The sequence below is a fragment of the Pseudoalteromonas aquimarina genome, assembly GCF_049257255.1.
GTDB lineage: Bacteria > Pseudomonadota > Gammaproteobacteria > Enterobacterales > Alteromonadaceae > Pseudoalteromonas.
The window spans coordinates 90637-148307 of record NZ_JBMMUG010000008.1; the positions used below are offsets into that span (position 1 = coordinate 90637).

At 40.7% G+C, this 57671-nt stretch carries 44 protein-coding genes and 1 riboswitch (1 of these 45 running past the window's edge); of the genes, 21 read left to right on the top strand and 23 right to left on the bottom strand.

The genetic code is table 11. The annotated features are described in order from the left end of the window. Nucleotides 1-363, top strand: the 3' portion of a protein-coding gene (locus AAEU29_RS18520; protein WP_421974698.1) for an ABC transporter ATP-binding protein. The gene continues 567 nt to the left of window position 1, outside the view; 363 of the gene's 930 nt are visible here — the last part of the coding sequence; its start codon lies beyond the left edge, outside the window; the stop codon is at nt 361-363. After that, a complete protein-coding gene (locus AAEU29_RS18525) occupies nt 360-1502 on the top strand; it encodes an ABC transporter permease (RefSeq protein WP_421974699.1) in 1143 nt (380 codons plus the stop codon). The genes AAEU29_RS18520 and AAEU29_RS18525 overlap by 4 nt, the downstream gene beginning before the upstream one ends. A 31-nt stretch (nt 1503-1533) precedes the next feature. On the opposite strand, the gene dctP is transcribed toward AAEU29_RS18525, so the two are convergent. The 5 genes from dctP to recQ all read right to left on the bottom strand — a co-directional run bounded on the left by dctP (nt 1534) and on the right by recQ (nt 8750). Beyond that, nucleotides 1534-3270 carry a TRAP transporter substrate-binding protein DctP gene (gene dctP / locus AAEU29_RS18530; RefSeq protein ID WP_421974700.1) on the bottom strand — a complete coding sequence of 579 codons (1737 nt, stop codon included), beginning with the start codon at nt 3268-3270 and terminating at the stop codon, nt 1534-1536. A 191-nt stretch (nt 3271-3461) separates the two neighbouring features. Next, nucleotides 3462-5186 (bottom strand): BamA/TamA family outer membrane protein, encoded by a 1725-nt coding sequence (locus AAEU29_RS18535; protein ID WP_421974701.1) that lies wholly within the window; start codon nt 5184-5186, stop codon nt 3462-3464. 120 nt (nt 5187-5306) lie between these two features. Continuing rightward, nucleotides 5307-6575, bottom strand: coding sequence for a metal-dependent hydrolase family protein (locus AAEU29_RS18540; RefSeq protein WP_421974702.1), 1269 nt, complete (start codon nt 6573-6575; stop codon nt 5307-5309). A 61-nt stretch (nt 6576-6636) separates the two neighbouring features. After that, nucleotides 6637-6912: a DUF3630 family protein gene (locus tag AAEU29_RS18545; RefSeq protein WP_274762808.1), complete on the bottom strand. Its 276-nt coding sequence runs from the start codon at nt 6910-6912 to the stop codon at nt 6637-6639. Between the two features lie 14 nt (nt 6913-6926). Continuing rightward, nucleotides 6927-8750, bottom strand: coding sequence for a DNA helicase RecQ (gene recQ, locus AAEU29_RS18550; RefSeq protein ID WP_421974703.1), 1824 nt, complete (start codon nt 8748-8750; stop codon nt 6927-6929). A 159-nt stretch (nt 8751-8909) separates the two neighbouring features. On the opposite strand from recQ, the gene rarD reads away from it, so the two are divergent. Continuing rightward, nucleotides 8910-9791: an EamA family transporter RarD gene (gene rarD, locus AAEU29_RS18555; protein ID WP_421974704.1), complete on the top strand. Its 882-nt coding sequence runs from the start codon at nt 8910-8912 to the stop codon at nt 9789-9791. A gap of 1 nt (nt 9792) precedes the next feature. Here rarD and AAEU29_RS18560 read toward each other — a convergent pair whose 3' ends face one another. Continuing rightward, nucleotides 9793-11028, bottom strand: coding sequence for a GGDEF domain-containing response regulator (locus tag AAEU29_RS18560; protein WP_421974705.1), 1236 nt, complete (start codon nt 11026-11028; stop codon nt 9793-9795). Between the two features lie 290 nt (nt 11029-11318). On the opposite strand from AAEU29_RS18560, the gene AAEU29_RS18565 reads away from it, so the two are divergent. After that, complete coding sequence (locus tag AAEU29_RS18565) at nt 11319-12254, top strand: porin (protein WP_421974706.1); 936 nt, start codon at nt 11319-11321, stop codon at nt 12252-12254. 65 nt (nt 12255-12319) lie between these two features. Here the strand turns inward: AAEU29_RS18565 and hemH are convergent, their stop codons facing one another. Next, the gene (hemH, locus tag AAEU29_RS18570) at nt 12320-13339 is read right to left on the bottom strand and encodes a ferrochelatase (RefSeq protein WP_421974707.1); all 1020 of its coding nucleotides are present in this window, start codon (nt 13337-13339) and stop codon (nt 12320-12322) included. Between the two features lie 210 nt (nt 13340-13549). Between hemH and AAEU29_RS18575 the strand changes: the two genes are divergently transcribed. Beyond that, nucleotides 13550-14758: an alkaline phosphatase family protein gene (locus tag AAEU29_RS18575; RefSeq protein ID WP_421974708.1), complete on the top strand. Its 1209-nt coding sequence runs from the start codon at nt 13550-13552 to the stop codon at nt 14756-14758. Nucleotides 14759-14876: 118 nt separating this feature from the next. On the opposite strand, the gene AAEU29_RS18580 is transcribed toward AAEU29_RS18575, so the two are convergent. Next, entirely contained in the window at nt 14877-14999 is a 123-nt protein-coding gene (locus AAEU29_RS18580) for a hypothetical protein (protein ID WP_421974709.1), read from the bottom strand. A gap of 591 nt (nt 15000-15590) precedes the next feature. Beyond that, the gene (locus AAEU29_RS18585; RefSeq protein ID WP_421974710.1) at nt 15591-16895 is read right to left on the bottom strand and encodes an inosine/guanosine kinase; all 1305 of its coding nucleotides are present in this window, start codon (nt 16893-16895) and stop codon (nt 15591-15593) included. A gap of 181 nt (nt 16896-17076) precedes the next feature. Here AAEU29_RS18585 and tadA point away from each other — a divergent pair, with 181 nt between their 5' ends. Beyond that, the gene (tadA, locus tag AAEU29_RS18590; RefSeq protein ID WP_421974711.1) at nt 17077-17577 is read left to right on the top strand and encodes a tRNA adenosine(34) deaminase TadA; all 501 of its coding nucleotides are present in this window, start codon (nt 17077-17079) and stop codon (nt 17575-17577) included. Here tadA and AAEU29_RS18595 read toward each other — a convergent pair. Then, a complete protein-coding gene (locus AAEU29_RS18595) occupies nt 17574-17723 on the bottom strand; it encodes a hypothetical protein (RefSeq protein ID WP_274762798.1) in 150 nt (49 codons plus the stop codon). The genes tadA and AAEU29_RS18595 overlap by 4 nt on opposite strands. Nucleotides 17724-17958: 235 nt before the next feature. Continuing rightward, the gene (gene mltF / locus AAEU29_RS18600) at nt 17959-19305 is read right to left on the bottom strand and encodes a membrane-bound lytic murein transglycosylase MltF (protein WP_421974712.1); all 1347 of its coding nucleotides are present in this window, start codon (nt 19303-19305) and stop codon (nt 17959-17961) included. Nucleotides 19306-19509: 204 nt separating this feature from the next. Between mltF and purL the strand changes: the two genes are divergently transcribed. The 3 genes from purL (at nt 19510) to feoB (ending at nt 25647) form a co-directional block, all read left to right on the top strand. Then, nucleotides 19510-23394 carry a phosphoribosylformylglycinamidine synthase gene (purL, locus tag AAEU29_RS18605; RefSeq protein WP_421974713.1) on the top strand — a complete coding sequence of 1295 codons (3885 nt, stop codon included), beginning with the start codon at nt 19510-19512 and terminating at the stop codon, nt 23392-23394. Nucleotides 23395-23601: 207 nt separating this feature from the next. Beyond that, nucleotides 23602-23826 carry a FeoA family protein gene (locus AAEU29_RS18610; protein WP_421974714.1) on the top strand — a complete coding sequence of 75 codons (225 nt, stop codon included), beginning with the start codon at nt 23602-23604 and terminating at the stop codon, nt 23824-23826. Nucleotides 23827-23841: 15 nt separating this feature from the next. Continuing rightward, nucleotides 23842-25647: a ferrous iron transporter B gene (feoB, locus tag AAEU29_RS18615; protein ID WP_421974715.1), complete on the top strand. Its 1806-nt coding sequence runs from the start codon at nt 23842-23844 to the stop codon at nt 25645-25647. A gap of 53 nt (nt 25648-25700) precedes the next feature. Here feoB and AAEU29_RS18620 read toward each other — a convergent pair whose 3' ends face one another. The 4 genes from AAEU29_RS18620 to AAEU29_RS18635 form a co-directional block, all read right to left on the bottom strand. After that, nucleotides 25701-26837: a S8 family serine peptidase gene (locus AAEU29_RS18620; RefSeq protein WP_421974716.1), complete on the bottom strand. Its 1137-nt coding sequence runs from the start codon at nt 26835-26837 to the stop codon at nt 25701-25703. 139 nt (nt 26838-26976) lie between these two features. Further along, nucleotides 26977-28437 (bottom strand): NAD-dependent succinate-semialdehyde dehydrogenase, encoded by a 1461-nt coding sequence (locus AAEU29_RS18625; protein ID WP_421974717.1) that lies wholly within the window; start codon nt 28435-28437, stop codon nt 26977-26979. Then, the gene (locus AAEU29_RS18630; protein ID WP_421974718.1) at nt 28424-30067 is read right to left on the bottom strand and encodes an FMN-binding glutamate synthase family protein; all 1644 of its coding nucleotides are present in this window, start codon (nt 30065-30067) and stop codon (nt 28424-28426) included. The genes AAEU29_RS18625 and AAEU29_RS18630 overlap by 14 nt, the downstream gene beginning before the upstream one ends. 508 nt (nt 30068-30575) lie before the next feature. Beyond that, nucleotides 30576-31001, bottom strand: coding sequence for a hypothetical protein (locus tag AAEU29_RS18635; protein WP_421974719.1), 426 nt, complete (start codon nt 30999-31001; stop codon nt 30576-30578). Between the two features lie 140 nt (nt 31002-31141). Here AAEU29_RS18635 and AAEU29_RS18640 point away from each other — a divergent pair, with 140 nt between their 5' ends. Further along, the gene (locus AAEU29_RS18640) at nt 31142-31681 is read left to right on the top strand and encodes a GNAT family N-acetyltransferase (protein ID WP_421974720.1); all 540 of its coding nucleotides are present in this window, start codon (nt 31142-31144) and stop codon (nt 31679-31681) included. 423 nt (nt 31682-32104) lie between these two features. Here the strand turns inward: AAEU29_RS18640 and AAEU29_RS18645 are convergent, their stop codons facing one another. Continuing rightward, the gene (locus tag AAEU29_RS18645; protein WP_421974721.1) at nt 32105-33109 is read right to left on the bottom strand and encodes a hypothetical protein; all 1005 of its coding nucleotides are present in this window, start codon (nt 33107-33109) and stop codon (nt 32105-32107) included. 544 nt (nt 33110-33653) lie between these two features. On the opposite strand from AAEU29_RS18645, the gene AAEU29_RS18650 reads away from it, so the two are divergent. From AAEU29_RS18650 to AAEU29_RS18665, 4 genes are all read left to right on the top strand, one after another. Then, a complete protein-coding gene (locus AAEU29_RS18650) occupies nt 33654-34592 on the top strand; it encodes a ribonuclease Z (protein WP_421974722.1) in 939 nt (312 codons plus the stop codon). An 81-nt stretch (nt 34593-34673) separates the two neighbouring features. Next, nucleotides 34674-37115, top strand: coding sequence for a ribonuclease R (rnr, locus tag AAEU29_RS18655; RefSeq protein ID WP_421974723.1), 2442 nt, complete (start codon nt 34674-34676; stop codon nt 37113-37115). Between the two features lie 4 nt (nt 37116-37119). Next, nucleotides 37120-37857 (top strand): 23S rRNA (guanosine(2251)-2'-O)-methyltransferase RlmB, encoded by a 738-nt coding sequence (gene rlmB / locus AAEU29_RS18660; protein WP_421974724.1) that lies wholly within the window; start codon nt 37120-37122, stop codon nt 37855-37857. 120 nt (nt 37858-37977) lie between these two features. After that, nucleotides 37978-38406: a BLUF domain-containing protein gene (locus tag AAEU29_RS18665; protein WP_421974725.1), complete on the top strand. Its 429-nt coding sequence runs from the start codon at nt 37978-37980 to the stop codon at nt 38404-38406. A gap of 81 nt (nt 38407-38487) precedes the next feature. Here AAEU29_RS18665 and AAEU29_RS18670 read toward each other — a convergent pair whose 3' ends face one another. Beyond that, nucleotides 38488-41262 carry a M16 family metallopeptidase gene (locus AAEU29_RS18670; protein WP_421974726.1) on the bottom strand — a complete coding sequence of 925 codons (2775 nt, stop codon included), beginning with the start codon at nt 41260-41262 and terminating at the stop codon, nt 38488-38490. Between the two features lie 26 nt (nt 41263-41288). On the opposite strand from AAEU29_RS18670, the gene AAEU29_RS18675 reads away from it, so the two are divergent. Further along, entirely contained in the window at nt 41289-41522 is a 234-nt protein-coding gene (locus AAEU29_RS18675) for a hypothetical protein (protein ID WP_421974727.1), read from the top strand. Between the two features lie 108 nt (nt 41523-41630). Further along, the gene (gene thiI / locus AAEU29_RS18680; protein ID WP_421974728.1) at nt 41631-43091 is read left to right on the top strand and encodes a tRNA uracil 4-sulfurtransferase ThiI; all 1461 of its coding nucleotides are present in this window, start codon (nt 41631-41633) and stop codon (nt 43089-43091) included. Here thiI and AAEU29_RS18685 read toward each other — a convergent pair. Further along, nucleotides 43069-43980 carry a ketopantoate reductase family protein gene (locus tag AAEU29_RS18685; RefSeq protein ID WP_421974729.1) on the bottom strand — a complete coding sequence of 304 codons (912 nt, stop codon included), beginning with the start codon at nt 43978-43980 and terminating at the stop codon, nt 43069-43071. The two genes, thiI and AAEU29_RS18685, sit on opposite strands and share 23 nt — an antisense overlap. Next, nucleotides 43949-44311, bottom strand: a complete 363-nt coding sequence (locus AAEU29_RS18690) for a VanZ family protein (protein ID WP_498049602.1) — start codon at nt 44309-44311, stop codon at nt 43949-43951. The genes AAEU29_RS18685 and AAEU29_RS18690 overlap by 32 nt, the downstream gene beginning before the upstream one ends. A 287-nt stretch (nt 44312-44598) precedes the next feature. Between AAEU29_RS18690 and AAEU29_RS18695 the strand changes: the two genes are divergently transcribed. Beyond that, complete coding sequence (locus AAEU29_RS18695; protein ID WP_421974731.1) at nt 44599-45081, top strand: YajQ family cyclic di-GMP-binding protein; 483 nt, start codon at nt 44599-44601, stop codon at nt 45079-45081. 55 nt (nt 45082-45136) lie between these two features. On the opposite strand, the gene AAEU29_RS18700 is transcribed toward AAEU29_RS18695, so the two are convergent. Further along, entirely contained in the window at nt 45137-48397 is a 3261-nt protein-coding gene (locus tag AAEU29_RS18700) for a M6 family metalloprotease domain-containing protein (protein WP_421974732.1), read from the bottom strand. A gap of 197 nt (nt 48398-48594) precedes the next feature. Continuing rightward, nucleotides 48595-48760: riboswitch (cobalamin riboswitch) on the top strand. Between the two features lie 34 nt (nt 48761-48794). Between AAEU29_RS18700 and AAEU29_RS18705 the strand changes: the two genes are divergently transcribed. Further along, a complete protein-coding gene (locus tag AAEU29_RS18705; RefSeq protein ID WP_421974733.1) occupies nt 48795-50705 on the top strand; it encodes a TonB-dependent receptor domain-containing protein in 1911 nt (636 codons plus the stop codon). Between the two features lie 58 nt (nt 50706-50763). Here the strand turns inward: AAEU29_RS18705 and msrA are convergent, their stop codons facing one another. Continuing rightward, a complete protein-coding gene (gene msrA, locus AAEU29_RS18710; RefSeq protein WP_421974734.1) occupies nt 50764-51288 on the bottom strand; it encodes a peptide-methionine (S)-S-oxide reductase MsrA in 525 nt (174 codons plus the stop codon). 65 nt (nt 51289-51353) lie between these two features. On the opposite strand from msrA, the gene AAEU29_RS18715 reads away from it, so the two are divergent. After that, nucleotides 51354-52052: an SDR family NAD(P)-dependent oxidoreductase gene (locus AAEU29_RS18715; RefSeq protein ID WP_421974735.1), complete on the top strand. Its 699-nt coding sequence runs from the start codon at nt 51354-51356 to the stop codon at nt 52050-52052. A gap of 28 nt (nt 52053-52080) precedes the next feature. Here the strand turns inward: AAEU29_RS18715 and AAEU29_RS18720 are convergent, their stop codons facing one another. After that, nucleotides 52081-55170, bottom strand: a complete 3090-nt coding sequence (locus AAEU29_RS18720) for an efflux RND transporter permease subunit (RefSeq protein ID WP_421974736.1) — start codon at nt 55168-55170, stop codon at nt 52081-52083. Then, nucleotides 55167-56228, bottom strand: coding sequence for an efflux RND transporter periplasmic adaptor subunit (locus AAEU29_RS18725; protein ID WP_421974737.1), 1062 nt, complete (start codon nt 56226-56228; stop codon nt 55167-55169). Before AAEU29_RS18725 ends, AAEU29_RS18720 begins: the two co-directional genes overlap by 4 nt. Before the next feature lie 229 nt (nt 56229-56457). Between AAEU29_RS18725 and AAEU29_RS18730 the strand changes: the two genes are divergently transcribed. Both AAEU29_RS18730 and AAEU29_RS18735 read left to right on the top strand, forming a co-directional pair. Continuing rightward, nucleotides 56458-57150 carry a DUF2982 domain-containing protein gene (locus tag AAEU29_RS18730; protein ID WP_421974738.1) on the top strand — a complete coding sequence of 231 codons (693 nt, stop codon included), beginning with the start codon at nt 56458-56460 and terminating at the stop codon, nt 57148-57150. 75 nt (nt 57151-57225) lie between these two features. Beyond that, nucleotides 57226-57561 (top strand): hypothetical protein, encoded by a 336-nt coding sequence (locus AAEU29_RS18735; protein WP_421974739.1) that lies wholly within the window; start codon nt 57226-57228, stop codon nt 57559-57561. Nucleotides 57562-57671 lie beyond the last annotated feature (110 nt).

A 57671-nucleotide genomic window follows, 5' to 3' on the forward strand; every position in this document is an offset into this window, starting at 1 on the left:
TTGGTTTCAACTCATTACATGGATGAAGCCGAGCGCTGCCATAAATTGGCAATTTTAGAAAAAGGCATTAAACGTGCCGATGATTCGCCAGAACAGTTAATGGCGAATCTAAATTGCCAAGTTGTTGAAGTAGAGGTGAACAATTCGCGCAGCACTAAACGCAGCTTAGAATCACATCAGCATATTCATTCTGCTACTCAGCTTGGCGCAAGGTTGAGAGTACTGGTTGATAATTCAGTTAATGATGCTGAAACATGGCTTTTACAATTTGACGATGTAGTTGCCGCTAAAGCGGTGCGTCCGAACCTTGAAGATGTGTTTGTTAGTGTAACGGGTGAGCGCAATCGGGAGCAAACGATATGAATCTATCTCGAATTTTTTCGATTGTTAAAAAAGAGCTGCTTCAGCTAAAGCGTGACAAAACTACCTTTGCTATGGTGGTGATGATCCCCTTAGTGCAGTTGTTATTATTTGGTTTTGCGATTAATACACAAATTCGTGATATCCCCGTTGCGGTGGTAGATCAAAGTAATTCGGCGCTTGGTCGCGTACTCACACAAACGGTTGAAGCCAGTCAAACGGTTAAAGTGGTTGCAAAATACCCTAATGTTAGCTTGGCGGAAAAAGCCATGGCGCAAGCGAAAGTAAGAGCTGTTTTGGTTATTCCGCGCGACGTTGCTGAGCGTCTTTCTCGCCATCAAGCACTAGGCAGCGCAACGCCAAATTCAAGTAATTACCAACTGGTTAGGCCGATTGGACAATGGCTGGTGGACGGCTCCGACACTATGATCACAGGGGCAATTAAAGGGCTTGCCAATATGCCGCTCGGTGAACTAATGAAGCAGCCTGTTAATCGGCAAGTCACCACCTTTGCGGTAACGCCATATTACAATCCTGCCCAGCGCAGTGTTGTGAATATTGTGCCAGGGTTAGTTGGCGTAATTTTGACTATGACCATGGTGATGTTCACCTCGGCGGCAATTGTGCGCGAGCGAGAGCGGGGCAATTTAGAAATGCTAATTAATACACCAATCAGCTCGTTTGAGTTGATGCTTGCGAAGATTATTCCGTTTATTTTTATTGGCGCACTGCAAGTCACCATTATTTTATCGTTGGGTTATTTAGTGTTTGATGTCAAAGTTGTAGGCTCGCTATTACAGCTTGCTCTGATGACCTTGTTGTTTATCTCAGCCAGCTTGGTATTAGGGTTAATCATTTCGACCATTGCAAAATCGCAACTGCAAGCAATGCAATTAACGGTGTTTGTGCTATTACCGTCGATTTTACTTTCAGGTTTTATGTTCCCCTATGAAGGCATGCCAGAAATCGCCCAGTATATTGCCGAAGGGTTACCTGCAACCCATTACATTCGAGCTATGCGAGCGATTGTACTGCGCGATGTGGAAGTGAGTGAAATGACCTTTGATGCCCTTTGGTTAATGGGCTTTACCTTGCTTGGTTTGATCATTGCGTCACTGCGGTTTAAAAAGCGTTTAGATTAAGGGCGGTTATGATTTAAGTGAAAAGCTGAAACTATTGACCATTAATTGTTTTCACTGTTTCTTCAACGTGCTTTTTCCCGCCAACTCTAAAATACATTTTGGGCCATGTGGCCTTGGCTTTTGCTTGCCAATCTGATGGCTCATCATAAGGCTCAATAAATATCATACCTCCGTTTTTTGCTTGTTTTATAAGTTCCAGCTCTTTTGTTTGTGTTTGGCGCCAAGAGTATTGTTGCGCTTCATTTGCTGCTTCAAGCACGATATCTCGGTGCTTTTTTGTCATAGAAAGTAATGATTGCTCGGAAATTAGGTGCGGTGCTGTAAACAGAAAATATTTAATTTTTGTCGCAAATTTATAGTATTGCCACAACAGCTTTTCTTTCCCGATCCCTGCATTTGCTATATTTAAAGGGTTATCCATGCCATGTATGATGTTACTTGATAGTGCAGGGTAAACTTCGGGCCATGCAATTGGATAAGGCTCAACGCCCCAAGAACGAAAAGCTTCAATCATTAATTGGTTTCGTGGAACGCGAATCTTTAAATTGGCTAAATCAGAAGTTGTTTTAACAGCTAATTTATTATTTAGCAGTGTTCGGTATCCGCCAATGAAAAATGATATTGGCCTGACACCAGACTCCAGTGCAGCTTTTGATGATATATCTTTCATTTTTTCACTGTTAATTAGTTGCTTTGCAGAGTCTAGTGTTGGGAACAAATAAGGTAACGCAAAAACGCCTGCGGAAGGTGCGAATGGAGTGTAATTATTGATAGCAACCAATCCCATATCAACTTTGCCTTCAGCAAGGTCATAAACAATATCGTGTTCTGATGACTCACCAAAATGCAAAGAAATACTTAGTTCCCCATTGCTATTTGTTTCAACAAGTTGTTTAAATTTTTGTGCATATTCCCAATAACCGGAGTCTTTATTTACCGACGCTTTAAGTCTTAATACTCTTTTAGGTAAATGTTTAATTGAGGTTGTTGGGTTACTTTTAATGAGGTTATCAAGGTAGTCTTGTTCAAATATTGAGTAGTCACCTATTGTCCACTTTTCCCAGTCAGTTAGTCCATAAGGTGATAATAATTCAGTAAGCTTGCCCGATTCACGTAAGTGCTTTATCTGTTCAGTGACAAATTTAGCAAGATGAGCGCCGTTACTTGCATGAAAACCAATATAAATATCATCCATTGGAATTGAACCAGATTCGCGCATTTTTATTACGGGGTGTTGATTTGAGTGCCATTCAATGGTGTTTTTGTCGGCTAAAAAAGAGTCAATGCGATTAAGCTTTAGCAGCTCCATCATACGGTTATTAACGTCTTTACCATGAATTAGTTGGATTTCTTTTGATGAATGACTGTATCTATTTATATAAGAATCAAAAACGCCATAGGAGGAGCCTTTTTCAACGCCTATTCGTCTGTTATAAAGCGATTTTAGGCCGGTATAGATCCAAGTATCTTCTTTCAAGCTATAAAAATTATATTGATACCTTCCTATACTTTTGGATGGGTAAATTAAAGAGAAGTCCTCTCGTTGTAAAATGCCTATAACACCGTCATAAGACCCTTTTTGTACCATTTTTAAGGCGCGAGAGTGAGGCATAATATCAATCTCAACTTCACGTTTATCAGCTTCAAATATTGATTCTACAAGGTCAACCAGAACACCTTTTTGATTGCTGTTGCTACAAACGTAAGGGCATGATTCAAAAGCAGTTAGCTTTACTTTGTGATTGGATGAAGCATGCGCAATATTCAAATGAAATGCCAATAATGTGAAAGAGATACAGCAAAAAAGTTTGTTAGCTTGACCTTTAACCAAGATATTTCTCCAGCACATTGAATATTAAAATAATAGTCAACGTTTCTAATTCTTTCATGGCGAAATTAATTTATTAGCAAGTGATTGAGAGAGCTTTATTAGCTAGATAAAAATCATGCTGGTGGGAATTAAAAACGGTTTTTTACTTTAATTACCCACTGTACAGTATCGATCTCGTCGTCTTTATCAAGCGGGAAGGCTAGGTCGATATGAATGACCGTTTTTGCTGTTGCGCGGCTTGGCGCAAGGCGAAGGCCAATGCCCGCGTCTTTTAGAAATTGGCCATTTTCGCCGTTGTTTTCGCCAGGGAACCAGGCACGGCCTGCGTCAAAAAACACGGCGCCACCTACTTTAAACAGTTGTAACAAGTGGTATTCCCAATAAAAGCGTTTCTCAAGGTTGAGTAATACTGAGCGGTCGCCTACTTGATAGTGCAGTGGGTAACCTCTAAGGCCAGTATCACCGCCTAAAGTCAGTTGTTGGTCAGCTGTTAGGTTGCCACCATAGCGAAGTGAAAGATTAGCAAACCATGCGCGATAACTGTTGCTGTTATAGAGAAAATTCGTATCTAAGTAGGCGTGTAAATTTTCGCTCTTTTGCTGTTCAGTATTCCAATAGCCATGTAAACCGGTATATAAACGCCATAGCATGCTGTCATTTAGGTGAAATGCTTTTGCTGCGCTGGCTTCAAGTACAACCCGGCTGTCGTCATCGGCAAGGCTTTCGTCCGAATAACCCAAGCGTGCAAATAAATTCCAACCTAAGTTTAAATCTTCAGTGCGGCCAATCGAGTCAAAGTTACTTAATGTAATGTATTTATCTTCAATTAGTTGGTAGCCAACCCATGGGTAATTAAGCGAACGATCTTTGGCTATTGGCAAAGTGGTTTCGGCAATTTGTTCAAACTTAAAGTCTTCTTGTTGCCAGCCAACTAACCAACGATTTGTCCAATTACCATACTTATCACCTTGCCCATAAAAAAGCTGGTTAATTTGGTTTTCTTGTTTGAATTCAGAGATCACATCGCCGCGATAATAAAGTGGAGACTCTTTAGTATCGTCTAACGTGACAGCACCATAGCTTTGCTGTGAAGCTAATGAATAGAAAGGCAATTTAAAATCAAAGTAAATGCGCTCACCATCGTCATTATCGCTAAATTCTAAGCGGCTGCGGTAGCGGCTTCCCCAAATATTGGGATCTTCATAAATAAAGGTATAACCGGTGCGATCAGCATCGCTGCGCCATGAAAGCGAAACGCGTTTGCCTAAACCGAGTAGGTTGGTATCACGAAAGCCGAGGCGTGTTTTATTTTCACCACCACTACGGCTATAGCTAACTTCTGGCGTGAGTGTCCACAGCTCTTTGGTAGTGATAGTGACAACGATATTGTCATCACAATCAAGTTCAGCTTCAATTTTTGCATCATACAAATAGCGAGCATCGCGCAAAATACGCTCAGATTCACGCAGCAGTTGTTTGTCGTACTTGTCCCCTTGTTGGAACAATAACTGCTGCAAAATAACATGTTCTTTGGTGATAATATTAAGGGTGTTTAAACCACGAAATAAAAAGTTATCTTCTTTGGGGTTGTCGGTATCAAAAATATTATGACGCACGAGACGAATATTGCTGATGATGGCATTAGGTGCGTCAGGTAGTTGTGAGTTATCGATGCTCTCAATATTAAAATTATTTTTGCTATTTCTTTGCTTATCGCCAAGCCATTGGCACTGACTTAACGAAAAAATATCAGACTTAGCTGCAGCTTCTGGCTGTGCTGCGGTAAAGCCATAAAATGAGGTTGAAAATAGGCAGAAAAGCGCGCTAAATCGACTTATTTTTAATGCTGACATAACGCTCCTTTTTACTTGGGTTTAGTTTAATTCTATACCATTAATTTTACTCTTGCAGAAATTAAAGCAAATAAAAAGCAGCCAAAGGCTGCTTCTAACTAATTAAAATATAATAATTTATTATTTTATTTTGTGGCCTGAACGCATTACGAATGTAACATCCATAAGTTGCTCAATGTCCTTTAATGGCGAGGCTTTGGTCGCAATAATGTCGGCAAATTTGCCACTTTCAATGGTGCCTAATTTATTTTCTAGACCAAGCAATTTTGCACTGTTAATAGTAGCTGATTTTATTACTTGTTGCGCTGGCATGCCTGCACTTACCATCAGTACAGCTTCTCTTGCGTTAGTGCCGTGTTTTGATACACCGCTGTCGGTGCCGTAAGCGATGTTTATGCCCGCTTTATAGGCATTAAAAAAGTTACCTTTCATATCGTTGCCAACACGAATGGCTTTATCTTTTATTGCATCACTCATAAAGTTTGAGTTATTTGCCATCTCTACCACAGTTTCACCTGCTAGTAAGGTAGGTACTAAATAAGCGCCGGTTTTCTTAAAGAGTTTGTATGATTTTTTTCCGGCATAAGAGCCGTGTTCGATGCTAGCAACACCGGCTTCAAGTGCTGCGATAATGCCATCTTCTTGGTGCGCGTGTGCAGCGACTTTTCTGCCCATGGTGCTTGCGGCCTTAACCACTTGGTTAAGTTCATCGTCTTCCATTTGTTGACCGGTACCAGTGGCACGATCAGTGAGTACTCCACCGGTAGCGGCAACTTTAATCCAATCGGCACCGTACTTAATTGCATGACGGGTTGCTCTGCGGCAATCATATGGGCCATCGCAGGTGGTTTTTGAGGCAAACTTATCAAGCATTTCATGGTGTACGCCACTGCTATCAAGGTGGCCACCGGTTATTGCTACACCGCCTGCCGCAATAATACGAGGCCCTTCAAGCCAGCCATTATTTATTGCATCACGCAGCGCATACATATATTGCGGATCTGAACCGAGATCGCGCACAGTTGTAAATCCAGCTTCAAGGGTTTTCTTTGCGTAATAGGCACTGCGCATGCCAACAAGTTCTGGTGATACTTTGGCAATTTCAACATCATTTTCAGGGCCTAATTCAAACTGCAAATGGACGTGCATATCCATTAAGCCTGGCATAACAAAACTATCTGATAAATCGATAACCGTTTGGTCTTTAGTTGCTTGTTGAAATCCAGCTTGCACACCTACAATTTTATCGCCTTCGATAATAATGGTTTGCTTAGCAAGGGGCGCTTTGTCGGCGTGGTAAAGTAATTCGCCAGCGTGAATAAGGGTTTGTGCTGCAAAGCAACTTGGTGTGATAAATAAGGCTAGTGTGAGCAAAGATTTTTTAAGCATGACATTTCTTCTTATTGTTTAGTTTTACCTCACGCTAGCATGGTGAAAAGTAATGTCAAAACTAAAGCGACGAATAGAGCTCAGGTAATAAATCGAGGTCTTGTTGGCTGTCGCTATTAATCCAAATACTTTGGCTGTAGTGCTCAAAATTTAAATTAAATGAGGTGTTTTTAAATTTAAAGCGCATTAAGTGGCGGTCAGCACCTTGTTCAAATTCTAGGGAAGAAATGGCGTCATTATGTAAATATATAGTTGCCCACAGCTCAAACTCTTCATCATCTGGAAGCTCAGTCGGGGTAATTAAAATATGGTCAGAAAAGAGCGATTTAGTTGTCATTTGAACGTTGCCTATTAACTGGTTAAATGATTACGAATGGCATTCATAAAGTAGGCGCCATATTTGCTCAGCTTAGTAAATCCGACACCTGAGACTTTTAGGAATTCAGCATCGTTAGTTGGCATTTGCTGCGCCATTTCGGCAAGGGTTGCATCACTAAATACCACGTACGGCGGTACATCTTCTGCATCTGCTAATTCTTTACGCAGACCACGCAATTTGGCAAACAATTGTTTGTCGTAATTAAAGCGAGCAAGTTTGTCTTTATAAACGTGTTTAACTTCAAGTCGTGGTTCGGCAAGTTGTAATTTGAATTCACCTTTAAGCACCGGGCGAGCCGCTTCGGTTAAGCGTAAGCTAGATGATTGCGTGATATCTTGATGTAGTAATCCATGATGAATAAGTTGGCGCAAAATGCTCAGCCAATATTCAACGGATTTATCTTTGCCGAGGCCAAACGTTGATAATTGATCGTGCTGGTTTTCGCGAATACGAATGGTATTTGCGCCGCGTAATACTTCAATTACATAACCTAGGCCAAACTTTTGTTCTACACGGTAAACACAACTTAAGGCTTTTTGAGCAAGCTCAGTACCGTCAAACTGTTTTGGTGGGTTTAAGCAAATATCGCAGTTGCCACAAGGCTTGCCTTGGTATTCTGAAAAATAGTTGAGCAATATTTGGCGACGACAAGTTTGTGCTTCAGCAAAACTTGCCATGGCATTAAAACGCTGCTCTTCTACCTTACGGCGTTGCTCATCAGGAATATCATCAAAAAAGCGTTTTACGCGCGGTACATCGGCAGGATCAAAATACATTATGGCTTCTGCTGAGAGGCCATCACGGCCAGCGCGACCGGTTTCTTGATAATACGACTCGATGTTTTTAGGAATATCGTAGTGAATTACAAAACGCACATTAGGCTTATTAATTCCCATGCCAAAGGCAACTGTCGCCACCACTATATGAATATCGTCGCGAGCAAAGGCGTTTTGTACAAATGTGCGTTGTTCATTTTCAAGCCCAGCATGGTAAGAGGCTGCGTTATAGCCTGCATCAACCAGCTTTTCAGCAATATCATCAACACGTTTACGGCTTGAGCAATAGATAATACCGCTTTGCCCTTTTTGATCTTTTAAAAAGCGCATTAACTGACTAAGCGGTTTAAATTTTTCTTCAATGGTGTAGCGAATATTTGGGCGGTCAAAGCTGCCCGTATAAATATGCGCGTTAGCAAGGCCAAGTTGCATCACTATATCGTTGCGCGTGGCAATATCTGCAGTTGCAGTAAGCGCCATTACAGGGATATGGTTAAAGTGCTGTTTTAGCTGTCCTAAACGGTAGTAGTGTGGCCTAAAGTCATGACCCCAGTGTGATACACAGTGCGCTTCATCTATGGCAAATAGGCTGACCTGTAAATGCTGCAAACGCGTGAGAAAATCGTCAGTTAACAGGCGTTCTGGCGCGACATATAGGATTTTAATCTGCCCTTGGTGTAAACCTTGATAGATTTGCTGTTGTTCTTCTCGCGATTGGCTTTGATTGATATACGCTGCAGCGACACCTTGCGCTTTCAGTTGCGCAACCTGATCTTGCATTAGTGAAATAAGCGGTGACACTACGATGGTAATACCGGGAAGTAGCAATGCAGGCACTTGATAACATAATGATTTACCACCACCCGTTGGCATTAATACCAAGCAATCTTGACCCGCAAGGATGGCCTCGATAACTTGCTCTTGTCCTGCTCGAAACTGTTTGTAACCGAAAACGGAATTCAACACCGTGTGAGGGTTATTGTGTTCGGCAATATGTTGGGTCGCTAGTTGATTATCCATTACATTAAGATGTATTTGATTGGCATTATGTTATCTGCGTTTACTTGGCAAACTTGCACGTGTAACGAGCGCTAATTCTAAAGTCTTTTTGTCGCGCTGTCTTTACTTAAATAGAGCAGATCCCTAAACTGGCGCTCCCTGAATTGATGAGTTCTTGATATGCAAAGTCAAAAGCAAGGTGTGATATTTGCCATCGCTGCATTTTTAATGTGGGGATTAGCACCTATATATTTCAAAGCAATCGATCATGTTGCTGCGATGGAAATCTTATTACACCGCGTTGTGTGGTCAGTGTTATTTCTTTTGGTAATCTTGACCGCTGTAAAAAAATGGCATGCTGTACGCGCTGCGCTTTTTAATATGAAAACCGCGGGTTGGTTGCTAGTAAGTGCCGCATTACTCGGTTTTAATTGGGGATTATTTATTTGGGCAGTAAATAATAATCATATTTTAGATGCCAGTTTAGGGTATTACATCAACCCGTTGCTGAATGTGCTATTAGGTGTGGTGTTTTTATCTGAGCGACTAAGAAAATTACAACTTTTTGCAGTAGTGCTTGCGGTAACGGGGGTGGTCATTCAACTTGTAAGCTTTGGCTCGTTTCCGGTTATTGCGTTTAGTTTGGCAAGTTCGTTTGCGCTTTATGGGTTAATTCGAAAAAAACTGCCTGTAGACACTTTGCCAGGTTTATTAATTGAATCGTTATTTATGTTGCCTGTGGCACTGATTTATTGGTGGGGACTAGCAACACCAACCAGTGATTTAACCAGTAATAGCTTATCTCTTAATTTATTGTTAGTGAGTGCAGGTATTGTAACTACCTTACCGCTTTTGTGTTTTACTGCTGCAGCGCGTCGTATTCAGTATTCAACTCTCGGCTTTTTCCAATATATTGGTCCAAGCTTAATGTTTATATTAGCGGTGTTGTTTTACGGTGAAACCTTCAGTGTTGATCGCATGATCACTTTCGGTTTTATTTGGTCTGCATTAGCACTCTTTAGCTTTGATTCGTATCGTAACGCTAAACGCAGTAAACAATAAATTATTGACCAATAATAAGTCGGTTTCTGCCTTGTTCCTTTGCTTGATAAAGGTAGATATCGGCTTGCTTAAGCAGTTCATCGGTGCTTTGCGTATCTTCAACAATTGCACCAATTGAAATCGTTACTTTTAAGGTTTGCTGCTGGTGGTTTATTTCCAGTTGGCTAACGGTATCTCTAAATTGTTCTAACAATGCTTGGTTGTGCTGATGCTGGTCATCGCTAAATAAAACCGCAAACTCTTCACCACCTAAACGTGCAATTAAGTGCTCTTTACCAAACATGGTATCGAATAAGCGCGAAACTTCTTTAAGCACTAAATCACCTGCATCATGACCATAGTTGTCGTTTACTGATTTGAAAAAATCGATATCAAGCATAGCAACTTGGTGTGCAAATTTTTGTCGTTTTAGTAGGTTATTCGCTTGTTCGAAGAAGTAGCGGCGATTTGGTAGGCCTGTTAAATAATCTGAATTAGCTTGGCGACGAATGGTCGCGATGTTTTCTTGCATATCTAAGTTTTGGCTAACTCGGCAATAAAACTCTTCTGGATAAAATGGCTTTCGCAGGTAATCGTCGGCACCATTTTTCAAAAAATTAGCCGATACGCGGTTATCATCTGTGCCTGAAATACCAATTATAACTTTGTCTTCTGAGTTAAATTTTTCGCGAATTTTACTGGTTAAAGTAACGCCATCCATATTCGGCATTTCGTTATCAGTAATAATGACTTTGATATCGTCGAATTTTTCGATTTGCTCTAATGCCATCACGCCATCACTTGCCTGAGCGATTAAATATTTATGGCGTAATAACAGATTTTTAATGTGATTTCGGGTGTTTTTTGAGTCATCAACAATTAAAACACGTACATTTTCATTGCGAGGTAGGCGTTTTAATTGCGTCTCTAAATAAAGATACGCTTGGCGACTTTCTTTTGTGATGTAGTCAACCACTGGATAACGCATTACGGTATCTCGTGTTTTATCATCGAGCTTACCTGTCATAACAATGGTTGGAATAGAGGCACCAATTGTCAGTGGAATTGCTTCACCGTTTGGTGCATCAGGTAAAACATAATCTACTACAGCACAAAAGTAATCGTTCACTTCAATTAAATCTATTGCTGAAGCGAGACAATCAGCAACATCAACTTGATAGCCAATACGTAGAGCAACGTGACGCTGTATTTTCGAAATAGAAGGATTGTCTTCAATTAACAATAGTTTAGGTAGCACTGTACATCGATATGTTTATTTTAGTTCTAGCGATTAGTTTAGTGGCAGAAATACACTCTGTGAAGATATTTTGCCAATTTATTGTACCTATACAGAAACATGACAGCTAAATGTCATTTTTTTTAATGTAATTATTGCCTTTAAAGCGAGTGAATTCGCGCATAGTGACAATTTAAATACAGAAAAATGAAAAAAAAGTGTCAGGTGTAATATTTCTGTCACTTAGTGATGACAAACTTCGCTTCGTTCAAATTGATTACAAATTTAATTTTCTCTTTAGAGGTTTTCACATGAAAAATGTTAAGGCTCCCCTTGCTTTATCTTTACTAGCAGCATTATCAGCACCTGCAATGGCAGATGTAAACGTATATGGTAAGGCAAATGTTACAGTTCAAAACAGTGATGAAGGCGAAGGTTCATTCACTGAAATCAAAAGTAACGCGTCTCGTTTTGGTGTAAAAGGTAGTGAAACTATCAGCGAAGAGTCAGGCTTAAAAGTTGTTTACAAGCTTGAATGGCAAGTTGATATGACTGATGCAGCAGACAGCAGTGATGACCATCTAAAATCACGTAATCAATACGTTGGTTTACAAGGCGGTTTTGGTGAAGTATTAATCGGTCGTAACGATACTGCATTAAAGCAATCTCAAGGTAAACTTGACCAATTCAATGACCTTGAAGGCGATATCAAAAACGTTTTTAAAGGTGAGAACCGTATGGGTGATTCAATCACTTATAAAACACCTAAGTTCAGTGGCTTCCAAGTAATTGGTTCTGTAATTGCTGAAGATTCAGCTGACGCTGATAACGGTTACTCAGCAGCAGTAACTTATGGTGACCAAGGTCTTAAGAAATCAGCATTTTATGCGTCAGTTGCGATGGACAGCGAAGTTAAAGGCTATGATGTTGTTCGTGGTTCAATCCAAGGTAAAGTAGCTGGTTTTAAACTAGGTGCAATGTACCAAACACAAGAAAAAGTAGACGGTTCTGAGTCTGCAGATGGTTTCTTAGTAAATGCAGCATATAAGATTAACGATTACACGTTAAAGGCACAGTACCAAGTACTTGAGTACGATGCAGACAAAGATGACAAAGTAGCAACATCAGTAGGTGTTGATTACAAACTAAATAAAAATGCTAAGTTATTCGCTTTCTACACTAAGCAAGAGAAAGACGAAACAACAGATAACGATTATCTAGCAATCGGTATGGAATACAAGTTCTAATCGAACCGTATTAAACGAAAAAACCCAGCAAGTGCTGGGTTTTTTGTTGTTTAAACAGCTGTAAATTACAAATGCTGCTTAATAATTTGATAGAAGGCTTCGATGTGATCGTCACGGTCATTTAATGCCGGAATATAACGATAGTGCTCACCACCTGCATGTTCAAATACTTCGCGGTTTTCTTCTTCTAACTCTTCAAGTGTTTCTAAACAGTCAGAGCTAAATGCTGGACTGGCGATAGCAATATTCTTAATGCCATCTTCTTTGGCTAGTTTTTCAAGGGTTTCATCGGTGTAAGGTTTTAACCATTCCGCTTTACCAAAACGACTTTGGAAGGTAGTGATTACGTCGTCTTTGTTAAGGCCAAGCTTTTCAACCACTAAACGTGTCGTCATCTGGCAAAAACAATAATATGGGTCACCTTTTTCTAGGAAAAATTTAGGGGTGCCATGATAGCTAAGCACTAGCTTTTCTGGCATGCCATGCTTATCTAAATCTTCTTTGATACTTGCTGCAAGCGCATCAATGTAATGCGGATTATCTTGATAACCATTAATAAAATGCAGTTCAGGCACCCAGCGCCAATTGATTAGCTCACGGCTAATAGCGTCAAAGGTTGAGCCCGTAGTTGAGCCACTGTACTGAGGGTACAAAGGCAGCACGACAATTTTTTGATAGCCTTTTTCACGAATATCTTCGAGCACCGATTTCATCGAGGGGTTACCGTAGCGCATCGCTAAAAATACTTCAGCATGATCGATGCCTTTATTTGCGAGCAAACTCGCAAGTTTTGCTTGCTGCTTTTTACTGTAAACCAATAATGGTGAACCTTGCTCAGTCCAAATGCCTGCATAAAGCTTTGCCGAACGTTTTGGGCGAATACGTAAAATAATGCCGTGCAGAATTATTTTCCAAAGCACGCGCGGAATTTCAACAATGCGCGGATCAGATAAAAATTCAGCTAAGTAAGTCCTCAGTGCTTTAGCTGTAGGTGCATCAGGGCTACCTAGATTAGTTAACAACACGGCTGTTTTTTTATGAAATCGTTTGTGCGGTTCTTCTGTGACGGCAGTAAATCGAGACACGGTATCCCTTACTTAAGTTGCTAAATTAACAAGATTGTATCAAATCTTTTTATAAAATTGCCCATATTACGAAATGTTAGGTTGTTAAGATCACACTTTAATGCAATAGGTTGTCACTAAAATAGGGTATTTCTTCTTTTCGGACATATAACCTAGACATTTGTATTTCAAGACGTTTAGATGTCACAAATCTTTTTTTAAGTAAAGTATATGAAAAAAATTGTCGCCTTCTTTCTGGTTATGTTTAGCGCGCTAAGTATGCCCACGTTTGCTAAAGAGCAAACAGTTATCTTAATTTCACTTGATGGTTTTCGTTGGGATTACATTGAAAAACATCAAGCTAAAAATTTAGCAAAAATAGCCAAAGCAGGTGTGCGTGCTGAGCGTATGATACCTGTTTACCCAACTAAAACGTTTCCAAATCATATTTCGATTATTACCGGTTTACAGCCTGCCAATCATGGCATTATTGATAATAAGTTTTGTGATAAAAAGCGTGATGAATGTTACAGCATGGGTAAAGGGGGTAAAGACAGCACTTGGTTAAATGGCATGCCGCTTTGGAACTTGGCTGAAATGCAAGGCGTTAAAGCTGCAACCTATTTTTGGCCTGAATCAGATGCGCGATTTAATGGGCGTACACCAAGCTATTTTTACCACTATTCGCAACACAGTGATTATCAGCGCCGCATTGATCAAATTGTAGAATGGTTAAGCTTACCAAAATCACAGCGACCACGATTTATTGCGAGTTATTTTTCGATTGTAGATTCTATGGGTCATGAATATGGGCCAAATGCCAAGCAAACCTTTGATGCTGTTCAGCAAATGGATGCGTTAATTGCCCAGCTTGATAAGCGCTTAGCTGAATTTAAAGAACTTAATATCAATCTCGTTTTAGTCTCTGATCACGGCATGTCGCAAGTGGATCCAAAACAAACAATTGAGATTAACCAGCTTGGTATTTCGGAAAATGATTTTGTTATTAAAAACTCGTATACCCGTGTGCAGTTTTATAAAAAGCCAGAATCTCAAGTTGCTATTTCAGATATTGAAAAGCATTTAGCAAAGCAAGCAAAAGGGCGCTATACCGTACTTGATAAAGCAATTTTAGCAGAGCGTGGAATTAAATTTGGTTCTCGCGACGCTGATATTATTATTGAAACAGTCGCGCCAAAAACGTTTGCATTTGAGGGTGAATCTGAATATTTAGGTACTCATGGCTATGCGTATACCCAAGAAATGGGCGCGTTATTTATCGCTAAGGGCCCAGCATTTAAGCAAAATAAAACTCTGGGTGAAATTCCAAACCTAGATGTTTACCCAACGATTGCAAAGGTGATGGGGCTTAAATTACTTTCTCCTGTGGACAGTGATGGTAAAAGTTTGGCGCAAGCGTTAAAAAAGTCAGTTAATTAAGTTTGCGTTAAGCTTAGAAATATTAAATTAGTTACAAGTTCCAATCTCCCTTGGACTTGATTTCCCTTGTTGATGATTACAACACTTTGCCCGCTATCTCTATAGCGGGTTTTTTTGTCTATACCCAAGTCACCTGAAGATGCTTTATTTCAGCAAGAGATAAAAAGCATTTAGACAAGGTATTGATTGCAGGGAATGGTGCCCCCTTTTCAAAATCAATAAAGACAATGTGCTTCTTCATCGTCACCTTACCCTACATCCTTGTAGGGCAACGCGGTATAAATGCTTTTTAACCTTGCCCTTTAGGAGCTTCACAGCACATTCAATCCTACGTTGTGTTAATTTGAAAGGTACCTACATTCCTTCATTAACACGCCTTGACTTGAAAGCGCTTTGATAGCTCTGAAACATGCATCTTCAGGTGGCTTGGGTATGAAAACCTAAACTTGGGATAATAAATTAACTAACAATTTATTTTCCCTAGTTCAGGTTAAATACTTCGTTAGTTAAGGTTTGGTTAAGTTAATTGAGGGTATAGTGCTTAACAAGATTTCCAATCTCCCTTGGATTTTTTTCCTTATTGTTTGAATTAATCGTCAAACATTTGAGCTCGCAACCTTGCGAGCTTTTTTTTGCCTAGAGTTTGTTGAATCTTGCTGTTCTGGTGAGTGTCATTTATCACGGTGTTTGATAAGGGGACTAATAATCTGTGATTATAAATTAAGCGTATATTAATGTTGTAAACGTAAACTAGAGGTAGTTTCCAATCTCCTTGTTGCTTTGTTAAAGCATAAAAAAAGCCCGCTTGTGCGGGCTTTTTTATTATAACTTTTTACTGTTCCCAGTAAGCTTGTTGTAAGCTGTCTTCTCGCTCTGGCAAACCTCGTGTAAGCCTTGGTGAGTGCTGTACTAACACTTCATAGCTTACACGGTTAGCGTATTTACTGATTTGTGATAGCGAAGAGTAAGTCAGCGCGTGGATTTTATGCTTACTTGAACTAGGCACGTTAAGCTGATGATAAACATTAGCGCTAATATCATGAAGTACCGCAGCAAGCGCGCCATCACCAGCACCATTGGTATTTTTAATGCTATCAGGGCCACCCATATAAGGTGCTGTATGAGTATAAATTTTCACTGGGTTTTCACAGTCTTTACGGCGCATCGCACGTGAATATTCATACTTATTAAAATCAGGAATACTGCCAGGCATTAATGGGTGCTCTGTTTGACGTTTCCAACAGTCATCAATGTAGCTAGCTAGGAACATACCTTGCGCACCGGCAGTACAAATTACCATATCTACCCAATCAAGCGCTTTATCGGCGGCTAATAGCGGATCTTCAAAGCCGGTAATGGCAAGGCCTTCTTCTTCGTTCATGGCAAGAATATCAACATGATCTTTAACGAAGTTTTGCCACCACTCAGGGTCTTGTTCAATAAGGAATTTTGTACCAAGGCTAAGCACTACTGGCACGTTTGCCGCATTTGCATACTCAACGGCTTTTAATGCCGCTTCGGTCATGGTGTCTTCACCTTCTGTGCGCATTAAATAAGCAGAAATAACTAATGCAGAAGAATTGGCAATAAGCTCTTGTGAGATAGACTCAGGGCGAAGGCGGTTCATTAAACCTGGGCTAATAGCAAATGTACGCTCACCGCTTTCATCAATCAGCGTAAAGCAGCGACCAATTGGGCCATCCACTGGTTGTAGGTGTTCTAGGTCAACACGCGTTGAAGTTTTACTAACAAAACGGTAAGCATAGCTACCAATTTTGATGTTTTCGCACATTACACCAAGTAATACTGAACGGTCGTCAGACAGTACTGAGTAGTTATGCATTGTATTACCAATAGTGCCGCCTGCGAATTCGTAATCGATCATATTATGATCTTTAAGGCGTGCATACAGTGCATTAGTGGTATCGTCATCCATTACTTGCGACATACCGCGACGTAAACCAAATTCATCAAGAAAAGCTTGATCAACTTTGGCTTCAATATCGACCACGATTTGGTCTATTCCCACTATATAGTTACGTGCAAGTTTAAGGTCTTGCGAGATCACGTTTGTTAGCGGATCTTTTTCTTCCACTGGAAAGTAGTGTTTATGTCTGCGTCGTCCAGGAAATTTCATCTTGTTTCTACATTGCTTTGGCGTCGTGCAAAATGGCGGCGGATTATAGCCTAAAAAATAATTTAATAACTATGACATTAGCCCTTTATTTTAAAAAATTCTAAGAAAATGAGTTAACAATGCAGGAATCTTTTTAACTTGGTAAAATATTAAAGATGTTTATAAATTAATCTGAGAAATTATGTACCCTGAATATAGCGATGAGTATTGGATGGCTGAGGCTTTAAAGCGAGCTGATATTGCTGAGCAAAACGGCGAAATACCGGTTGGGGCGATTGTCGTTAAAGATAACCAAATCATTGCTGAGGGATATAATTTATCAATTACACAGCACGACCCTTCAGCGCATGCAGAAATGCTTGCTATTCGCCAAGCCGGCAAGCAAATTGAAAACTACCGCATGCTCGATTGCACGTTATACGTCACATTAGAGCCTTGCCCTATGTGTGCGGGTTTATTGGTGCACAGTCGAATTAAACGCTTAGTATTTGGCGCCAGTGATGAAAAAACAGGCTGTGCGGGCAGTATTATGGATTTAACTCGCCATGAACAACTAAATCATCAAATTGATGTAACCAGTGGCGTGTTAGCTGAAGAATGTGGCGATAAACTTTCGGCATTTTTTAAAAAACGCCGTGCAGAAATCAAAGCTGCTAAAAAAGCAGCTCGTGAGCAAGGTTAAGCGCTTTCTGCTTCAACAAGCAAATTAAATGCTCTGCGGCGCTCTGAAATCTTACGGTGGGTGTTACGTCTTGCAATACGGCGACGAGTCGCACATGCATTAACTGTGTTACGTTTTATTTTAAATTTTCTACGCGTTCTTAGCATAGCTTCTCCTTAGAAAGGTGAGAGTGGAGAAAGGTAATTAGCGAAAGCAATCTTCTCACAATAATTTTATTTATACAGTATGACACTACTATGACAATGCGAATTGAAAGGTCATTTTTCAAGTGACTTATTTAAGACTTCTGCAAACACCTTATTCAAATAACTTAATTTTAGGCGCTCTTTATAAACCTTTTTAAAGTCTTGAGTCACTTTAAAGTATATCAGGTTAACGATATTACTCGTCTTGATTTTCATCGAGCCATACAAGTGTATCGTAGTAGCGGCGAATATTATCAACATATTTTACTGCTACATCACCACGGGCAAAGCCGTATCGGGTTTGTCGATAGTAGCGCTTTTTAATCAGTAACGGTAAATGTTTTTTTACATCCGCCCATTTATCTGGATCGCCGCCAGCTTTTTCGGTGAGTACACGGGCGTCTTCCATATGACCAAAGCCCACATTATATGCGGCTAGCGCAAGCCATGTTCTATCAGGCTCTTGAATTCGCTCAGGTACGCGGTTTATGAGTTTTTCTAGGTAGATGCCACCACCGCGAATATTTTGCTCAGGTTCGAGGCGGTTTTTTACGCCAACAGATTTAGCTGTAGGTAAGGTCAGCATCATAATGCCGCGCACACCAGTAGGTGATTTCGCTTTTGGATCCCACATTGACTCTTGATAACTTACTGCAGCCAATAAGCGCCAATCAAGGCTCCGAGAGTACTGTTTAAACCAATCTTTATATTTTGGCAAAATATCACGAACGGCTTCTATATAAGCAAGTGTATTTATGTAGTTGAACTGGCGAACATGGCCAAAATATTTTTCTTCTAAATTTTGTAATAAGCCAGTGGCTTGGGCATAGCCAAAAAACTCGATGGTTAGCGCGTATAAACTGTCGTCGTCATTGCGTTTTAGCATCCAGGCTACCGGTTCTTCTCGGGTAACTGAAAATGCGATGCTTAGTTCTGGATGATAGCGGCGAAACAGGGCTAAGGTGTGTGAGTCGGCAATGGTATAGTCAAATTTGCCGTCAATAATACCTTGCAGTAACTCGGCCTCATCAAATTCTTCAGTTTCAATCCATTGTAGATTTTCAAAATTGGCTTTTGCTTTTAATAAACTTGCCGCATGAGCGCTTTTAGCAATCACCGTTACTGGGGCATCAAGTTGTTCAAAGTTGCGCGGTCGATCGCGCCCTTGTTTATACACAAGCTTTTGGCTAATGGCGCGATATTCAGGTGCAAAGCGGTATTTTTCTAAGCGGGAATTATTAAGTGTAAGGCCCGAAGCAAGAATATCAATTTGCCCTTTGTCTAACTTATTGAGCATATCTTTGATTGAGAAAAAGGGGATGATTTCAAGTTCGGCATCAATATAGTCTGCGAATGCTTGAGCAAGTTCGTATTCAAAACCCAGCTCACCATTAGCGCTAATATAATAAGTGCTTTCGCCTGCGAGTGTGCCAATGCGAATTTTATCTTTTTGCTTAATTTGCCCGAGATGTGTTTCTGCGACAGGCTCAGAACACGCGGCCAATAAAAAAATAATTACTGTAATTACAACGCGTTTTAGCACTCGAATCCTAAAATAATTTGCCCCTACAAGCTTGTTATAACAGATAAACTACCGGTCGTCACGAGGACTAATGTCCTATACATGAAAAATGAATTTGCCTATTTTTGTCTATTTTTTGATTTTTAGTTAAATCTCGTCTCATTTTCCACTATAATGTGCGCCCATAAATCTTCGTTCAATCCTTAACCCCGGATGAAAATACCTATGTTGATCCTACGTGGTGCACCTGCACTTTCTGATTTTAAAGTTCAAAAGATCCTTAAAACCTGCGCTGATGCCAATTTACCAGTCACTGGTGTTTACGCTGAGTTTATGCATTTTGCTGATTTAACAGCAGAACTTTCAGAGTCTGAGTTAGACAAACTAAATAAGCTATTAAAGTATGGCCCGACCATTACTGAACATACGCCTGAAGGTGCGCTAATTTTAGTGACACCACGTATTGGTACCATTTCTCCATGGGCATCAAAGGCAACTGATATTGCTAACAACTGTGGTTTAGACAAAGTACACCGTGTTGAGCGTGGTATTGCTTACTACGTTGAAGGTGATTTATCTGCAGAGCAATTAAATGAAGTTGCAAAGCTAGTACATGATCGTATGACTGAGTCGGTACACGCAAACCTTGAAGACGCAGGACAATTATTCCGCGTTGAAGAGCCGCGTCCAATGTCATCTGTTGACATTCTTGGCGGTGGCCGCGAAGCGCTTGCAGCAGCAAACGTTGAGCAAGGTTTTGCATTAGCAGAAGACGAAATTGATTACCTAGTTGAAAACTTCCAAAAACTAGGTCGTAACCCGAACGACATCGAATTATTCATGTTTGCACAGGCGAACTCTGAGCACTGTCGTCACAAAATTTTTAACGCTGATTGGACAATCGACGGCGTAGAACAGCCTAAGTCGCTGTTCAAAATGATCAAAAATACCTACGAGACGCACCCAGAAAACGTACTATCTGCTTATAAAGATAACGCAGCGGTAATGAAGGGTTCAAAAGCGGGTCGTTTCTTCCCGAACGCAGAAGGTGAGTACAGCTACAATCAAGAAAACATTGAAATCTTGATGAAAGTTGAAACGCACAACCACCCAACAGCGATTGCGCCATTCTCGGGTGCATCAACGGGTTCTGGTGGTGAAATTCGTGACGAAGGCGCAACAGGTCGTGGTTCTAAGCCTAAAGCGGGTCTAGTTGGTTTTACTGTTTCAAACCTACGTATTCCTGGTTTTGAACAGCCGTGGGAAACAAATTACGGTAAGCCTGGTCGTATCGTTGATGCGTTAGACATTATGATCGACGGCCCATTAGGTGGCGCGGCGTTCAACAACGAATTTGGTCGTCCAAACCTACTTGGTTACTTCCGTACTTACGAAGAAAAAGTTAACAGCCATAACGGCGAAGAGGTACGTGGTTACCACAAGCCAATTATGATTGCAGGTGGTCTTGGTAACATCCGTACTGAGCACGTTGAAAAAGGCGAAATCCCAGTTGGCGCTAAGCTAATTGTGCTGGGTGGTCCTGCAATGAATATCGGTCTTGGTGGTGGTGCTGCATCGTCAATGGCATCTGGTCAATCAAACGAAGATTTAGATTTTGCTTCGGTACAGCGTGAAAACCCAGAGATGGAACGTCGTTGTCAGGAAGTTATCGACAAATGTTGGCAGCTTGGTGACGCTAACCCAATCGCGTTTATCCACGATGTGGGTGCGGGTGGTATTTCAAACGCATTCCCTGAGCTTGTAAACGACGGTGGTCGTGGTGGTAAGTTTGAACTACGTAACGTGCCAAACGATGAGCCGGGCATGGCACCACACGAAATCTGGTGTAACGAATCTCAAGAGCGTTATGTTCTTGCTGTTGCAGCAGAAGACTTTGCACGTTTTGAAGAAATCTGTAAGCGCGAGCGCGCACAATATGCGGTAATTGGTGAAGCAACAGAAGAGCTACACTTAACTGTTTCTGATAGCCACTTTGAAAACAACCCAGTTGATCTTCCGTTAGAAGTATTACTTGGTAAAGCACCTAAGATGCACCGTGACGTTGAGTCTAAACAAGCACAAGGTGAAGCATTAGATACATCTGCAATCAATGTTGAAGAAGCAGCTAAGCGCTTACTTCGTCTACCAACGATTGCAGAGAAAACATTCCTTATCACCATTGGTGACCGTACTGTTACAGGTTTAGTGGCACGTGACCAAATGGTTGGCCCTTGGCAGGTACCAGTAGCAAACTGTGCAGTAACAGCTGCAGCGTTTGATACTTATCACGGTGAAGCAATGTCAATGGGTGAGCGCACACCAGCTGCACTTCTAAACTACGGTGCATCAGCACGTTTAGCAGTGGGTGAAGCGCTAACAAACATCGCAGGTGCAAACATTGGTGGTCTTGAAAACATCAAGCTTTCTGCAAACTGGATGGCAGCAGCAGGTCACCCAGGTGAAGATGCAGGTCTTTACGAAGCTGTTAAAGCAGTAGGTGAAGAGTTATGTCCAGCACTTGGTCTTACAATTCCTGTTGGTAAAGACTCAATGTCGATGAAGACTAAGTGGGAAGAAAATGGCGAAAACAAAGAAGTTACAGCGCCGCTTTCACTAATCATCTCAGCATTTGGTCGTGTAGAAGATATCCGTAAAACAGTTACACCTCAGCTTCGCACTGATAAAGGTGATTCAAGCCTGATCTTAGTTGATTTAGGTGCGGGTCAAAACCGTATGGGTGCATCAAGCCTTGCACAGGTTTACAAGCAGCTTGGTGACAAGACGCCTGACGTTGATAGCCCTGAGCTATTAAAAGGTTTCTATGAAGCAATGCAAGCACTTGTTGCTGACGAGAAGCTACTTGCTTACCACGACCGTTCAGACGGTGGTTTATTCACAACCGTAGCTGAAATGGCATTCGCAGGTCGTACAGGTGTAACTGTTAACCTTGATAGCCTAACAGGTTCTGACATCGAAGCGCTTTATAACGAAGAGCTAGGTGCGGTAATTCAGGTTCGCAACTCTGACCTTGCAGCAGTTGAAGCTGTGCTTGCAGATAACGGCCTTGCAGCAATCAGCCACACTATCGGTAGCTTAAACTCAGAAGATAAAGTTATCTTCAACCGTGGTGGCGAAGCTGTACTTGCAAATACACGTACTGAATTACGTACTATTTGGGCTGAAACAACTTATAAGATGCAAGCACTTCGTGATAACCCAGAGTGTGCTAAGCAAGAATTTGATGCGAAATTTGACGAAAAAGACCCAGGTCTTAACGTTAAACTTAGCTTCGACATTAACGAAGATGTTGCAGCGCCTTACATTGCAACGGGTGCTAAGCCTGGTATCGCGATTTTACGTGAGCAAGGTGTTAACTCACACGTTGAAATGGCAGCGGCATTTAACCGTGCAGGCTTTGCAGCAATCGACGTACACATGAGCGACATCTTAGAAGGCCGTTTAACACTTGAGCAATTTAAAGGCTTAGTGGCATGTGGTGGTTTCTCTTACGGTGACGTACTAGGTGCAGGTGAGGGTTGGGCTAAGTCAATTCTATTTAATGATATGGCACGCGATCAGTTCCAAACTTTCTTTGAGCGTCAAGATACGTTTAGCTTAGGTGTGTGTAACGGCTGTCAGATGTTATCAACTCTGAAAGAGCTTATCCCAGGCACTGAGCACTGGCCACGTTTTGTAACTAACAAGTCTGAGCGTTTTGAAGCACGTTTCAGCTTAGTTGAAGTACAAGAAAGCCCGTCAGTATTCTTCCAAGGTATGGCAGGTTCTCGTATGCCTATCGCCGTATCTCACGGTGAAGGCCATGCAGAATTTGCTAACGATGCAGCGGTTAAAACGGCGCTTGAGTCTGGCACTGTGGCTGTGAAGTTTGTTGATAACTACGGTAACCCAACAACGCAATACCCGAACAACCCGAATGGTTCACCAGAAGGTATTACAGGTATTACATCACTTGACGGTCGTGCAACAGTAATGATGCCACATCCAGAGCGTGTATTCCGTGCAGTAGCTAACTCTTGGCACCCAGATGAGTGGAAAGAAGATAGCCCATGGATGCGCATGTTCCGTAACGCTAGAAAGAACATTGGCTAATACTTAGCTGAAAAGAAAAGGTCGCGAAAGCGGCCTTTTTTGTTTCCTGCAATCACTGCAAGTGCGTAATTAAAGCCTTATGCAATTGCGCTTAATCAATAAAGATTAATTTGTTTATATAAAATTTAGATAAATATGCAAACGCAATTGAGCTTTGAGTTGAAAAGGCGCATACTTGCATAACTCTCTCAATTACGAATAAGTATCATGACGATTTGTGATGTACCTGTAAATCAACAAGCCACTATTAAATCTCTATGCCCAAATTTAGAGACAGCAGTAGCAAATCGCTTAGAAGAAATGGGATTCTCAGAGAATGCAATTATCACCTGTATTCGTCGCACGCCATTTAATGGTCCTATTGTTTATCAAGTAGGTGATTGTGTTTACTCGCTAGAACCATCAATTGCACAACGTATTTTAATCGCTTAATTTTTAAGAACACTAATGAAACGAATCTTATTAGTTGGCAAACCCAACTGCGGTAAAAGCCTGCTTTTCAATCAACTTACGGGTTTAAAACAAAAAGTCGCTAATTTTCCTGGGGTAACTGTTGAGCTTAAAAGCGGGCAGTTTAATGAGTTTGAAGTGGTTGATTTTCCAGGTACATATTCACTAAACACCTTATCTAAAGACGAGCAAATCGCGGTAGAAAAGCTAAATGAGGCAATCAATCAAGAAAGCACCGAAGTGATTGTAAATGTGCTTGATGCAACACGTTTAGAACGAAGCCTGGTGTTTGCATTACAAGTGCAGCACTTAGCAAAACAGCACAATAAAAAAGTGATTTTTGCGCTTAATCTAATCGATGAATTACAACGCTTTAATCACACAATAGATACAGAGCAGCTAGCAAAAGATTTAAATGCGCCAGTGTTTGCGCTGTCAGCTAAAACCCTTATTGGTATTTCTGAATTTCAACAAGGGCTAACCGAAATTGCCCGCAGCAGTGAAAATATCGTAAACGACGCCCAATCAGAATCAACCTTAACCAAAGCAAAAGCATTAGCCAAAAAATATGCAATTGCTAGCGATATTGTGTTGAAAAAACAAAATACCATTGATAGCTTCCTGCTTAATAACGTGTTTGGCGCAGTTGCCTTTCTGGCAATTATGTTCTTGCTTTTCCAAAGTATTTTTACATGGGCAGCACCTTTAATGGATGGTGTAGAAATGCTGATAGGCGAAGCCGCTATTATGGTAACTGGGCTGCTACCTAACGGGCTAATCAAAGACTTTACCGCAGATGCTTTATTTGGTGGTGTTGGTTCATTTTTGGTATTTGTGCCACAAATTATGGTGCTTACATTTATTATTGGTTTGCTTGAAGACAGCGGTTACCTTGCTCGTGCCGCATTAATTTGTCATAAGCCACTGAGCTTTTTTGGTCTTTCTGGTCGCAGCTTTATTCCTTATTTATCTGCCCACGCCTGTGCTATCCCGGCAATTATGGCAGCAAGAACCATCGAATCTCCGCGCAAGCGTTTGATCACAATGATGACTATTCCCTTGATGTCGTGTTCGGCAAGGTTACCAGTTTATGCGCTATTAGTGGCGGTATTTATTCCAGCAGAGCACACAGTGCTTGGCATTTTTAACTTACAAGGGATTGCTTTTTTTGCCCTGTATTTGTTCGGCATTGTGATGGCGCTCATTGTCAGTGCATTGCTGAGTAAATCTAAAGTTACCGAGCAATCACAGTCGGAAATGCCATTTATTTTAGAATTGCCAACCTACCGAATGCCTCACTGGAAGCCGCTAATGCATCGTGTTGTGAACAGTGGGATTTATTTTATTAAGCGTGCTGCACCAGTTATTTTTATGGTGTCAGTGGCTCTCTGGGTACTCGGTTATTTTCCGCAAAATGCCGATTTAGAACACTCATTACTTGGTCAGTTCGGTCAGTTTATCGCACCTGTGTTTGAACCGCTCGGTGTTGACTGGCGCTACGGTGTGGCCATTATGATGTCGTTTTTAGCGCGAGAAGTGTTTGTTGGTGCGTTAGGTACGCTGTATGGCATGGAAGGTGCTGATGAAAATATCGCAGGGCTTGCATCACAAATTATGGCAGATGGGCTACCACTAGGTACAGGTATTGGGCTTATGCTGTTTTACGTTGTTGCGCTACAGTGTGTTGCAACAGTTGCAACGATAAAAGCGGAAATGGGTAACTCTAAACTTGCATGGGGATTATTCGTGGTTTATGGGTTACTGGCCTATTGCTTAGCCGTATTAGCGAATCAACTTATATAACCAAAAAAGCCACCGTTTCTGGTGGCTTTGGTGGGAAATTATAAGTTACTTATTTATAGGTGAATGATGCTATCTGCGTTGCCATCAGGATCACCTGATGCGCGGCCATCTGTACCCGGGTTGCCGTTACGCATCATTATTACTGCACATGCCGCAGGCGATGCCATTGAAGTACCAGACATCGTGGTAGTGCCACCGCCCATTTTGGTCGATAAAATGCTGACTCCTGGGGCTGCATAATCAACTGGTGGATTACCATAGTTAGAAAAGCTCGCAAAGCGATCGTTTGAGTCTGTTGCTGAAATCGTATAAACGCGGTTACCAGATGCGCTTGCAGGTGAAACGTTATCGGCATGCTGGCTTTCGTTACCTGCTGCTACTACAAAGAATACACCAGATTGCTGTGCAGCTGCTTCAACGGCATCGTTGAGTTCTTGGTTAAAGCCCCCACCTAAACTCATATTGGCACAATCACCTGCATTTGCATTTGCGCCAACATGGTCAATACCCGCTAACACGCCTGACCAACTGCCAGAGCCACGAGAATTTAATACTTTAACTGGAATAACCGTTGCCCCTGCAGCCACACCAACAACATCAATATTATTATTAATTGCCGCAATGGTGCCTGCTACGTGCGTACCATGGCCATTTTTATCATCCATACCGGCATCACGGCCTGAAGTAAATGCCGTATAGCCTCGGCTAGCATCCACATTAAGATCTGGGTGGTCTAAATCAATACCCGAATCAAGTACCCAAGCGCTGTAACCTGTGCCATCAACAGGCCCGCCAACCCGGCTTACACTCCATGGTGTTGTTTGGCTATCAGAACCACCGCCGCCAGGCTTTCCACCTTTTGGATTTGCATATACTTTGCCATCAGGCGTAAAACGCATTACATCACTGTTACCTGCAAACATCTGCTTTGCTTTATCACAATTCATATTTACAGCCATGCCTTTTATAGAGTTGCTGTAAATGTGTTTTGCTTTCGCATTTGCACTAGCCACCATGCCGCGCGCTTTACCTTCAACATCAAACTTAGAGATTGAATCGTTAAAGCGCACAATACAGGTATTGGCAATTTCCATATCATCGGATGCACCATTACTGGTTGGTTGATTTGCAAGTGCATAGCTAGATGAAAGGGCAAATGAGACAGCGAGCGTGAGAGTTTTTTTATTCATTATGTATCCTGTTTTATTGTTATTAGTTTTGGTTAACTTTTTGTTAACAAAAAAACAGTGTAGTAGAGCGTTTCTGAATTGAAAACAAAAAGCGACTGTAAAAAGTCGCTTTTTATGTATTTTTGTAAACTATTGATTACTAATCAGATAAATTTCCTAGGCACAAATACTTAGTTTCTAAGTAATCTTCAAGGCCATATTTTGATCCCTCGCGGCCGTAACCGGATTGTTTTACGCCACCAAATGGAGCGGCGGCATTTGAGATAATGCCTTCATTAATGCCTACCATACCAAACTTTAATTGTTGCGCTGTACGCATAATTCGGTTGATGTTTTGGCTATAAAAATAAGCGGCGAGACCATACTCGGTGTCGTTGGCTTGTTTAATAACTTCTTGCTCATTTGTGAAAGTAAAGATGGTTGCAACAGGGCCGAAAATCTCGTTTTGTGCAATCTCCATGGTGTTGTTACAGTTGGTTAAAATGGTTGCAGGGTAGCCAGTTTTACTTGCTTCGCCTTGATAGTGAATAGTTGCACCTTGGCTAATGGCGTTATTGACTAACGTTGAGACTTTATCGATTGCAGCTGTATTTATAAGCGGGCCAAGTTGCACATCTTCTAGGCCATTACCTTGTTTTAACTGCTTTAATTTCTCTGTGAAAATTTCTAAAAATGCGTGTTGAATCGATTCAGCAAGATAAATGCGATTAGCACATACGCAGGTTTGCCCGGCATTTCTAAATTTCGCTGCAATTAAGCCTGTAGCAGCAGCATCTAAATCGGCATCATCAAATACAATAAACGGCGCGTTGCCACCAAGCTCCATTGATACGCGTTTTACCGTTGAAGCCGCTTGCTTGGTTAATAATTTACCTACTGCTGTAGAACCCGTAAAACTAAACTTAGCGATATCTGGGTGTGTTGTTAATACTTCGCCAATGGCTTTGGCGTTGGTGCCTACAACCACATTAAAAACGCCATCAGGTAACCCCGCACGATTTGCCAGTTCTGCCATGGCAAGTGCACTTAATGGTGTAAGCTCAGATGGTTTAACAATAAAACAACAGCCTGCTGCAAGTGCCGCAGCTGCTTTGCGAGTGATCATGGCATTTGGGAAATTCCACGGGGTGATGGCTGCAACCACTCCAACCGGTTGCTTTGTGACAATAATTTGCTGTGAATTACTCAGCGCAGGAATGGTATCGCCGTATACACGTTTAGCTTCTTCACTAAACCATTCGATATAGCTAATGCCGTATTTAATTTCACCGCGCGCTTCTGCAAGTGGTTTACCTTGCTCTAAAGTGAGTAATAAGGCTAAATCCTCTAAATTTTCAGTGAGTAAATTTGCCCAGTTTTTTAGGTAATTTGCACGTTCATTTGCGGTGGTGTTTTGCCAATCTAGTTGCGCACTTTTGGCAGCATTAACCGCATGTTCAATATCGGCAGGGTCAATCTCAGCTACTTTTGTCAGCACACTGTTATCAAATGGGTTTACCACATCAAAAGTCGTGCTGCTTGTGTGCCAACTGCCATTGATAAAACTGCTGTTCTTAACGAGGGTTTTATCTTTTAAATTGGTTAGGCTAGATGGTGTCACGGGTTAGCTCCTGTGGTTTTAAAATGCTGTCGTCGTATACATAAAAGTGATCACTTGATGCTTGTTGCCACCAAATGCTCCAGTTGCCAAGCGGCTTATTTTCCAAAATTTCACCTTCACGTAATGGCTTAATTAAACTGCCTACCGACATTAATAACCCATAAGGCGTGCGGCGTTTAACCATTTGTGGCAGTAGTTTATCTGGGTCATCTAACCCCATGCTACCAAGCAGTTCGTAAAATGCATGCAAGGTGTTTTTATGGAAGTTTTTAACCCGCTCACTCTTACTTTCAATATCAATGGCTTTGGCACGTGCTGGGTCTTGCGTGGCAATGCCGGTTGGGCAGTGATTGGTATTACAGCTACGTGATTGAATACAGCCTAGTGCCATCATCATGGTGCGCGCAGCATTTACGGTGTCAGCCCCCATTGCCAATTTGGCAAGTAAATCAAATGCAGATGCTGTTTTGCCTGATGCAATTAACGTTATTTTATCGCGAATACCAAGCCCAATAAGCGCATTATGTACCATATATACACTTTCTAAACAGGTCATACCTAAGCGATTAGAAAATTCTACAGGGGCTGCACCAGTGCCGCCTTCTGCACCATCAATGGTGATAAAATCAGGGTAAATATTCATCTCTAACATGGCTTTGCAGATTGCTAAAAACTCTGCAGGATTACCTAAACACAGTTTAAAGCCAATCGGTTTGCCTTGGCTCAGCTCGCGAAGCTCTGCAACAAAATTGAGTAATTCTTTTGGTGTTTTACATTTCGGGTGCGCCGCAGGCGAAATACAGTCTTTACCTTGCTCAACTAGGCGAATACGGGCAATTTCTTCGGTAATTTTTGCTTTAGGCAATACACCACCATGGCCAGGCTTTGCTCCTTGCGACAGTTTTATTTCGATCATTTTTACTTGTGGTAGTGCGCTTTTTTCACGAAATACGTTTGGGTCAAAGTCGCCCTCAGGCGTGCGACAGGCAAATAACCCAGAGCCAATTTGCCATACAACATCACCGCCGTGTTTTAGGTGATAAGGGCTAAGGCCGCCTTCACCGGTATTATGGCTAAAACCGCCTTTTTTTGCGCCAAGGTTAAGCGCTTCAATTGCGTTACTGCTAAGCGAACCAAAACTCATTGCTGATATATTTAGTCGTGATGCCGAGTAGGGCTGTTTACAATCAGCGCCACCAATCAAGGTGCGTTTATGCTCATCTTTCACTTCACATGGTGCTAGTGAATGCCACAAGCTTAAGTAATTTTCTTCATGCAAGTCACGTTGTGTGCCAAATGCAATGGTGTCTCTTACAGATTTAGAGCGTTGATAAACCAGCGAGCGCTGCTCGCGATTAAAGGGCTTTTCTTCAGTGTCGTTAGCAATAAAATATTGTTGAATTTCAACGCGAAATGACTCTAAAAAATAGCGAAGATACGCAACAACAGGATATAAGCGATTCAAATTGCGTTTTGAAAAAAACACATCAAAAAAGCCTACGGCGCTATAAATCACGGTAAAAACAAATAAGAAAAATGTGAAATCGTTGGCGTGGTATTGCCACAAAGAGAAGGTAATTAAGTTGCCAAAGGTTAAAATTAACCAATAGACTTTTTGCATAATTGTCATATCGTTTACTCTTATTTTGCTAACAGGGGCTTATAAGAGTTTCAGGATTGGCACAACAACACCTCGGGCAACCCTTGCACTCGATATTGATTTTGCATAATAACCAGTGCTTTGTCACTGAAAGAAAAAGGAAATCATGATGATTTCCTTTTATTCAGAAAGGGTTGGGATCTGAATTAATAAGTAGTCTTAGGGTCTGTTGACCTTTCAAGTTCGTTTTTGCAGCAGTTTGATTGGGTTTTATACAAGGCAGAGGCTGCGTGGCATAGTTATTCTATGTGGGCCAGCCGATAACACAGTAGAAAAGCCAATCAAGCGCTGCCGAAGGGTTCTTTTGAGCGCACTTTTCTCATTGTTGCCTGCATGGATGCAGGTAAGGGGCGTTAGCAGGACGCGGAAGCTTTGCTCGATATTCGCTTAGATTGCTAGGCTACACATCAAGCGCCGCGATAAAAGCACGCTCAAAGAGAACAAAAATAGAACAGCAAAGATCAACAGACCCTAACAATTAGCGAGCAAGTTTACGCCAAACTTCGGTTTCTTCTGTGCCATTCACCATGCCTTTGTGATGCCAGTAAATTACCTCTTGCCCGTATTCTTGTTTAGTCTCAAGCCAACCTTTAAAGGTGAACACTTTACCGTGATGTTCATTTGATGTGCCTTGTTCGATATGTTCGCTGTAGCTATCACCATCAAGAGTGAATTTACCTGCTAAATACCCTAAAAATTCACCTTGTTGCATATTGTTTAAGGCAAATTTATCGCCTTTTACTGTTTTGATTGCGACAAGCGTTGCGTTGTCTGCTTTTAATACTTCACCTGAAGGCGTTTTGTATTCCCCTTTAATAAATTGCCAATCACCTTCATATTGGTGGGCAATGGCATTTGATACAAAAAGAGCGACTGTTAGGCAAAGTCCTTTAAATAAATTCATTATTATTTCCTGTCGTTAAAATTTGCTAACAGTTAATACTAAAGCCCTTTTAAAAAGTAGTGTTAGAATCACAAATCAGAAAAAAATAAGAAAAATATAACCATTATTTATCGGTTTTATCTCATCACAGGAGTACTCAAATGCAACCAACCTCTAGTCGCCTTAATTATGCGTTTATCACCGAAGATGACCTTGATGATTTATACCAACTCGACCAAGACCCTGCCGTGATGAAGCACCTTAATGGTGGTAAACCAACTACCATGGAAGAAAAGAAAACTATTTTTTTACCGCGCATGGCTAAATATGCCAATAAAGAAAAAGGCTGGGGTCTTTGGAAAGTTAACATTAAAGAATCAGGTGAATTTATTGGCTGGATTTTAGTAAGGCCAATGCATTTCTTTAATGATGAAGCGGTTACCGAGTGGCATAACCTTGAACTAGGTTGGCGTTTTAAGCAAAGCTCGTGGGGTAAAGGGTATGCAACCGAAGCAGCCAATGCCTTAGTTGAACAATTTGAGCAAATGCCAGAGTACACGTGTATTAGTGCTATCGCAGTAAAAGAAAATCTCGGCTCGATTGCGGTAATGGAAAAGCTCGGTATGAGGTTTGTGAAAGAGTATATGCATAGCGATCCGTTAGGGGATATTCCAGCAGTGCATTATGAAAGGGAACTTTGATTATTTTGCTATAACTCAGGAGTTTAATCTTAGCTAGAGTTTAGCTTGATACTATGTTTGTCGCGTGGGCAACAGAAGTGTTCGTACTTTTATCTAGCGCCATCCATGGCGCTCTCTTGTTCATTTTTGTTACACGACAAAAACGAACCAAAAAACGTGCCCCAAAAATCAAACTGATTCTTCAAACACACTTTAAATGTGAACATAAACGCCATGAAGCAACGTCCCTGTTGTACATGGCTTGCTCGACCGCTTCGCTCCCTGTCTCGCATTATTCATTTAAATTGTATTTTCAGGTTTGATTTAATGGGTGAGGGTGTGAAGCTAAACACCTGACTCAATGGCGGATTAGTGCCAGAAGCGGTCGGATGTTGATCAAAGAATTTAATCCCATTCGGCTGCAAAGAACCTTTAATACTTTTACTACTGCAAATCCCCATTTTTTGGTTTACCAAATTTATCAAAGTCCCTTTTATTAACCCATTTTTGATTACTCCAATCTGCCCATACTAGCTGTTTCAATTTTTGCCATTCTTCCTTCCCTTGACCGCTATCCCATTCTTTATGGGCTTTAGCAAAGATGGTAGTCACTCGTTCAGGCAAGTAATCCTCAATAGTTTCAACAAATTCAGTGAAGTCTTCTGCCACTTTTATTTTAATAGGTAAATATTGCTCTTTGTTTTCCAATACATCTCTAAAACAATATATAGATGCGGTTAATGCCAAATCAGGATTATGTATTTCAATCACATCAGCCGTCCTAATATAAGAAGCTATGGAGCGCAAGTAACTGCTATATCCGTTATAATAATGCTTAGGGCTCGGGTAGGGGCTAATTAGTAAATCAAATGAATTTACAAGAAAATCATTTGCAATATTTTGTACATACCTTTTTTTATCTTTACTTAGCTCAAATTGAATATCATTTTCTAGTGCTTCTCCATGTAAAAATTTGAAAAGAAGCTTCTCTCTCCCAGCCAAAGGGAGTTCGTCTTTGATCCTCGGTGTGAATGGTGAATGATATCTTCCTGCACATTCTAAGTAACACTCTCTAGCTTGTTGCAACTCTATCTGCCATATTTCGTCTTTACGCTTTTTAACCTGCTCAATTATGTACCTATACATCTCTTCAGTTTGAATAGGGCTAAATAGCATTAATAGAAAGACTCTTCCGTGAATACCGTCTAAAGCACAGTCAAAATTTGATTTAACTTCTTGATCATCTTCTTTCAAAAATTCAATACGAAAACCATTATAATTATTAAAATCTAGGTTACCCGTCAAAAAGAAATCTTTTAATTTTGCACGCTCTTCTTTATCTCTTGGGCTATAGCAATCAACAACTGCTTCGACGAGCTTCCACTCCTTTTTTCTCGCTTTGCGCCATTGTTCATTTTCGTTATGCCAACCAGCTAAATATTTATCCATTAAAAATACTCTTCAAAAGAATCCATTTGAACTAAGAAAAATAGGTTATTTGATTCAGGGAGTTAAGTAAATAAATTGATTTGAAGGTTATCAATATTGTATTCCGATTCAAAGACAGCTATTCGATCAATTAGGACCTTGAAGGTAGTTGCTAAGATTGATTTCCGCTTTTATCAAACCCGAAAATCAAGTTTGAATTGATAATGCGAGACAGGGAGCGAAGCGGTCGAGCAAGCCATGCTGAGGCATGGATGCCGATTCATGGCGTTTATCATAAAATTCAAAATTGCTTTGAGGATTAAGTTTGATACTGCGGTCGCCTTTCTTTTGGTTACTTTATCTTTGGCGAAGCAAAGAAAAGTAACATGGAGCCCATGGATGGGCTTTATGAAATACAGGGAGGTGAACCTAGTTCTAAGCGCTGAAGATGTGCAATAAATCTGAGGGGGCATCATTAACTTTCAAAAACCTATCTACCAATTCCATCCCTAATCAATCTCCTCTACAATTTAACCAATACCCACCACACCTATAGGCTCATAATTTGAAAATTCACTTTTTAGGCACTTCTTCAGCATGTCCCTCACTTAATCGTAATGTCAGTGCTACAGCCGTGAGCTTTGATTCGACTAAGTCGTGGTTGCTGGTGGATTGTGGTGAGGGCACGCAGCATCAAATTTTAAAAAGTGAATTGGCGAGCTATCACTTATCAGTAATTTTAATTACTCATTTACATGGCGACCATTGCTATGGCTTGCCGGGGTTAATTGCCTCTATTTCTCTGGCGGGGCGAAAAGAGCCTGTGCATTTAGTAGCTCCTAAAGCGGTGATTGATTTTGTATTAAGCGCACTTAAATTTACTCAAATGGAAACAGGCTTTGAGTTAATTTGCCGTGAGATTGAAACGTTAGAACAAGTGCTTGATTTTAGTTTTTGCCAAGTGTCTATTCACCCATTAAAACACCGCGTACCGAGTGTTGCTTTTAAAATAACGGAGCAAAATATTCCGCGAAAACTGCATCTTGATAAGTTGGCCAATGACGGTATTGCCACGGGTAGCCATTATAACTTGCTGCAAAAAGGGGTTGATGTTGAATACCAAGGTAAGTTGTTATGCGCCGAAGAATATACTTTTCCAAGCTGGCAGCCGCGCAAGGTGATTATTTGTGGCGACAATGAAAAGCCTAAATTATTGGCCGATGCTGTTGAGGGTATCGATTTATTGGTGCACGAAGCCACCTTTACTCATAGTGATTTACATAAAGTTGGGCTGCATACCGGACATAGCGATGCCAAACGCATTGCTGAATTTGCTGAGGTGTATCATATTCCGCGCTTGGCGCTGTTTCATTTTTCAAGCCGTTACCATGGCGAAGGGATGTTAGAACCGCTAGAACAGGAAGCCAAACGTTACTATTTTGGTAAGTTAGTGCTAGCTTTTGATGGCTTACTGGTTGAAATTGACAAACAAAAGAACGCGTAAAGTGAGTTGTCATAGAAATGACCTGTCACCCAGTGGCTAAATGGTTTAAAATAAAAGCACTTTCATAGACAGTGCGAATTCATGCCAAAAAAAGATCCTTATTTAGACCGCGAACAACAAAAGTACGATAATCCAGTACCTAGTCGAGAGTTTATTCTTGACCACATCAGCAACCGAACTAAACCTGCAAATTTTGCCGATTTATGCGGCGAACTTAATGTATTTGAAGAAGAGCGCCAAATTGCGCTAAAACGCCGTTTACGTGCAATGGAACGTGACGGTCAGTTACTTTTTAATAAACTAAAATGCTACTGCATTCCAGATAAAGTTGGTTTGGTAAAAGGTAAGGTTATTGGTCATCGCGAAGGATTTGGCTTTTTAGAGCTTGATGAAGGCGGTAAAGATTGGTTTATTCCAAAACACCAAATGGAGCAAGTGCTGCATGGTGACCGCGTATTAGCAAAACCAGCTAGCTTTGGTAAAAATGGCAAATGCGATGCGCGTATTGTGCGTGTACTTGAGGGCGACAGGGCCCCGATTATTGGCCGTTTTTTCCGTGAACACGGCATGGCGGTTGTAGTACCTGAAGATCCGCGCATTAGCCAAGATATTATGATTTTGCCGGGCTTTGAAGGCAATGCAGAACATAACCAAATGGTGCAAATTGAAATCACTCAGCGCCCAAGCAAGCGTATGAATGCGCTTGGTAAAGTGATTGATGTACTTGGTGAACATATGGCGCCGGGCATGGAAATTGAGGTAGCACTGCGCAACCATGACATTCCTAACCAATGGCCAAAAGACCTTGAGCAGCAAATCGCCGGTTTGACTGATGAAGTGCTTGAAAAAGACAAAGAAGGGCGCATTGATTTACGTCATTTACCGCTGGTAACTATTGACGGCGAAGATGCACGGGATTTTGATGATGCGGTGTTCTGTGAAGCGAAAAAGTCAGGCGGCTGGCGTTTATGGGTCGCGATTGCTGATGTATCGCATTATGTTAGCAAAAACAGCCCATTAGACCGTGAAGCAATTCAGCGTGGTAACTCGGTTTATTTCCCGTCAGAAGTCATTCCAATGCTACCAAAAGTGCTGTCTAATGGCTTATGTAGCTTAAATCCACAGGTGGATCGCCTGTGCATGGTGGCTGAAATGACTGTATCGCAAACGGGTAAACTGTCGGGCTATCGTTTTTACCAAGCTGTGATGAATTCGCATGCGCGCTTAACTTACACCAAAGTAGGTGAGTTACTGGGCGGCGATGAAAATGCCTTAGGTGAAGAAAATGCAGCATTGGTACCGCATATTCGTGAATTGCACTTAATGTACAAAACGCTGAAAGCAGCACGTTTAGAGCGCGGTGCTATTGAGTTTGAAACCAAAGAACCGAAATTTATTTTTAACGCGCAGCGTAAAATCGAATCAATTGTGGCACTTAGCCGCAACGATGCACACAAACTAATTGAAGAGTGCATGATTTTAGCGAACGTTGCAGCCGCAAAATTATTAGAAAAACACGAAGCGCCTGCGCTTTACCGTGTACACGACGAGCCAGATCCTGAAAAGCTAATGAACTTTAGCCAGTTTTTAGGTGAACTAGGTATTGAAGTCACTATGCCGCAAGAGCCAACACCAAAAGAGGTTGGCGAGCTATTTGACCGTTTAGAAAAACGCCCTGAAATTGAGCTTATTCAAACCATGTTGTTGCGTTCAATGAAGCAAGCGGTGTATCAGGCTGATAATATTGGTCACTTTGGCCTGGCGTTAAGTGCCTATGCACACTTTACATCGCCAATTCGCCGTTACCCTGACTTAGTTGTGCATCGCGCAATTAAAGCAATCTTAAAAGAACAGGGGCAAAAAACCTCGGGCGAATATGCCTATATTCAAGATGAGGTCGATCAGCTAGGTGAACAGTGCTCAATGACTGAACGTCGCGCTGACGATGCGACCCGTGAAGTAGCTGATTGGCTTAAGTGCGAATTTATGCAAGACCGCGTAGGCGAAGTATTCAGCGGTGTGATTTCATCGGTAACGAACTTTGGCTTATTTGTGCGCTTAAACGACTTATATATCGACGGTATGGTGCATGTTACGTCACTTGGCAACGACTACTATCATTTCGATGGTAAAAAGCATTGTTTAATTGGTGAAAATAGCCGCAAAGTTTTCCGTATGGGTGACCCAATTGATGTGCAGGTAGCGTCAGTAAGTCTTGATGACCGCCGCATTAATTTAACGCTAGGTGAAGAAACGGGGCAAGACCGCTATTCACGTCGTCGAGCACAAAAAGCTGTCAATGAAGCAACCAGTGTGCGCGACCAACTGCGTGCAGGGGCTATTCCTGATAAAGGCAAAGGTAAGGGTAGAGCAAAACCTGATGGTAAATCATCGGGCAAGCCATCTGGCAAACCTACCAAGAAAAGCAAAGCAGGTAAAAAGTCTGCCAGCAAAACTAAATCGAAAGCTTCGGCTGCTAAAAAGCGCCCGGGCAAAAATGCAAGAAAACGTGCAAAGAGCTAATTAAATGAGTAACGAATTAATTTTTGGCTTTCACTCAGTGGAAGCAATCTTAAACAGCGAACCTGAGCGCTTTATCGAAATTTACGCGCTTAAAGGCCGTGAAGATAAACGCTTAAACCCGATTATTAATTTGGCACGTCAGTTTGGTGTGTCTATCCAGTTTATGCAGCGTAAAGCACTCGATGATAAAGCCAAAGGTGAACAGCACCAAGGCATTATTGCCCGCGTTAAAGAGGGTAAAAAGTACAACGAGAAAGATCTCGACCAGATCATCGCCAATAGCGATATGCCGTTTTTATTAGTACTTGATGGCGTTACCGACCCGCATAACTTAGGTGCCTGTTTACGTAATGCTGATGCCGCGGGTGTAGATGCGATTATTGTACCGAAAGATAAATCAGCCAAGCTTAATGGTACTGCGCGTAAAGTAGCGTGTGGCGCGGCTGAAACTGTACCGCTAGTGCAAGTAACTAACCTTGCACGTACACTGCGTGATATTAAAGAAATGGGTGTATGGGTGGTTGGCACTGCTGGCGAAACGGATATTGAAGTTTTTGATGCAAAACTAACAGGCCCAATGGCAATTGTAATGGGCGCTGAAGGTTCAGGCATGCGTCGTTTAACTCGCGAGCATTGTGATGAGCTGGTAAAAATTCCAATGGTGGGAACGGTATCAAGCTTAAATGTGTCGGTGGCAACCGGTATTTGTTTATTTGAGGTACTGCGTCAGCGCAGAGGCTAACCCCTTCAAAATAATCACTGTAAAAGGTCGCTTTGCGGCCTTTTTTGTTATTAAACAGTGCTCTTTTTAGAATAACGGTCTATATATTTTAAAGTTGAACTTAAAGCTATGGAACTTGTTATGTCACAACACCAATTAATTTACCAAAGTAGAGAAGCGCGCCCATTAAGCAATCAGGACTTTGCAGATATTTTAGATGTAGCTCGTAAATTTAATGAGAGCCAAGGAATTACAGGTTGCCTTTTTTACAATGGTGGTTGGTTGCTTCAGGTACTTGAGGGTGAGCAAAGCGCAATCGATAATTTGTATCAAAAAATAATGAAAGATGAGCGTCATAAAGATTGTAACTTGTTGTATTTTGAACCGGTTGATAAACGTGTGTTTTCCAAATGGACAATGGGGATGATCAACCTAGAAACGGAGAAAAGCAGCAAATACAGTGAACTAAAATCGGCAATGCAAGAATTTGAGTCAGGCCAAGTGGCAATCCCACTTGCCATTAAGCTGTTTAGAATATTTACCCACGATTTTACGCCTAAATCAATTTAGCAAATAAGTGAGTTTGTTGACTTTAAAATATAAAAAAGCCGCGTAATTGCGGCTTTTTAAGTTTTAGTTTTACTTGATAAATTAATCTTCTAGGTAAACAATTTCACCTAAGTTGAGTGATTCAAGCTCGGCTTTAATTTTTGCGACATCACCTACAATAACCCACGTCATTTGGTTTTGTTTGATAAGGTCTTTAGCCTGTTTTTTCACATCTGTAAGTGTTGTTTTTTGTACCTTTGAACCATATTGCTCTAAGTCTGATACATCTTTACCTGTTGCATATGCATCCGATAATGCACCAAGTAACGACCATTTCTTTTCAAAGCGGCCAGGTTGCTTAGCAACTTTATTGCTAACTACTTTGTTTAGCTCTTCAGCTGTTGCAGGCTTTTTGCCTGTGTAGTTGGAAAGCTCTTTAACAATTTCCTGAATCGATTCTTTGGTTTTGTCAGTTTGCACCGGTGCGTAAACAAAGAAAGGCGATTGTCCTTTAACGTTAAGCAGTGCTGAGCGAGCGCCATATGACCAGCCTTTATCTTCACGTAAATTCATATTGATACGTGAGGTAAATGAACCGCCAATGATGGTATTCATAATATCTAATTTGATATCTTGATCGTTTGCGAGCTCGTCGCGTGATTGGCCAAGCAAACCTGCCACAATTAATGACTGTGGTGAATCAGGTTTATCTAATACATACACTTTTGCATTTTTTGCAGGTGTTACTTTTGCTAAGTTAACCGCAGGCTTTGCACTGTTAGGTGCTTGCCAGTTTGCCAGCGTTTTGTTGAGAGTTGTTGTTAGCTCATCCAATGAAATATCACCAACTACAACTAAACGTGCGTTATCTGGACGTAACCAAGTATTTTTGAAGTTTACCAGATCATCACGAGTGAATGACTTAACCGTTTCAACATAACCCGAACCTGTTAAAGGCTGCGCGTAAGCGTGATTTTCACCGTATAATCGCGGTGGTAATTCACGTAGCGCATTGCTCATAGGTGTTGATTTTTCTTTATTAATGCCATCTAGCGTTAACTTACGAATACGCTCAAGGTCTTGCTCGCTAAATGCAGGATCTAACAGAGCTTGTGAGAAAAGCTCAGCACTGCGTTGCCAGTTTACTTTTAATGCACTTAAGCTTAAGTCAGCATTATCTAAACTTGCACCTGAATAAAGTGATGCGCCAATTTTTTCAAGTTCAGCAGCTAGTTCTAAGCTTGATAGCTCACTGGTACCCTCGCGCAGCATTTTCATGGCAAATAGTGCAAGGCCTGCTTTATCTCCGGTAGTTGATGAAAAACCACCGTTAAACTTAAGCTCCATATTGATGCTTGGCGTATCAGAGCGCTCAGCAAGTACTACTTCTAGGCCATTCTCTAAACGTGCGGTCTGCACTTTTGGTAGTTTTAATTCTGGTAACGAATCAACACTCGGTACTTTGCTTCTGTCGGCACTTGTATTGCTGTGAGAAAGCTTTTCGAATGGTTCAATTGTCAGTACAAAATCACCATCAGTAAGCCATGTTTTACCCGCTTGTTGAATATCTGCGGCGGTTGCAGCATTTTGAATTGCCTGCTGCTTTTTATAGAAAACAGGGTCGCCATGATACACCATGCCTGACGCTAGAATGTCTGACTTACCACCAAAACCACCAACACCTTCAACATTTTTAACCCAACTTGCCGCATTTGAGAATTTAATGCGATTTAGCTCTTCGCTTGTTGGGCCTTCATTAATGAGTTTCGTAAGTTCTTCATCGATAATCGCTTCAACTTCGTTTAAATCAACGCCAGGAAGCGTATCAACACCAATCATTATCTGGCCAGCCATGGTGCGAGCATAATTATATGCAAAAGCCATTGATGCTTTTTGTTCTTGATAAACAAGGCGCTTGTATAAACGACTGTTTTTACCGCCTGCAAATACATCAGCTAGCAATGATAGGTATTCGCTATCTGCGGTACCTTTTTCAGCTGTATTCCACACTTTTAAAATACGCGGATTAGGAACGCGATCTTGCATTGTCATGCGTTTAGTACCAGTGCGTTTAGCAACCCAAGTATCGATTTGTGCCACAGGTTTACCCGGTTTAATGTCACCAAAGTATTTGTTAACTTTTTCTTTAGCTGTTGCCACGTCAATATCACCAGCAAGCACTAATACAGCGTTATTTGGACCATAATAGTCTTTAAACCATTGGTGCACATCATCAAGTGATGCTGCATTTAAATCTTCCATTGAACCGATAACTGACCACGAGTAAGGGTGACCTTTCGGGAATGTGTTTTCGGCTACTGCGCCCCACATTTTGCCATATGGTCGCGCTTCACCTTGGCGTTTTTCATTTTGTACAACACCGCGTTGTTCATCGAGTTTTTCTTGAGTAATTGCGCCAAGTAAATGACCCATACGGTCAGATTCCATCCAAAGCGCCATATCTAATGCGGTTGTTGGAACGTTTTGGAAGTAGTTTGTACGGTCGCTGTTAGTTGTACCGTTTTGCTCGGTAGCACCTGCTTTTTCAAATGGACCAAAATACTCATCGTTATAGTTTTCACTACCGTTAAACATTAAGTGTTCAAATAAATGCGCAAAGCCAGTTTTGCCTAACTTTTCATGTTTTGAGCCAACGTTATACCAAACGTTTACAGCAACAATCGGTGCTTTTTTGTCTGTGTGAACAATCACTTTCATGCCGTTATCGAGCGTGAAAGAGTCATAGCTTACGTCAACACTCGGCAAATTAATTGCTGCGCTTGTTTGTTGCTGTGAAGTTGATGAGGTTGTGCTATTACAGCCTGTTAAGGCTAAAGAAACAGCCACCGTAAGAGCCGTTAAAGTGAGTTTTTGCATTAATACTATCCTTGGTAAATTAGAGGGTGTTGTCCTTTGAAGCGCTAAATTATTGTACGTTTGATGCTAAAAGCCTTAACAGTCAATGCCAAGTATGTGTTCGCAATTTTTATGCATATCACACGCTATCTTGGTTTATTCCAGTAAAGACAACTGCATTTCGCTACAGTGACAACAAAGGTCAATATGCCACTGGATATAAAACACCAAGCGAAATTGAATTGCAAGATTATGATTTAACAGATGTAAACAGCTCTTAGATAGCTTATCGCGTTTAAAGTATATAACGAGCTTGCGTAAACTAAACTTTTAACAAGCTACTTAGTCTTGGTATAATAGTAAATTCACTGTCGCTTTGAGAATGATGTATGTTCAAGTTTATCGTTAAATTACACCCTGAAATATCGATTAAAAGTAAATCGGTTCGCAAACGTTTTACCAAACTTTTAGCATCGAATGTTAAAAACATGGTTATTCGTGTTCATGAAGATGCGAAAGTAATTCAAAACTGGGACAACATTGTAGTGATGTGTAAAAGCCAAGATGAAGCTGTTCGCCTTGGTTTAATCGATACTCTAAAGCGCGTACCGGGTATTGTGCAATTTATTGAAGTACAAGAAACTACCTTTGAATCTTTAGATGATATTTACCAAGTTGCATTAACACTAAATAATGAGCGTTTAAAAGGCAAAACCTTCTGTGTTCGCTGTAAGCGCCAAGGTAAACATGACTTTACTTCAAGTGATGTTGAGCGTTACGTTGGTGGTGGCTTAAACCAAAATGTTGAAGGCGCTCAGGTAAAACTGCAAAAACCTGAAATCACAGTAAAAATTGAAGTTAAAAACGAATTTGCTTACATCATTAAAGAAACGCATTTAGGTTTAGGTGGCTTCCCGCTACCTACCCAAGAAGATGTATTAAGCTTAATGTCGGGCGGTTTTGACTCGGGCGTTGCAAGCTACTTAATGATGCGTAAAGGTGCGCGTACGCACTTCTTATTCTTTAATCTTGGTGGTGCAACACACGAGATTGGTGTTAAACAGGCAAGTTATTATTTGTGGAAACAATTTAGCTCAACACACCGTGTAAAGTTTATTAAAGTAGACTTCGAACCTGTTGTTGCTGAAATTCTAGAAAACATCGAAAACAGCCAAATGGGTGTGGTACTTAAACGTATGATGATGCGTGCGGGTAGTACGATTGCACAAAAGTTGGGTATTGATGCATTGGTAACTGGCGAAAGCTTAGGTCAGGTGTCGAGCCAAACATTAGCAAACTTAAACGTGATTGACCGCGTAACTGAAACGCTAATTTTACGTCCGCTAATTCAACACGATAAACAAGAAATTATCGATATTGCACGCAAAATTGGCACCTCAGAAATGGCTGAAGCGATGCCTGAATTTTGTGGCGTTATTTCTAAAAAGCCAACGGTAAAAGCCAAGCTTGATAAGATCATTGCAGAAGAAGCAAACTTTGACTTTGATGTGCTTGATACCGTTGTAAATAATGCACGCATTATGTGTATTAAAGAGATTGAAGCAGAAACCAAAGAAGAAGTTAAAGAAGCTGAATCAGCTGCTGAATTACCAAAGGGTGCGATTGTGATTGATATTCGTTCGCCTGAAGAGGAAGACAGCGACCCGTTAGAGCTTGATGGTATAGAAGTAAAACACCTGCCGTTTTATAGATTAGCGACACAATTTGGTGATTTACCAAAAGGTGAAGAGTACTACTTATACTGTAAAAAAGGCGTAATGAGCCAACTACAAGCGCTAATTCTACATGAAGAAGGCTACACTAACGTTAAAGTGTATCGCCCTGAATAAGCGTTAAAAAGCGAGAGTTAAATGGGGTTGGATAGCAATATTCAGCCCCTTTTTTATGGATATAACCACAAATACTGTCGATTTCGGTTTGCTGCTGTTTAAATACATCGCGATTCATTGAAGAGAAGTTTTGTGCCGTTGCCCGCATCACACGGTAGGCGCTTTCAAGCGCGCTATTGAGTGATACTTTTACTCCTTCTTTATTGGCTATAAACACCGCTTCATTTACCAGTCCAAATATATCACTAGCATATTGCGGTGTTACAAGTGCACCATTTTTAACTTGATGCACAGCAGTTAATGGATTTATCGCAATATTAATAATCAGCTTTTGCCAAAGCAGTACGTTAATGTTTTGCTCGATAGTGATATTTGGCAAAGCATTTAACATGTACTCAATTGTTTGTGTTTTTTGGTCATTATTGTTTAACGCGCCAATAAAGCTGGCGCCAAAACCTGTATGTTCGACAGTAAAATCTGCGTGCTTTAGAGCCGCCATGCTGGTGGTAAGAAAAAACACCTGTTGATTAGCAAGCTTTTGCTTTATTAAAGCAAGGTTTGGCATACCATTATGGCAAAGAATAACCGTTGCGGTATCAACTAGTTTGTTTTTTAGGGAATCTAAAACAGCATCAACTTGATGCGACTTTGTTGGAATAATGAGTTGTTCAATGTGCTTTACTTCATCGAAGGTAACGGTAGTTACTGTAAACTCACAAAGTGAATTGTTTTGCCCGGTAAAAAGCACAGTTTCATTGTGCTTTTTTTTGTTTCTAACAATAAGGGTAATATCGAAATATTGGCGCAAATAAAAGGCAAGCAATAAACCAATTGCGCCATGACCTACAATATGAAGCTTAGGCTTGTTCGCTGTGTTTTGGTTTTTCATAGCGTTTATGCCAGAAGTGGCTTACAACTAAATAACTCACAATACCTGCAACATCAGCAACAAAGTCAGCAAAAGAGGCTTGGCGATGAGGGATCATACCTTGTACGTATTCTACGCCTGCGCCATAGGCTGCCAAAATTAGAATGTATAACCAAATTGGCGCTTTAAATGCGCGCTTTAAAAAGCCTGTTAAAACAAAAAATACGGAAAAATGTGCGAGTTTATCAATATGCGCAATACTGGCTACTGATGACTTAACTTCTTTAAAAAAGAGCAGGCTACAAGCAATAATAATCACTACAAATAACGCCTGATAAATACGACGACTCACACGAAACTTCCTCAAAAACATGAAAGCCGAGTATATCAAATAGAAGTGCGCGACAATATGAAAAATTTGTAAGTTTAAATATGCGCTTTATAATACCAATTCAATTAAATAGCTAATTATGCTAGCGGGCTAAATATCATGCTCTCTGCGTTATAATTTATCGATGTAGAATAACTACATAAAATAAATTCTGCCTTGTTAGTATTTCATTTATCCAGCGCTATATCTGATCACATATTTAATAGAATTGGTATAATCGCACCATTAGCAAATTACGGAGATAGATAATGCCTTCATTTGATATCGTTTCTGAAGTAGAAATGACTGAAGCAAAAAACGCGGTTGATAATTCAAATCGTGAATTGGACACACGTTATGATTTTAGAGGGGTTGAAGCCTCGTTTGAATTCGCTAAAGAAATTATCACAATGAAAGCGGACTCTGATTTTCAACTGAATCAGATGTTCGATATTCTTGCTGCTAAAGCAGTTAAACGCGGTTTAGATGTGAAAAGCTTTGAGCTTAAAGACGTAGTTCACACAGGTAAAACCTACTCACAGCAAGTTATTATTAAACAAGGTATTGAAAAAGATATCTCTAAAAAAATTATTAAGCTAATTAAAGACTCAAAAGTAAAAGTGCAGTCAGCGATACAAGGTGAGGAAGTGCGCGTTACTGGTAAGAAACGCGACGACTTACAAGCGATTATGCAACTTGTGAGAGAAGCTGATTTAGGGCAACCGTTTCAGTTTAAAAACTTCCGTGATTAACATCTGCGATTAATTAAGTTTGAATAAAAAAAGAGCCACATATGTGGCTCTTTTTTTATATTTTTCTACGTAAACTTATTAGGGTAAGTAAACCTAATAACGCAAATACGCTGCCGCCAGAAGAGCTTGATGCTTGATTAGGAGGAGGTGTATTTTCAATTTTATTCTTAACCGTGATTTGTATATTTGCAGTGCTCGTTTCAAAGGCATCTGATACGCTCACTTCAAGGGTAATCACTTGATCGCTATCTACTTCTGGAGCTGTGATAACTATGTAAGAAGATGTGGCATCTATAATAGTCACATCGGGTCCACTCGTTTGCTGCCAAAGATAGCTTAGTTCATCACCATCAGCGTCAGTGCCATAGGCAGTTAATGTAATAGAGTCACCCTCAGAAACTGTTAAGTTATCACCAATGGTGACTTCTGGCGCAGTATTAGATTTTTTAACAACTACTTGAACATAAGTACTTATTGAACCTTTGCCATCAGTGACAGATAAAATGAACTCAAGTGTTGCTGTTGTTTGTACATCTGGTGCAGTAAAGCTTAGTGTATTTGAATTTTCACCAGTTAAAGCCACAGTTGGCCCTGAGATTTGTTGCCAGTTAATTGTAAATGCATCTTCATCAGGATCTGAAATCTCTGCCGTAATCGAAACTTGCTCATTAGCAAAAACAGTTAACGAATCTTGTACATCGACTATTGGTAGTTGATTAATGTTTACAACGTTTACAGTAACAAACCCTTTCGTTGATCCTTTGCCATCATTTGCAGTAAGTGAAAATGTTAAACTTTCATCCTCTTTTACAAGCGGTGCTATAAAACTAAGTGATGGGCTAGCGTTATTTTCAATCGTAACTTGGGTGCCAGATGTTTGTTCCCACAAAAGAGTTATTGGGTCGTTGTCAGCATCTGTCACAGTTGCGTTTATGGTGACTAATTCACCTTCAGCAATATATAGGGTTGTTTCTAATTGAATAACAGGCAATAAATTATTATCAACAGTGTCTTCTATCTCTAAATAGTTAAGATAGTGAGATATTAACGCGGCTTGGCTACCTGCAGATAAGTGACTTAATGAACATGTATTAACGATTAGCTTTGCATTATTTACAACGCTTTGTAAGCCACAATTACCTGGTTCTGTTTTCCACTCTCCTGCATCCCAATCATAATATTGACCAGTCGCGGTTAAAAAAGTGGTTGAATTAGCTTTTTCAATAAAATCTGAAACTGGTGGTGACACACTATTCTGTGAATAAATAGTTTCGTTAATGCTTTGACCGTTACTGAGGGCAACACTCTCTATTTTCTCAACATATATTTCGTTATGTAATGCCGTCACACCTAATGTTGAGCTTAATTCTGGTGATAAACTAAAGGCATTTTCTCCAGCAATAATAATTTTGCTATTAAAACGAGTGTAATCATCAATAAGAGAAATTTCGTTACTTGAAGCCGCTCTGTTCCGAGAATAAGCCTGAAGTGTTCCATCATCTAATCGTTGCCATGGCGTGCGAGCATTACCAAAATCAATTGATACAAATTTAAAATTGGTGCTGGTTAATGGGAAAAGAAAGTCAGCGTAATACACTGGTAGAGTTAGGCTATCGTATATTTGCTTGGTATCGGTATTAAGTTCATGATCTAAATGGAAATGCATGCCTGCAGATTCACCATTATAAGCAAATACCTTTAAATGCTCAGCACTTTTGAAGCCATCGGGGGTAATGGCATTAAATTGTAAATTTAGTTGCCCATTTTGCGTGATAAAATTCTCTAGATTTATTTCAAATGGCGCAGACACAGTCGTTTTAGACTCACCATTAATTAACAGTTCCACCTGTGCAACTTGGCTTAAATCATCACTGCTAATAGTTGCTTTTGCGTTATGTGATATCAGCGATTTATCGACAATTGAATCAACAGAAATAGTAGCAATATTTGGGTAAACTTGAGCCGAAATATTAGCGCCTGATTCATTGATTGTGATATTGCTGATATCCACGCCAGTGTGTTTTGTTGAGTAATTCTTGCTGCTTGGAATTGATTGTGGTGAAAAAGTATCCCCAGTGTTAAAAAGATCGTTTTCATTAGCATTTGCATTCAGTAATTCAATTTCATCTAAGTTATCGGCTTGAATTAGGCGGATAAGTTTGTTGTCAGAATAGCTATTATCATTAGCAAAGTAACCCCAGTCGTTAAGCCCTGCATTGATGTGCCAAATATTTAGTCCTTCAGCATAGATATTGGCATCGTTCCCCGTTTTATTACGATATTGCACAATAAAATATTCGTCATATTTATTTGTTGCTGTGGTATCGGTGCGTAATATTAGCGCATCTTGACTTGTTGAAGTCGGGGATAGTTGATAATTCGTAACTGAAGTCGTGGCAAATTGAGGTGTTAGCCAACCTAACGCAAATTTACTGAAGGCGCTGTGATCAGAGCCATTATTATCCATCATATCCATGCCGCCAGTACCACCACGAGGGCCAATGCTGTCGTCATAGTCATAATAGTCAGGTAAGCCAAGCGCGTGGCCAGTTTCATGGATTAACACCAGTGGCGAAAACGCATCACCTTCGTTGTAGGCAAGCCACTGCCATGAAATGGTGCTAATGGTTTTACCATCTACTGTAAAAGAGTTATCACCAAAGCCAGAAAATGTGCCCCACCAAAGGCTTGCCCATTCCCCTGGAGGACCTGTCCAAATAACTGCAACGTAATCTATATCGCCATCGCCATCGTTATCGTACTGACTAAAGTCATGACCAAGTGCATCATGGTATTCAATCGCTTCTTTGATAATTTGTTGTTTTACTTCATAGGCATTGTTGCCATCATCAATTGGGCGGTTGTAGTCGGTTTTGTACCAGTCCAGTACGTTACCTTGAATATCGAGTTGATTATAAGATGCGCGTTGGTAGTAAGCGCGTTGGCTTTCAAATGGAAAACTGGTTGATTCACCTTCACCAAATATTTTACTAGAAATAGCACTTTGAGAGTTATTTTCAGTGTGCAAATAATCTGGGAATTCAACTAATAACACCAACATTTTTGGTGAGCCTAAACTTGGAAAGTAGCCTTCAAATGGATTTGCTTCCACAGTTTGATTTTGCATAGCTTTTAGCTGCGGAAGGTGCTGCAAACGTTTGTGGTTACCATAAGCTCTTGCTTGTTGTGCTCTTTTACTCAAGGAGTTTTCAGATTTATAGCGCTTTAGTTGTTCTTGAGTTGGTGGTTGAAGTGCATTTACTTGCAGGGTAAGTAGGGCACTTAAAGCAAGTAGCAGTTTGGTTAATTGGTTCATAGTTACATCCATCATAAACTTATTATCACTAGGTGATTTTTTTAGTCTAACATTTAACCAGTCGTTTATAGAAATAAAAACTGTACTATGTAAATTGTGATTTTAGCGGTTTAGACATCTAAAATTGACATTTATACCTATCCCCTCCACAATACGCGCCTAAATTTATAGCCTATTGGTGCCGTTGATTTTTTTGTTATTAGCTTCAAGACGAAGTTGAGCTTAAAAACAAACGGATAATCGGGAAGTTGGTGTGTAAGCATGAGGCTTATTAAATCCAGCGCTGCCCCCGCAACGGTGATGTGTTTTGTATTCGTAAGCAAAATGCTCAGCCCGGAGACCGGCCAGTTGGTTTATGCTAACTATTAACATTGTGCGGTGGGCACAAGGGGATAATATGTATTACAAATCTAAGTTAGGTTTGGCGCTTAGCCTTGCCTTGTCTTCTTCATACGCTTTAGCAAACACAGCTTCAAATGAACATGCAAAGCACGATATCGAAACCATTGTTGTAACAGCGAATAAACTTGAGCAATCAATTGATCAAACCCTAGCCAGTGTGCAAGTGATTGACCGTGCTCAAATTGAGCAATTAAATGTGCGTGACGTTCTTAGTTTGTTAGAAACACAAGCGGGCATTCAAGTAAACCGTAATGGTGGGCAAGGGCAAAATGCCAGTTTATTTGTACGTGGCTTAGAATCTCGTTACTCGTTAGTGTTAATTGACGGTGTACGTGTAGGCTCAGCTACTTTAGGGTATAAAAGTTTATCAACTTTACCACTAAACTCAGTTGAGCGTATTGAAGTAGTTAAAGGTTCACGTGCAGCACAATATGGCTCTGACGCTTTGGCTGGTGTAATTAATATTATTACGCGTAAGGCGCAAGGGCACAGTATTGCATTTACATCTGGTTCAAATAGCTACGCCAACTTAGAAGGTACATCACGTTTTTCAACTGAGTATGTTGATGTTGCACTTAATGCAGGCTATGAGCGAACAGAAGGTTTTGATGTATTAGAAAATGATGCAACAAACTTTGCCGATCCAGATAACGACGGCTATGACAACCTTAACCTTGGTGTAAACTTAACTCATAGTAATGAATTACTAGGTCAATTTGGGTTGTTAGCGCAGTACTCAACGGGTGAAGTAGAATTTGATAATTACTACGACTACCAAGCGTCTACAGCGGATAAAACCGAGTATGAAAATTATCATGTGAATGCTAATTGGTTTAAGCAAGTGGGTGCATTTAGCCATAAAGTAGATGCGTCATTTAGCCAAGATCAGGATGATAGCTTTGGTACGGGTGAAGATTCTCGTTTTGCAACGGAGCGCGTGCAGCTAGACTACCTTACTACGTTTGAATTTTCAGACCATATTGATTTTAACGGTGGCCTAAATTGGCATCAGGATAAAATTGATACAACAAATCGTTATGATGAAACAAGCCGTGACGCATACGCTATATTTGCTGGTGCATTTTTTGATGACAACACATTCCTTGCTAACCTAGCTATTCGCCACGACGATTATGAAGAAGTTGGTTCAGAGCAAACATATAACCTTGCTGGTGGTTACTATCTTCATGAAAATGCAGTCTTACGTTTAAGTCAAAGCACTGGTTTTAAAGCGCCAACGTTCAATGATTTATATTATCCAGGTTCAGGCAATGCTGCGCTTGAAGCAGAAACATCATTAAACCGCGAACTGGGTTTACGTGTTGATTTTGAACATGTAAGTGTTGATGTTGCCGTTTTCCGTAATGAGTTAACTAATAAAATTGCATGGGCACCAGCTCCAACGGCAGATAACCCGTGGCGTTGGTCGCCATTTAATATTGCTGAGGCACGTTATGAAGGTGTTGAACTAACCACTAACTTTGCATTTTATGGTTTTGATAACACGCTTAACTTAAGTTATATCGATGCGCAAAAGGTTGATAACTCACCTGAGGCTATTGAGCGTTATAGCGATTTACCATTTGTATCAAATGAGAATGTGCGTTATAGCATTGCAAAACAATGGCAAGGTTTTGATGTTACGTTAAGTGTTGCTTACCAATCAGAGCAAAAATCCACGCTAATCAACAAAATTCCGTCGCATATCTTGTGGGATTTAGCAGCTAACTTTATGTTACAAGAAAACTTAATCGTTACTGCACGAGTGGAGAATCTATTCGATAAAGAATATATTCCAAGCCAAGGCTATGGCGTTGATATCAATGGTGACTGGGTAAGTGATGCGTTTTATCACTACAATGAAATTGGTCGCCAAGTGTATGTTGGTATTGCGTACGATTTTTAATAGCGTGATTTAACGTTTATTTATTTCGTAATTTAAAAGCCGCAATTTGCGGCTTTTTTTATTGCGCTAGTAATGTCGCATAGTTAGCTGAGAACTTAGCTAATTTAGGGCCAATCATAATACTGCAGTATGGCTGATTAGGGTTATCACTGTAATAATCCTGGTGATATGTTTCTGCATCATAAAAACGCTCAGCGGGGCATAGTTGAGTAACCACTTTATTTGCAAACAGAGCTTGTTGGCTTGCTAACATTTTTAAGCTTGCCAGCTTTTGTATTTCATCTAAATAAAAGATAACGCTACGGTATTGCGTGCCAACATCGTTACCTTGGCGGTTAAGTTGCGTTGGATCGTGCAAATCAAAAAAGATTTGTAGCAATGTTGAGTAGCTAATTGCTTGTTCATCAAACTCAATTTTTACTACCTCAGCATGACCCGATAAGCCAGTACAAATATCTTGATAGGTCGGATTTTCAATATGCCCGCCGCTATATCCCGAAGTAACAGAATGTACTCCTTTTAAACGGCGAAATGCGGCGTCAATACACCAAAAGCAGCCGCCACCAAAAATTGCTGTTTGCATTATTGTTTAATCTATTTGGTTTTTAGTTTCGTACAGATTATGACAGACAGACAAGGGACGGCAAGATGAAAAAAAGTTTAATTATTGGGGCGGGTGGCATTGGCCTTGCTGTTGCTGAGCAACTTTATCAAGATAAACAGCACAGCATTACCATTATTACCAGCAATAAGTCGTTAGTTAATGATAAGCGTTTTAATGTGATGTTGGTCGAAGATCACAGTGAAGAGCAAGTAGCGAGTTGCCTTGCGACCCTATCAATCAAGTTCGATTGGGTATTTTGTTGTTTAGGTATGCTTCATCAAGATGACATTCAACCAGAGAAAAACCTTTCGCAGTGGCGTGTTGAGTCGGCGATGGCATTAATGCATGCCAATGCATTTGCACCTTTAACCTATTTAGTGCACTTGCAAAAACGATTAGCCGCTAACTGCAAACTCGCTTTTTTATCAGCTCGTGTAGGCAGCATTAGCGATAATCGTTTAGGTGGTTGGTATAGCTACCGGATGGCAAAAGCTGCACTAAATATGGCAATTAAAACAGCCAGTGTTGAACTTGCCAGAAGCAACAAGGAAATGTGTGTTTTTGCCTTTCATCCCGGCACCACAGATACCAAGTTATCTAAGCCATTTCAGCGCAATGTACCAGCAAACAAACTATTTACTGCCGAGTTTAGCGCGGAATGCTTAATTCGTTTAATGTCACAAGTGAATGTAAAAGATAGCGGACGATTTTTTGCTTGGGATGGGCAAGAAATAGAGTGGTAGCTTAGGATTAAGCTACCACATTGTAAAATTAAAGCGGGTGTTTATTTGCCTGCTGGGAAATTTCTTTTTCTGTCGCTTCAGGTGATTGTGTATTGCGTGCCAGCATGTAATACGCACTTGGAATGACAAACAGTGTTAGCAAAGTGGCTACCACCACACCGGTTAAAATCACAATACCAATTACCATACGGCTTTCAGAACCCGGGCCTGACGCCAACACCAGTGGAACCGAGCTCATTACTGTTGTTAAAGACGTCATAATAATTGGGCGCAGGCGCTGTTTCGATGCACTAATTAATGCCTCGGTAAAAGCGACACCTTTATCGCGCAGTTGGTTGGCAAACTCCACAATTAAAATACCATTTTTGGCACTTAATCCTATCAACATCACAATACCAATTTGGCTATAAATGTTGAGGCTGGAATTAGTAAAGAATAGCCCTGAAAGGGCACCAACTAAACCGAGTGGTACTGTAAGCATAATTACTAATGGGTGCACAAAGCTTTCGAATTGTGCAGCTAATACTAAGAAAGTGACTGTTAGCGCTAAAATAAATACATAGGTCATTGCAGATGCGCCTTCATAGAACATCTGTGATTCGCCTTTGTAATCGATTGCCCCTTCAATATCGTTTTCTTCCATTGCAACGTCATTCAAGAAATCCAGCGCTTCAGCAAGTGAGTAACCCGGTGCTAAGTTGGCACTAATGGTAATCGCTCGCATACGGTTGTAACGATTTAAACGCGCTGCGGTTGCTTGTTCGCCAATAGTAATAAGGCTATCCAGCGGTACTAAGTCATTGCTACGTGATTTTAGGTAAATCGATGAAATATTTTTTGGATCTGAAAAGTCTGCCTTGGTGCCTTTTAAAATCACATCATATTCTTCACCGCGATCAATAAACGTAGTAACGCGGCGCTGACCTAACATGGACTCTAGTGTGCGGCCAATCTGCGACACACTAATACCAAGATCGGCCGCTTTATTTTTATCAATGCTTACTAAGAATTGTGGGAAGGTTTCTTTGTAATCGTGATCAAGACGGACAAGCCCTTTGTTTTCACGAGCACGTTCTAAAATGCGATCGCGCCAGCTGACGAGTTCTTCGTAGCTATTACCTTGCAGCACAAATTCTACAGGGCGGCTATTGCCACGACCACCAATACCAGAACGCATAATGGCAAATGCTCGCACGTCTGTTACATCGGTAAGCTTTCCACTAATTTCGCCCATCACTTGCCAAGTATCGCGTTTTCGCTCATCCCAATCAGCCATACCAACAATGGCAACACCGCCACGGCCGCCCCAACCGGGAACGCGAATAAGCACACGGCTTAACTCACCGCTTTCTTGATAAGGCATTAATTTATCTTCGATTTGCGCCATGTTTTTTGCATTATTTTCATAGCTTGCACCTTCAGGGCCATTCATCATAATGAAGAAGGTGCCACGGTCTTCTTTTGGCGTAAGCTCAGAGGGTAATTGCTTAAAGAGTAAGTAACTAGCAAGACCTGCAAAAATAAGTAGCAGAAGCATGCTCTTAGAGCTGGCTACGTTATTTCGAAGTAGCTTTTCATAGCCATTTTCTACCTTGCTAAACAGTGCATCAATTTTATGGCTAAAAGCAGATTCTTTTTCGCTTGGTTTAAGAATTTTTGAACACAGCGCAGGGGATAAAGTGAGTGCCGTTACACTTGAGAAAATCACCGCAGCACTGGTCGCCATTGCAAACTCAGTAAATAAACTGCCGATTCGACCTTCCATGAAAACTAATGGGACAAACACGGCAACGAGTACCAAGGTTGTTGCAACAATCGCAAAGCCAACTTCTCGCGCGCCGCGATATGCGGCAAGCAGAGGAGGCTCGCCTAATTCAATTCGGCGGTGAATATTTTCAAGCATTACAATGGCATCATCCACAACTAAACCAATAGCAAGTACCAGTGCCAGTAAGGTAAGTAGGTTGATTGAATAACCCATACCATACAAAAAGGTAAAGCTGCCAATTAACGCTACAGGTACCGTAATTGCGGGAATTATGGTTGCGCGTACACTGCCTAAAAATAAAAATATCACAGCAACAACAAGAGCCATTGCAATTGCTAAAGTGCGGTAAACTTCTGTAATTGATTCGCGAATAAAAATTGATGAATCATAGCTGTCTTGAATGGTTGTACCCTCAGGTAAAGAACGCTTAATTTTTTCAATTTCTTCGCGCGCTTTTTCAACCACGGTTAGGGTGTTAGCTTTAGCTTGCTTAATCACGCCAAGGCCAATCATATCTTTACCGTTACCACGGAATAGGTTTTCTTCGTCAACCGCCTCTAATCGCACATCGGCAACTTCTTTTAAGCGTACAAGGTAACCATTATCACCTCGTTTAATTACGAGGTTTTGGAAGTCATCTTGCGATTTATAGCTGCGAGCAATACGTACAGTAAAGTCACGGTCAACTGACTCAATCTCACCTGCCGGTAACTCTACGTTTTCTTGACGAAGAACACGTTCAATTTCATCAGCTGTTACACCTTTTGCTGCCATTGCATCACGGTTTAACCATACTTTCATTGAGTATTCGCGCTGACCACCGAGTCTGACATTTGCCACGCCATCAACTACGGCAAGTCTGTCGACAATATAGCGCTGTGCATAATCAGACAGTTGCAACGAATTCATTGAAGTGCTGTTAAGTACAAACCATGCAATAGGGCTTTCATCGCTGTCGGATTTAGATACTTCTGGTGGGCGCACTTGCTCAGGTAAGCTATCGAGTGCGCGTGAGACGCGTTCGCGTACATCGTTGGCTGCGGCATCAATATCACGGTCGATATTAAATTCAATGGTAATATTTGAGCGACCATTACGGCTAGAGGAGTTAATGCTTTTTACACCTTCAATACCAGAAATTCGGTTTTCCAGTACTTGGGTGATTTTGGTTTCGATCACTTCAGATGATGCGCCAGTGTAGCTGGTGCTAACTGATACAATAGGAGTATCAATATCTGGGTATTCTCGAAGTGGCAGCATTGAGAAAACCACCAAACCAAAGGTAAGTAACAGTAAGTTAATTACAGTAGCAAAAACCGGTCTTTTAACTGAAACGTCGGTGAGAATCATTTCAGCATCTCCTTCACGCTCACTAGGCTACCCGGTCTTACTTTAATTATGCCTTCAGTAACAACTACTTCGCCTTCTGTTAAGCCGCTACCAATGGCAACCCAACCACCACGACGTATACCAATTATCACTTGGCGTTTTTCAATTTTTTCTTCATTTACTACATAAACAAAGTGCTTATCTTGTTGAGGGATAAGTGACTTCTCTGGCACCATCAAAGTGTTTTCAGCACTTAACTCTAACTGGGTGTAAAGCAACATACCGGTACGTAATGCATTATCTTTGTTATCAAAGCTAGCGGTGATTTTTACACTACGAGTCGCAGAATCAATGCGACTTGCGATATGCGATACTTTTCCGCTAAAAGTATTTGTTGGGTATGCAGGGCTTGTAGCCGTTACTGTCATACCGATAGATAGTTGTGCTAGGTATTTTTCAGGCACGTTAAAATCAGTTTTGATAATACTGGTATCATCGAGTGTAGTAATTTCAGTACTGGTGTTTACAAATGTACCCTTTGACACTTCACGCAGACCTAACGTACCACTAAAAGGGGCATAAATTTTCATTTCTGAAAGTTTAATTTTGGCGCTTGCAAGTTGCGTTTTAGTTGCTTCAAAACTTGCTTCTTGCTCATCAAGCGCTGAGCGTGCAGTCGCTTGCGTTTTTGCCAGTTGTTGTAAGCGCTTTAATTTACGGTTTTCTTCTTTTAGAAGAATTTCGAGTTCTTCGACACGGGTTTTTTCTTCAGCATCTTGCAGTTCAATCAATAATTGTCCTTTTTGAACTTTATCACCGTCATCAAAATAGATATTTTTAATATAATCAGACTGCGCGCTTACTAATTTTATCGCTTGGTTTGCTCGCGCAGTACCAAGTGATTCAATAATATTAGCTTGGCGACTAGTCGTTACTGTGTGTGCTTGAACCGGTGTTGCTTTGGCTTCTCGTTGATTTTGCTGCCCTTGTGATTCTGGCAGGTACAAGTAAATACACAAGCCAAATAGAATAATACAAATTAAAGGAAATAAGGCTTTACCAGATTGTTTCGCGTACATAGCAATTCTCGCAAGTATTCAGGGTTTACTATTCTACTAGACAGTTTAGAACTTGTGCGTGCGAGGTATCGTATAATATTGTGAATTAAACGTGTTTTTTTCAGTTGTTAAGTAGAAATTATGAAAAAGAAAAGTAAAAATTGTCCCTATTGCAGGCAAATAAGAGCAATGCTAATTTGGGCAATTTTAATGGGTTTTGCCTATTTTACCTTCTGGATTTAACTTTAAGATGACGAAACGCATTAAAGTATCAGCAACAGCCCATAAATATGGCGGCGAATTTTTAGTCGCTGGTGCAATCGTTTTAGTTGCTGTATTACTGGTGGTTAAATTTAAACCCGATCCCATCACGATATTTGATTTTGCGGTGATTATTGCTGCGCTCTTTTCCATGCTGATTGGCTACTTTAAGCTCTCTGAGCCCAGATACAATTTAGTACTAAGTAAGAATGGGTTAGTGTTTTACCATCGTTATGGCAAAGTGCGTATAGCGCGTAAGAATATTGTCGCAGTGGGTCAAGTACAGATTGTAAACGGTGAGCAATTTTTAGAGTTACCTTGCTTGGGATTAAAGCTTAAATCCTTAGCGCCTTTAATAAAGCGTATGCCACCAAGGTTAGCGTTTAAGCTTATAATGGAGCAGCGTAACTGGCTTATGGCTGGTATTAAAATAATGTGGCCAACAGGTAATGTGCCAGATGATTGGCTAATTGAAGAAAGTAAATACCAAGATAAGTTTAATACCCATGGCTTACTCGCCATGTTAACCCACCGGTTAGAGCATTTTGATACGCTCTTTGGCTATCACTTTTTGATATCCTATAATTACTTTGATCGTTCTGTCGATGAATTTGAAAATTTATTACAACATTGGTTGCGAGATCCAGAGAAAACGATAGAAAAATATAGTAGTATCAATTAGAAATAATTGGTTTATAAAGTAAAGATTTGAGCAAACACTCAGTTTACATACCATTGTGCATTGGAAAGACTGAATATGACAACAATTGAAAGAGCATTTGTTAAAAGTGGTCGTAATACGATTATTCATAAAGAAAAAAAGTATGATCTAATTATTATAAATGGGGAAAACCACCCTAAAATTCGTGTTACTTCGGAAGGGTTGCAACCATTTAAAGAAAGTATTCCACGCAACCGTCGCGAAGCCAAAGAGCGCTATTTGGAAGTGGTACAAATTGGTTCACCAGATGTATTTGGTGAAGAGAAGCAGTTACTTTTTTTACAAGCGCTTGATGGTCGAGAATATAAAGTAGACTACTCTAAAGTTGGTACAAAAATGTTTGTTCGAGTGCACCAAGAAAGTTATTTGTAAGCTAACACGCCAATAGATTGACATAATAAGCAGCCATAGTTTGAATAATTATGGCTGCTTTTTTGCATGTAAAATTTGATTAATAGTTAGTTATTATTGTTAGGTACTGA

Excerpts from the sequence above, each read along its gene's own strand:
- AAEU29_RS18525 (WP_421974699.1), top strand. The coding sequence starts at position 360 with ATGAATCTATCTCGAATTTTTTCGATTGTTAAAAAAGAGCTGCTTCAG.
- AAEU29_RS18535 (WP_421974701.1), bottom strand. The coding sequence starts at position 5,186 with ATGTCAGCATTAAAAATAAGTCGATTTAGCGCGCTTTTCTGCCTATTT.
- AAEU29_RS18540 (WP_421974702.1), bottom strand. The coding sequence starts at position 6,575 with ATGCTTAAAAAATCTTTGCTCACACTAGCCTTATTTATCACACCAAGT.
- AAEU29_RS18545 (WP_274762808.1), bottom strand. The coding sequence starts at position 6,912 with ATGACAACTAAATCGCTCTTTTCTGACCATATTTTAATTACCCCGACT.
- recQ (WP_421974703.1), bottom strand. The coding sequence starts at position 8,750 with ATGGATAATCAACTAGCGACCCAACATATTGCCGAACACAATAACCCT.
- rarD (WP_421974704.1), top strand. The coding sequence starts at position 8,910 with ATGCAAAGTCAAAAGCAAGGTGTGATATTTGCCATCGCTGCATTTTTA.
- AAEU29_RS18565 (WP_421974706.1), top strand. The coding sequence starts at position 11,319 with ATGAAAAATGTTAAGGCTCCCCTTGCTTTATCTTTACTAGCAGCATTA.
- AAEU29_RS18575 (WP_421974708.1), top strand. The coding sequence starts at position 13,550 with ATGAAAAAAATTGTCGCCTTCTTTCTGGTTATGTTTAGCGCGCTAAGT.
- AAEU29_RS18580 (WP_421974709.1), bottom strand. The coding sequence starts at position 14,999 with ATGAAGAAGCACATTGTCTTTATTGATTTTGAAAAGGGGGCACCATTC.
- AAEU29_RS18585 (WP_421974710.1), bottom strand. The coding sequence starts at position 16,895 with ATGAAATTTCCTGGACGACGCAGACATAAACACTACTTTCCAGTGGAA.
- tadA (WP_421974711.1), top strand. The coding sequence starts at position 17,077 with ATGTACCCTGAATATAGCGATGAGTATTGGATGGCTGAGGCTTTAAAG.
- AAEU29_RS18595 (WP_274762798.1), bottom strand. The coding sequence starts at position 17,723 with ATGCTAAGAACGCGTAGAAAATTTAAAATAAAACGTAACACAGTTAAT.
- purL (WP_421974713.1), top strand. The coding sequence starts at position 19,510 with ATGTTGATCCTACGTGGTGCACCTGCACTTTCTGATTTTAAAGTTCAA.
- AAEU29_RS18610 (WP_421974714.1), top strand. The coding sequence starts at position 23,602 with ATGACGATTTGTGATGTACCTGTAAATCAACAAGCCACTATTAAATCT.
- feoB (WP_421974715.1), top strand. The coding sequence starts at position 23,842 with ATGAAACGAATCTTATTAGTTGGCAAACCCAACTGCGGTAAAAGCCTG.
- AAEU29_RS18620 (WP_421974716.1), bottom strand. The coding sequence starts at position 26,837 with ATGAATAAAAAAACTCTCACGCTCGCTGTCTCATTTGCCCTTTCATCT.
- AAEU29_RS18630 (WP_421974718.1), bottom strand. The coding sequence starts at position 30,067 with ATGACAATTATGCAAAAAGTCTATTGGTTAATTTTAACCTTTGGCAAC.
- AAEU29_RS18635 (WP_421974719.1), bottom strand. The coding sequence starts at position 31,001 with ATGAATTTATTTAAAGGACTTTGCCTAACAGTCGCTCTTTTTGTATCA.
- AAEU29_RS18640 (WP_421974720.1), top strand. The coding sequence starts at position 31,142 with ATGCAACCAACCTCTAGTCGCCTTAATTATGCGTTTATCACCGAAGAT.
- AAEU29_RS18645 (WP_421974721.1), bottom strand. The coding sequence starts at position 33,109 with ATGGATAAATATTTAGCTGGTTGGCATAACGAAAATGAACAATGGCGC.
- rnr (WP_421974723.1), top strand. The coding sequence starts at position 34,674 with ATGCCAAAAAAAGATCCTTATTTAGACCGCGAACAACAAAAGTACGAT.
- rlmB (WP_421974724.1), top strand. The coding sequence starts at position 37,120 with ATGAGTAACGAATTAATTTTTGGCTTTCACTCAGTGGAAGCAATCTTA.
- AAEU29_RS18665 (WP_421974725.1), top strand. The coding sequence starts at position 37,978 with ATGTCACAACACCAATTAATTTACCAAAGTAGAGAAGCGCGCCCATTA.
- AAEU29_RS18670 (WP_421974726.1), bottom strand. The coding sequence starts at position 41,262 with ATGCAAAAACTCACTTTAACGGCTCTTACGGTGGCTGTTTCTTTAGCC.
- thiI (WP_421974728.1), top strand. The coding sequence starts at position 41,631 with ATGTTCAAGTTTATCGTTAAATTACACCCTGAAATATCGATTAAAAGT.
- AAEU29_RS18685 (WP_421974729.1), bottom strand. The coding sequence starts at position 43,980 with ATGAAAAACCAAAACACAGCGAACAAGCCTAAGCTTCATATTGTAGGT.
- AAEU29_RS18695 (WP_421974731.1), top strand. The coding sequence starts at position 44,599 with ATGCCTTCATTTGATATCGTTTCTGAAGTAGAAATGACTGAAGCAAAA.
- AAEU29_RS18700 (WP_421974732.1), bottom strand. The coding sequence starts at position 48,397 with ATGAACCAATTAACCAAACTGCTACTTGCTTTAAGTGCCCTACTTACC.
- AAEU29_RS18705 (WP_421974733.1), top strand. The coding sequence starts at position 48,795 with ATGTATTACAAATCTAAGTTAGGTTTGGCGCTTAGCCTTGCCTTGTCT.
- msrA (WP_421974734.1), bottom strand. The coding sequence starts at position 51,288 with ATGCAAACAGCAATTTTTGGTGGCGGCTGCTTTTGGTGTATTGACGCC.
- AAEU29_RS18715 (WP_421974735.1), top strand. The coding sequence starts at position 51,354 with ATGAAAAAAAGTTTAATTATTGGGGCGGGTGGCATTGGCCTTGCTGTT.
- AAEU29_RS18720 (WP_421974736.1), bottom strand. The coding sequence starts at position 55,170 with ATGATTCTCACCGACGTTTCAGTTAAAAGACCGGTTTTTGCTACTGTA.
- AAEU29_RS18725 (WP_421974737.1), bottom strand. The coding sequence starts at position 56,228 with ATGTACGCGAAACAATCTGGTAAAGCCTTATTTCCTTTAATTTGTATT.
- AAEU29_RS18730 (WP_421974738.1), top strand. The coding sequence starts at position 56,458 with ATGACGAAACGCATTAAAGTATCAGCAACAGCCCATAAATATGGCGGC.
- AAEU29_RS18735 (WP_421974739.1), top strand. The coding sequence starts at position 57,226 with ATGACAACAATTGAAAGAGCATTTGTTAAAAGTGGTCGTAATACGATT.